At 65.3% G+C, this 57671-nt stretch carries 54 protein-coding genes and 1 tRNA gene (2 of these 55 only partly in view); 14 read left to right on the forward strand and 41 right to left on the reverse strand.

Annotated features, from left to right (window positions below; genetic code table 11):
- Nucleotides 1–53, forward strand: a tRNA-Asn gene (locus F466_RS0108825) (it extends 23 nt beyond the left edge of the window).
- A 64-nt stretch (nt 54–117) separates the two neighbouring features.
- Here F466_RS0108825 and F466_RS0108830 read toward each other — a convergent pair.
- Complete coding sequence (locus F466_RS0108830; protein WP_026296439.1) at nt 118–1044, reverse strand: cytochrome c; 927 nt, start codon at nt 1042–1044, stop codon at nt 118–120.
- Between the two features lie 3 nt (nt 1045–1047).
- Complete coding sequence (locus F466_RS0108835) at nt 1048–1515, reverse strand: cytochrome c (RefSeq protein ID WP_012982624.1); 468 nt, start codon at nt 1513–1515, stop codon at nt 1048–1050.
- A 229-nt stretch (nt 1516–1744) separates the two neighbouring features.
- On the opposite strand from F466_RS0108835, the gene F466_RS0108840 reads away from it, so the two are divergent.
- Nucleotides 1745–2407, forward strand: coding sequence for an L-fuculose-phosphate aldolase (locus tag F466_RS0108840; RefSeq protein ID WP_018993916.1), 663 nt, complete (start codon nt 1745–1747; stop codon nt 2405–2407).
- 1 nt (nt 2408) lies between these two features.
- Here the strand turns inward: F466_RS0108840 and F466_RS0108845 are convergent, their stop codons facing one another.
- Nucleotides 2409–2957 carry an NUDIX domain-containing protein gene (locus F466_RS0108845; RefSeq protein ID WP_018993917.1) on the reverse strand — a complete coding sequence of 183 codons (549 nt, stop codon included), beginning with the start codon at nt 2955–2957 and terminating at the stop codon, nt 2409–2411.
- Between the two features lie 124 nt (nt 2958–3081).
- On the opposite strand from F466_RS0108845, the gene hspQ reads away from it, so the two are divergent.
- From hspQ to F466_RS0108860, 3 genes are read left to right on the forward strand one after another with little or no spacing between them, the layout of a single operon-like run.
- On the forward strand, nt 3082–3402 hold the full coding sequence (gene hspQ, locus F466_RS0108850) for a heat shock protein HspQ (RefSeq protein WP_012982621.1): 321 nt from the start codon (nt 3082–3084) through the stop codon (nt 3400–3402).
- A gap of 40 nt (nt 3403–3442) precedes the next feature.
- The gene (gene ilvD / locus F466_RS0108855) at nt 3443–5128 is read left to right on the forward strand and encodes a dihydroxy-acid dehydratase (protein WP_018993918.1); all 1686 of its coding nucleotides are present in this window, start codon (nt 3443–3445) and stop codon (nt 5126–5128) included.
- A gap of 11 nt (nt 5129–5139) precedes the next feature.
- A complete protein-coding gene (locus F466_RS0108860; protein WP_012982619.1) occupies nt 5140–5826 on the forward strand; it encodes a rhomboid family intramembrane serine protease in 687 nt (228 codons plus the stop codon).
- A 4-nt stretch (nt 5827–5830) separates the two neighbouring features.
- Here the strand turns inward: F466_RS0108860 and galU are convergent, their stop codons facing one another.
- The 17 genes from galU to F466_RS0108950 all read right to left on the reverse strand — a co-directional run bounded on the left by galU (nt 5831) and on the right by F466_RS0108950 (nt 25841).
- A complete protein-coding gene (galU, locus tag F466_RS0108865) occupies nt 5831–6721 on the reverse strand; it encodes a UTP--glucose-1-phosphate uridylyltransferase GalU (protein ID WP_018993919.1) in 891 nt (296 codons plus the stop codon).
- A gap of 55 nt (nt 6722–6776) precedes the next feature.
- Entirely contained in the window at nt 6777–7061 is a 285-nt protein-coding gene (locus tag F466_RS0108870; RefSeq protein WP_012982617.1) for a ComEA family DNA-binding protein, read from the reverse strand.
- A gap of 63 nt (nt 7062–7124) precedes the next feature.
- Nucleotides 7125–7856, reverse strand: coding sequence for an orotidine-5'-phosphate decarboxylase (pyrF, locus tag F466_RS0108875; protein ID WP_018993920.1), 732 nt, complete (start codon nt 7854–7856; stop codon nt 7125–7127).
- A 23-nt stretch (nt 7857–7879) separates the two neighbouring features.
- Nucleotides 7880–9106 (reverse strand): tetratricopeptide repeat protein, encoded by a 1227-nt coding sequence (locus F466_RS0108880; RefSeq protein ID WP_012982615.1) that lies wholly within the window; start codon nt 9104–9106, stop codon nt 7880–7882.
- A 326-nt stretch (nt 9107–9432) separates the two neighbouring features.
- Nucleotides 9433–9750 carry a lipopolysaccharide assembly protein LapA domain-containing protein gene (locus tag F466_RS0108890; protein ID WP_018139267.1) on the reverse strand — a complete coding sequence of 106 codons (318 nt, stop codon included), beginning with the start codon at nt 9748–9750 and terminating at the stop codon, nt 9433–9435.
- Between the two features lie 5 nt (nt 9751–9755).
- Entirely contained in the window at nt 9756–10112 is a 357-nt protein-coding gene (locus tag F466_RS0108895; RefSeq protein WP_255349327.1) for an integration host factor subunit beta, read from the reverse strand.
- Between the two features lie 39 nt (nt 10113–10151).
- The gene (gene rpsA / locus F466_RS0108900) at nt 10152–11822 is read right to left on the reverse strand and encodes a 30S ribosomal protein S1 (protein ID WP_012982611.1); all 1671 of its coding nucleotides are present in this window, start codon (nt 11820–11822) and stop codon (nt 10152–10154) included.
- A gap of 82 nt (nt 11823–11904) precedes the next feature.
- Entirely contained in the window at nt 11905–12612 is a 708-nt protein-coding gene (cmk, locus tag F466_RS0108905; protein WP_012982610.1) for a (d)CMP kinase, read from the reverse strand.
- Entirely contained in the window at nt 12609–13913 is a 1305-nt protein-coding gene (gene aroA / locus F466_RS0108910; protein ID WP_012982609.1) for a 3-phosphoshikimate 1-carboxyvinyltransferase, read from the reverse strand. Before aroA ends, cmk begins: the two co-directional genes overlap by 4 nt.
- Nucleotides 13914–13916: 3 nt before the next feature.
- A complete protein-coding gene (locus F466_RS0108915; RefSeq protein ID WP_012982608.1) occupies nt 13917–14798 on the reverse strand; it encodes a prephenate dehydrogenase/arogenate dehydrogenase family protein in 882 nt (293 codons plus the stop codon).
- Nucleotides 14795–15952, reverse strand: coding sequence for a histidinol-phosphate transaminase (gene hisC / locus F466_RS0108920; RefSeq protein WP_018993923.1), 1158 nt, complete (start codon nt 15950–15952; stop codon nt 14795–14797). The genes F466_RS0108915 and hisC overlap by 4 nt, the downstream gene beginning before the upstream one ends.
- Before the next feature lie 312 nt (nt 15953–16264).
- Nucleotides 16265–17323 (reverse strand): prephenate dehydratase, encoded by a 1059-nt coding sequence (pheA, locus tag F466_RS0108925; protein ID WP_018993924.1) that lies wholly within the window; start codon nt 17321–17323, stop codon nt 16265–16267.
- A 60-nt stretch (nt 17324–17383) separates the two neighbouring features.
- The gene (locus F466_RS0108930; protein ID WP_012982605.1) at nt 17384–18547 is read right to left on the reverse strand and encodes a 3-phosphoglycerate dehydrogenase family protein; all 1164 of its coding nucleotides are present in this window, start codon (nt 18545–18547) and stop codon (nt 17384–17386) included.
- 38 nt (nt 18548–18585) lie between these two features.
- Nucleotides 18586–19671, reverse strand: a complete 1086-nt coding sequence (gene serC / locus F466_RS0108935; protein WP_018139263.1) for a 3-phosphoserine/phosphohydroxythreonine transaminase — start codon at nt 19669–19671, stop codon at nt 18586–18588.
- Nucleotides 19668–22280: a DNA gyrase subunit A gene (gene gyrA / locus F466_RS0108940; RefSeq protein WP_018993925.1), complete on the reverse strand. Its 2613-nt coding sequence runs from the start codon at nt 22278–22280 to the stop codon at nt 19668–19670. Before gyrA ends, serC begins: the two co-directional genes overlap by 4 nt.
- Before the next feature lie 141 nt (nt 22281–22421).
- Complete coding sequence (gene mtnA, locus F466_RS0108945; RefSeq protein WP_018993926.1) at nt 22422–23498, reverse strand: S-methyl-5-thioribose-1-phosphate isomerase; 1077 nt, start codon at nt 23496–23498, stop codon at nt 22422–22424.
- Between the two features lie 12 nt (nt 23499–23510).
- The gene (locus F466_RS0108950) at nt 23511–25841 is read right to left on the reverse strand and encodes a DNA internalization-related competence protein ComEC/Rec2 (protein WP_018993927.1); all 2331 of its coding nucleotides are present in this window, start codon (nt 25839–25841) and stop codon (nt 23511–23513) included.
- 113 nt (nt 25842–25954) lie between these two features.
- Here F466_RS0108950 and F466_RS0108955 point away from each other — a divergent pair, with 113 nt between their 5' ends.
- A complete protein-coding gene (locus tag F466_RS0108955) occupies nt 25955–26521 on the forward strand; it encodes a DUF2062 domain-containing protein (protein ID WP_012982600.1) in 567 nt (188 codons plus the stop codon).
- A 65-nt stretch (nt 26522–26586) separates the two neighbouring features.
- Here F466_RS0108955 and F466_RS0108960 read toward each other — a convergent pair whose 3' ends face one another.
- The gene (locus F466_RS0108960; protein ID WP_012982599.1) at nt 26587–27300 is read right to left on the reverse strand and encodes an ABC transporter ATP-binding protein; all 714 of its coding nucleotides are present in this window, start codon (nt 27298–27300) and stop codon (nt 26587–26589) included.
- Complete coding sequence (locus tag F466_RS0108965; RefSeq protein WP_018993928.1) at nt 27293–28543, reverse strand: lipoprotein-releasing ABC transporter permease subunit; 1251 nt, start codon at nt 28541–28543, stop codon at nt 27293–27295. The genes F466_RS0108960 and F466_RS0108965 overlap by 8 nt, the downstream gene beginning before the upstream one ends.
- Before the next feature lie 91 nt (nt 28544–28634).
- On the opposite strand from F466_RS0108965, the gene F466_RS0108970 reads away from it, so the two are divergent.
- The 5 genes from F466_RS0108970 to F466_RS0108990 all read left to right on the forward strand — a co-directional run bounded on the left by F466_RS0108970 (nt 28635) and on the right by F466_RS0108990 (nt 35242).
- Nucleotides 28635–29033 (forward strand): hypothetical protein, encoded by a 399-nt coding sequence (locus F466_RS0108970; protein WP_026296440.1) that lies wholly within the window; start codon nt 28635–28637, stop codon nt 29031–29033.
- A complete protein-coding gene (locus F466_RS0108975; protein WP_038082674.1) occupies nt 29030–30100 on the forward strand; it encodes an agmatine/peptidylarginine deiminase in 1071 nt (356 codons plus the stop codon). Before F466_RS0108970 ends, F466_RS0108975 begins: the two co-directional genes overlap by 4 nt.
- A gap of 6 nt (nt 30101–30106) precedes the next feature.
- Complete coding sequence (locus F466_RS0108980; protein ID WP_018993931.1) at nt 30107–31006, forward strand: carbon-nitrogen hydrolase; 900 nt, start codon at nt 30107–30109, stop codon at nt 31004–31006.
- A gap of 99 nt (nt 31007–31105) precedes the next feature.
- Nucleotides 31106–34579, forward strand: coding sequence for a transcription-repair coupling factor (gene mfd, locus F466_RS0108985; RefSeq protein WP_018993932.1), 3474 nt, complete (start codon nt 31106–31108; stop codon nt 34577–34579).
- A complete protein-coding gene (locus tag F466_RS0108990) occupies nt 34580–35242 on the forward strand; it encodes a CsiV family protein (protein WP_018139252.1) in 663 nt (220 codons plus the stop codon). It abuts the gene before it with no gap.
- Between the two features lie 40 nt (nt 35243–35282).
- Here F466_RS0108990 and F466_RS0108995 read toward each other — a convergent pair whose 3' ends face one another.
- From F466_RS0108995 to F466_RS0109005, 3 genes are read right to left on the reverse strand one after another with little or no spacing between them, the layout of a single operon-like run.
- A complete protein-coding gene (locus F466_RS0108995) occupies nt 35283–36248 on the reverse strand; it encodes a S49 family peptidase (RefSeq protein WP_012982592.1) in 966 nt (321 codons plus the stop codon).
- Between the two features lie 9 nt (nt 36249–36257).
- Nucleotides 36258–36956, reverse strand: coding sequence for an HAD family hydrolase (locus F466_RS0109000; protein WP_018993933.1), 699 nt, complete (start codon nt 36954–36956; stop codon nt 36258–36260).
- On the reverse strand, nt 36953–37945 hold the full coding sequence (locus F466_RS0109005) for an RluA family pseudouridine synthase (protein WP_018993934.1): 993 nt from the start codon (nt 37943–37945) through the stop codon (nt 36953–36955). Before F466_RS0109005 ends, F466_RS0109000 begins: the two co-directional genes overlap by 4 nt.
- Before the next feature lie 432 nt (nt 37946–38377).
- Here F466_RS0109005 and F466_RS0109010 point away from each other — a divergent pair, with 432 nt between their 5' ends.
- Complete coding sequence (locus F466_RS0109010; protein ID WP_018993935.1) at nt 38378–41212, forward strand: Rne/Rng family ribonuclease; 2835 nt, start codon at nt 38378–38380, stop codon at nt 41210–41212.
- A 74-nt stretch (nt 41213–41286) separates the two neighbouring features.
- On the opposite strand, the gene F466_RS0109015 is transcribed toward F466_RS0109010, so the two are convergent.
- Complete coding sequence (locus F466_RS0109015) at nt 41287–41781, reverse strand: low molecular weight protein-tyrosine-phosphatase (protein ID WP_018993936.1); 495 nt, start codon at nt 41779–41781, stop codon at nt 41287–41289.
- Nucleotides 41782–42004: 223 nt separating this feature from the next.
- Between F466_RS0109015 and F466_RS0109020 the strand changes: the two genes are divergently transcribed.
- Together F466_RS0109020 and F466_RS0109025 are read left to right on the forward strand one after the other, a co-directional pair.
- The gene (locus F466_RS0109020; RefSeq protein ID WP_018993937.1) at nt 42005–43240 is read left to right on the forward strand and encodes a flagellar hook-length control protein FliK; all 1236 of its coding nucleotides are present in this window, start codon (nt 42005–42007) and stop codon (nt 43238–43240) included.
- A 9-nt stretch (nt 43241–43249) separates the two neighbouring features.
- On the forward strand, nt 43250–43609 hold the full coding sequence (locus tag F466_RS0109025) for an EscU/YscU/HrcU family type III secretion system export apparatus switch protein (RefSeq protein ID WP_018993938.1): 360 nt from the start codon (nt 43250–43252) through the stop codon (nt 43607–43609).
- 21 nt (nt 43610–43630) lie between these two features.
- Here F466_RS0109025 and F466_RS0109030 read toward each other — a convergent pair whose 3' ends face one another.
- The 15 genes from F466_RS0109030 to flhA form a co-directional block, all read right to left on the reverse strand.
- Nucleotides 43631–44050, reverse strand: coding sequence for a DUF2802 domain-containing protein (locus tag F466_RS0109030; protein WP_018993939.1), 420 nt, complete (start codon nt 44048–44050; stop codon nt 43631–43633).
- A gap of 83 nt (nt 44051–44133) precedes the next feature.
- Nucleotides 44134–44355 (reverse strand): hypothetical protein, encoded by a 222-nt coding sequence (locus F466_RS0109035; RefSeq protein ID WP_018174320.1) that lies wholly within the window; start codon nt 44353–44355, stop codon nt 44134–44136.
- Between the two features lie 99 nt (nt 44356–44454).
- Entirely contained in the window at nt 44455–44913 is a 459-nt protein-coding gene (locus tag F466_RS0109040) for a chemotaxis protein CheW (protein WP_018139245.1), read from the reverse strand.
- An 84-nt stretch (nt 44914–44997) separates the two neighbouring features.
- Complete coding sequence (locus F466_RS0109045) at nt 44998–45729, reverse strand: chemotaxis protein CheW (protein WP_018174319.1); 732 nt, start codon at nt 45727–45729, stop codon at nt 44998–45000.
- Nucleotides 45726–46532: a ParA family protein gene (locus tag F466_RS0109050; RefSeq protein ID WP_018993940.1), complete on the reverse strand. Its 807-nt coding sequence runs from the start codon at nt 46530–46532 to the stop codon at nt 45726–45728. The genes F466_RS0109045 and F466_RS0109050 overlap by 4 nt, the downstream gene beginning before the upstream one ends.
- Nucleotides 46529–47446, reverse strand: a complete 918-nt coding sequence (motD, locus tag F466_RS0109055) for a flagellar motor protein MotD (RefSeq protein WP_018174317.1) — start codon at nt 47444–47446, stop codon at nt 46529–46531. Before motD ends, F466_RS0109050 begins: the two co-directional genes overlap by 4 nt.
- Nucleotides 47447–47453: 7 nt before the next feature.
- Nucleotides 47454–48197 (reverse strand): flagellar motor protein, encoded by a 744-nt coding sequence (locus tag F466_RS0109060; RefSeq protein ID WP_018139241.1) that lies wholly within the window; start codon nt 48195–48197, stop codon nt 47454–47456.
- The gene (locus F466_RS0109065; RefSeq protein ID WP_018139240.1) at nt 48198–49304 is read right to left on the reverse strand and encodes a chemotaxis response regulator protein-glutamate methylesterase; all 1107 of its coding nucleotides are present in this window, start codon (nt 49302–49304) and stop codon (nt 48198–48200) included.
- A gap of 2 nt (nt 49305–49306) precedes the next feature.
- The gene (locus F466_RS0109070) at nt 49307–51439 is read right to left on the reverse strand and encodes a chemotaxis protein CheA (RefSeq protein WP_018993941.1); all 2133 of its coding nucleotides are present in this window, start codon (nt 51437–51439) and stop codon (nt 49307–49309) included.
- 79 nt (nt 51440–51518) lie between these two features.
- The gene (locus F466_RS0109075; RefSeq protein WP_018139238.1) at nt 51519–52295 is read right to left on the reverse strand and encodes a protein phosphatase CheZ; all 777 of its coding nucleotides are present in this window, start codon (nt 52293–52295) and stop codon (nt 51519–51521) included.
- 102 nt (nt 52296–52397) lie between these two features.
- Complete coding sequence (cheY, locus tag F466_RS0109080) at nt 52398–52778, reverse strand: chemotaxis response regulator CheY (RefSeq protein ID WP_018139237.1); 381 nt, start codon at nt 52776–52778, stop codon at nt 52398–52400.
- A 59-nt stretch (nt 52779–52837) separates the two neighbouring features.
- Nucleotides 52838–53599, reverse strand: coding sequence for an RNA polymerase sigma factor FliA (locus F466_RS0109085; protein ID WP_018139236.1), 762 nt, complete (start codon nt 53597–53599; stop codon nt 52838–52840).
- On the reverse strand, nt 53596–54420 hold the full coding sequence (locus F466_RS0109090) for a MinD/ParA family protein (protein ID WP_018862904.1): 825 nt from the start codon (nt 54418–54420) through the stop codon (nt 53596–53598). The genes F466_RS0109085 and F466_RS0109090 overlap by 4 nt, the downstream gene beginning before the upstream one ends.
- Nucleotides 54407–55651 (reverse strand): flagellar biosynthesis protein FlhF, encoded by a 1245-nt coding sequence (gene flhF, locus F466_RS0109095; protein WP_026296441.1) that lies wholly within the window; start codon nt 55649–55651, stop codon nt 54407–54409. The genes F466_RS0109090 and flhF overlap by 14 nt, the downstream gene beginning before the upstream one ends.
- 104 nt (nt 55652–55755) lie before the next feature.
- Nucleotides 55756–57671, reverse strand: partial view of a flagellar biosynthesis protein FlhA gene (gene flhA, locus F466_RS0109100; RefSeq protein WP_018139233.1) — the 3' portion only. It continues 196 nt past the right edge of the window; only the last 1916 of its 2112 coding nucleotides appear in the window; its start codon lies beyond the right edge, outside the window; its stop codon occupies nt 55756–55758.

Genomic DNA, 57671 nt, shown 5'->3' on the forward strand with positions numbered 1-57671 from the left:
GCGGGTGACTGTTAATCACTAGGTCGGCGGTTCGAGCCCGTCCCGGGGAGCCAGATAAAGAGAAAGGGCCAGGTCTGCGCTGCAGCCTGGCCCTTTTTTATGCAGCCTTCGTCCGGTTCAGTCCGGCTCGTGTTCGATGGGGTCCAGCGACTGCAGATAGGCCGCGATTGCCCGGCGGTCGTCACTGGTCAGGTAGGACGTTCCGTGCTCGATCACGTCGGCCATGCTGCTCCCGGCAAAATCGCCGTCACGGGTGATACCCATCTCCAGGTAGCGGGCGATATGACGCGCGCCCCATCGGCCGATGCCGGTTTCCCGGTCCGGCGTGATATTCGGTGCGACGTCGCCATCCGGCATGCGCGCCCCTGCCCCCAGACGCTCGAGATCCAGCCCGCCCGTCCGGGTGCGCGGGGTATGGCATTCCATGCAGTGCCCCAGGGCCTGAGTCAGATAGGCGCCACGGTTCCACTCCTCGGACTCGTCAGGATTTGCCTCGAACTCGCCGGGCTCGAAGTGCAACCACTTCCATACACTGAGTGATGGCCGAAAGCGCACGAACCAGTCCAGATCGTGCGGGGTATTCTCGCGGGCGACGGACTCGACCTCGGACTGCAGATAGGCCCATAACGCCTCCACGTCCTCGTCCGTCATCTTCGTATATGCGGTGTACGGAAATGCCGGGTAGTAATGGGTCCCGTTCGGGCTGCGCCCTTCCCTCAGGGCCTTCTTGAAGTCGCCCTCCGACCAGCCGCCGATGCCGTGCTCTTCGTCCGGGGTGATGTTCGGGCCGTAGAACACGCCGAACGGGCTTTCGATCGGCCGACCACCGGCCAGGAAGTCACCCTCCTCCGCGGTGTGACAGGTCACACACCCGCCGGCGCGCAAGACGTATTCACCGTAGGCAATACGTTCGTCCTCTCCGGCCTGGGGGTCCTCTTCACCGATCTCCACCTCCGCCTGTGCGACGGAACTCCATGCAAAGGCCGCAATGGCCAGGGCCGGCAGCCAGGCGGCCGGCCCTGTGCGCCTTGTTGTCACCGCCACCGATCAGTCGCGGCGGAAGTCGTCGTGGCAAGCCTGGCAGGACTGCCCCAGGTTACGGAAGCGAATCGGGAGTTCGTCGTCGTCACCGGCTTCAACCGCGGCATGCAATGCCTCGGCCGCATCCTTGGTGTCCTGAGAGAGCTCCTTGAACCGGTCCCAGTCGTCCCAGATCTCCTCTTTGGCATCGGTATCGGGGAAGTCACTGCCTTCAGGGAACAGTGCCGGGATGTCCGCGGTTAGATCCACCAGATGTCTGGTGTGCATCTCGAGGTTGTCGCCGAATTCGGCGCCGTCGACAACGACTGCGGCGATAGACCCGACGTTGCCGCCGATGGACCGCATCACGCCCTGACGGTAATCAATGGTTGCCTCGTGCTCGTCAAAGGCATGCACGGAATGCACAGCGCCCAGGCCCAGCGCGAGGGTTCCGGCAACGGAAGCCGCAGTCAGAAAACGAAGGGGTTTTTTCATGGGTTGTCCTCCCTGTTCAAGGAACATCGAAAGTGCCGCGCGACCGCTGCGGCCTGCCAAGTACAGCCTTCAATATAGATGTCCAGGTGGCGTGCGCGCCATCCGCGTCTTCACGTCCCGCTCACGCCGGCCTCTCGACATTGACCCCATAAACTAACGGGTGTTCCCCGAGACATCCTTCGCGCCTGTCGCGATACAATCCGGCTTCCATCTATCCCCCTGGATTCCGATGCCTGCCACCGATGAACTGGCCCTGCGCCAAGCGATTATCGACACCGCGCTCGAGACCAATCGCCGTGGCCTGAACCAGGGCACCTCGGGCAACGTCAGCGCGCGTCTGGGCGACGGCATGCTGATTACCCCGTCCGGCGTGCCCTATGAAGCCCTGCGTCCGGAGGACCTGGTCTCCGTCGATGCACAGGGACGCTGGCCGGATCACCAGAAGCCTTCCAGCGAGTGGCATTTTCATCGGGCGATCCTCCAGGCGCGCCCGGAGTTGAACGCCGTGGTGCATGTCCACTCGATCTATGCCAGCGTGGTCGCGATTCAGGGTCGTGATATCCCCGCCCTGCACTATATGGTGGCGGCGGCCGGGGGCAATTCGATCCGTTGTGCCCCCTATGCCACGTTCGGCACGGAGCAGCTGTCAGGCAACGCGGTGGAGGCCCTGCAGGATCGACTCGCGTGCCTGCTGGCCAACCACGGCATGATTGCGACGGGGCCGGATCTCGCGCGGGCCTTGTGGCTGACCCAAGAGGTCGAACTGCTCGCGCAGCAGTATGTGCTGAGCCTGCAAATTGGCGGCCCGCAGCTGCTCGGCGATGATGAAATGGCGCGCGTGCTGGAAAAATTCCGAGACTACGGGCCGTCCCGGCGCGCGCAGGACAGCTGAACTACAACCCGCCCAGCGGGCTCGCGGACTCCGGGGCGCCCATCGGCGCAAATTCGTTCAGGTGGCGCGTCTGCTGATAGTGCGCCAGGGCCCAGGCGACCGACGGAAATGCGAGCTCCCCGGGCAGATCATTGAAGTCGAACAGCGCGACCTCTTCCGATTCCGGTCCGGGAGCGACATCGTCGCCCAGCAGCTCGGCACGGTAGATCATCTGCACCTGACCGATATGCGGCAGACTGTAGACCGCGAGCAGGCGATCGATACGCAGCCGGGCGCGCGCCTCCTCCCAGGCCTCTCGCTCGGCGCCCTGCTCGGTCGACTCGCCGAGCTCCATGTATCCTGCGGGCAGCGTCCAGTGACCCTTGCGCGGCTCGATCGCCCGGCGGCACAACAGGACCCGCCCTTCCCATGTGGCGACGACGCCCACCACAATCCGCGGGTTCTCGTAGTCCACGAAGCCACAGTGACTGCAGATCTTGCGTTCGCGGTCATCATTTTCGGGCACGGCCCGGTGAAATTCGGGGCGGGGGATGCTGACGTCACGGGACATGGTATACGTTCGCTTTGCGGGTTCAGGACCACGCGCCGGAACGCGAGACCCGGGCGATGGTCTTTTCTGAGAGACACTGTCAATGCAGCACAATTAATGCACCAAACGCCGCCAGGGGGCAGCGATGACACAGGGAACACGCTTCACCGTGGGTGAACTGGTCCACCATACCAAGTTCGGCTACCGCGGTGTGATCGTCGAGGTCGACCCGGTCTACTCCGGCTCGGACGAATGGTACGAAACCGTGGCCAGGAGCCGTCCCCCCAAGGACCGGCCGTGGTACCACGTGCTGGTGGACGGGTACTCGCACAGCACGTATGTGGCCGAACGCCACCTGGAACCCGACACCTCCGGCCAGCAGATCGACCATCCGGCACTGGGCCAGTTCTTCGATCACTTCCTCAATGGGCGCTACTGCCGGGGAAGCAATTCTCGCACCCACTAGTCCGCCCTCTCCCGGGCCGGACAACGGACAGGACGACTCGATGACCCAGGACAATCGACGCAGCCGCGTCGTCACCGAAGGGCCACGCCGCACCCCCAACCGCGCCATGCTCAGGGCCGTGGGCTTCGGTGACGACGACTTCCAGCGCCCCATCGTTGGCATTGCCAACGCCCACAGCACCATCACTCCCTGCAACATGGGGATCGGGGCACTGGCCAAACGTGCGGAATCGGCCGTACGAGCCTCGGGCGGCATGCCGCAGACCTTCGGCACCATCACCATCTCTGACGGCATTTCGATGGGCACCCCGGGCATGAAGTACTCCCTGGTGTCGCGCGAGGTGATCGCCGATGCGATCGAGACGGTCGTCAACGGCCAGAGTCTGGACGGGCTGCTGGCCACCGGCGGCTGCGACAAGAACATGCCCGGCGCCATGATGGCGATCGCCCGGCTTAACGTGCCCGCGATCTTCGTCTACGGAGGCACGATCAAGCCGGGACGCTACAAGGACCAGGACCTGACGATCGTCAGTGCGTTCGAGGCCGTCGGACAGCATGGGGCGGGAAAGCTGTCGGATGAAGACCTGGCCGGCGTGGAGCGCAATGCCTGCCCGGGAGCCGGCTCCTGTGGCGGCATGTTCACAGCCAATACCATGTCCAGCGCCTTCGAGGCGATGGGCATGAGTCTGCCGGGCTCGTCGACCCAGGCGGCCGAGGACCCGGAAAAGGCCGACTCCGCCGCCCGTTCCGCCGAGGTCCTCCTGGAGGCGATCCATGCCGACCGCAAGCCGCGCGACATCCTCACGCGCGAGGCCTTCGAGAACGCCCTGGCCGTGGTTATGGCCGTCGGGGGATCGACCAATGCCGTGCTCCACCTGCTCGCCATTGCCCACTGTGCCAACGTGCCGTTAGCTCTGGATGACGTAGAACGGATCCGCCGGAAAACCCCGGTACTGTGCGATCTGAAGCCCTCCGGTCGACACGTGACCACGGAATTCCATGCGGTGGGGGGCACACCGCAGGTCATGAAGATCCTGCTGAACGCCGGTCTTCTGCACAGGCACTGCCTGACCATTACCGGCCAGACCCTAAGCGAGGTCCTCGCAGACATCCCTGATGCACCACCATCGAACCAGACCATCATCCGCCCGCTGGATGCCCCCCTGTACCCGCAGGGGCACCTGGCGATCCTTAAGGGCAATCTGGCGCCGGAAGGCAGCGTGGCCAAGATCACCGGGCTCAAGTCCACTTCGATTCGCGGGCCCGCGCGCGTATTCGAATCCGAGGAGGAATGCCTGGACGCCATCCTGGCGGGTGGTATTCAGGCTGGAGACGTCATCGTGGTCCGTCACGAGGGTCCTCGTGGGGGGCCCGGTATGCGCGAGATGCTCGCCCCCACGGCAGCGATCATCGGCGCGGGTCTCGGCGACTCCGTTGCGTTGATTACCGACGGACGCTTCTCCGGAGGCACCTACGGTCTCGTCGTCGGACATGTCGCGCCCGAGGCGGCGCAAGGTGGGCCCATTGCCCTGGTGCGCGAGGGCGACATCATCGAGGTCGATGCCGACCGTAATCGTCTCGCGCTCGAGGTACCAGAGGACGAACTGGCGCGTCGCCGCAGTGCCTGGCAGGCACCCCCGCCGCGCTTTGATCGAGGTGTGCTCGGGAAGTACAGCCGTCAGGTCGGATCCGCCAGTCGCGGCGCGGTCACCGACGACTTTCGCTGATCCCGGCCCCGATGACGCACCCGGACCCGCGCCACCCCGATTTCAGCATGATGCCACCGGTGATCGGCTTTTTGCTGATCACCAACGTGGCGCTCTTTCTTGCCCTGCCCTGGCTGGGCGACTGGCTGATGACCCATTTCGCTCTGTGGCCCATCGGAACGCCTTCGATGATCCTCCAGGACGGGCAATGGCTACGTGTGCCGGACTTCCAGCTCTGGCAGCTGTTGACCTACGGGTTCCTGCACGGAGGCCTCGTTCACCTCTCGGTGAACATGTTTGCCGTCTGGATGCTGGGAGTGCAGATCGAGAACGCCTGGGGTTCCAGGACCTTCGCCCTGTACTTCCTCATCTGCGTGATCGGCGCAGGGCTGGTACAGCTTATGGTCACCGCCTATGGCGACAATGGGATGGTCTATCCCACTGTTGGGGCATCCGGCGGCGTGTTCGGGGTCTTGCTGGCGTTCGGGATGATGTTCCCCAACCAGCGGCTTTATCTGTTCTTCCTGCCGATCCCCATCAAGGCAAAGTACTTCGTCATCGCCTACGGCGCCCTGGAACTCTACCTGGGGATCTCGGGCACCCTCGCCGGTATTGCGCATTTCGCGCATCTGGGCGGGATGGCGTTCGGCTTCCTCGCCATCCAGTACTGGCGCGGAAGGCTTCCGATACGTCCGCGTCAGCGGAGGTTCTGGTGGTGAGGCTTCAGGAGGTGCTGGCGCGGGATTTCAGATAGGCGCCAAAGTCGTCCTTCAGCTCCGGGTGCATCAACGCGAACTCCACGGTCGCCTCCAGATAGCCCAGCTTGCTTCCACAGTCGAAGCGGCGACCTTCGAAATTAAGGGCAGTTACACGCTCTTCCTGAAGTAACTTGGCAATTGCGTCGGTCAGCTGGATTTCGCCCCCAGCACCGGGCTCCTGCTCCGCCAGCAGCTCGAAGATGCGCGGGGTCAGGACATAGCGGCCCACGACCGCCACATTGGAGGGTGCGTCCGCCGGCTGCGGCTTCTCCACAATCCCGCGTACGTCCCAGGTGCGCGGGCCCGTTTGCACCGGATCAATGATGCCGTACTGATGGGTGCGGTCCGCCGGCACCTCTTCCACGCCCAGCACGCTGCATCCATGCTGGTTAAAGGCCTCAACCATCTGCTTCGTGGCACCGCCCTGCTCTTCTTCGATCAGGTCATCGGCCAGGATCACCGCAAAGGGCTCGTTGCGTACCACCGGCCGCGCGCAGGCTACCGCATGTCCCAGACCCAGTGCCTCGGCCTGACGCACGTACACACAGGTCACGTTGGACGGCACGATATTGCGCACCTTCTCCAGCATCTCCGTCTTGCCGCGTTCTTCCAGCTCCGTTTCAAGCTCGTAGGCCTTGTCGAAGTGATCGGGGATGGAACGCTTGTTGCGACCGGTCACGAACACCAGGGTCTCGATACCCGCACGCACGGCCTCCTCGGCCGCGTACTGAATAAGCGGCTTGTCGACAATGGGGAGCATCTCTTTGGGGTTGGCCTTGGTGGCCGGAAGAAAGCGGGTGCCCATGCCCGCGACAGGAAAAACAGCGGTACGGATCGGTGGCGTATTCGGGTTCATCCTGACTCCAGGTGGGAAAAGACGACGGGGATCGGCCCCGTCGTCCTCGATCGGGCTACTCGACCTCGATACGGTCGAGATTCATCTCCACCGTGCGCTCGCCGACGCCGGATACGTCCGTCAGCGCCTGCACCGAGGCAAACGGACCGTGGGCTTCGCGATGCTCGACGATCGCCTCGGCCTTGACCTGGCCGATGTTGTCCAGCGTCGCGAGTTCATCCGCCGATGCCGAGTTCACATTCACCGGCGTCTGCCCGCCTGATGCCGTAACCAGCGCCAGCGGCAGCACGCACAAGGCGGCGAAGAACCAGCATTTCACACAGTAGATGGCATTTTTCATGTTAACTGCTCCATGTTGAGTGATAACCGGCGCAACCCTTGCGCCAAGGTCATCCTAACGGGATCAGTGGCTCTGGAAAACCCTCTCCAGGCGATGTGCGAAATCGGTCGCAGCTGCCGCCGGATCGGCCGCCCGGGTAATGGGTCGCCCCACCACAATGGCGCTGGCACCGGCCTTGATCGCGTTCTCCGGTGTCATCACCCTGCGCTGATCGTCTCCTTCGGCCTCCGGAAGCCGGATTCCGGGGGTCACCAGCATCGGGCCAGAGCCCAGCTCCTCACGCAGCAGGCTTGCCTCCTGCGCAGAACACACCAGCCCCTCCAGCCCAGCCCGTGCGATGGCCAGATTGCCCAGCAGGCGCACCTGGGCCTCCGGGCTGCGCTGAACGCCAATCTCGCGCAGCGTGTGTGCGTCGCTGGAGGTCAGAACCGTAACCGCCAGAACGGCGGTGTGATCATTGACCTCGCGGACCGCCTCGTGCGCCGCCTGCATCATCTGCAAGCCACCACTGGCGTGCACATTTACCAGCCATACGCCGGTTCGCGCCGCTGCCCTGCAGGCGGCGGCCACTGTATTGGGGATATCGTGAAACTTGAGATCGAGGAATACCCGAAAGCCGAGATCGTGCAGTCTGCCCAATAAATCGGGCCCGGCCACGACAAACAACTCGAACCCGACCTTCAGGGCGCACAATGACGGATCGAGACGCTGCGCCAGCTGGATGGCACTGTCGGCATCGGCAAAGTCGAGTGCCACGATCAGACGCGGGGCTGGGGACTGAACGACTGCTCGCATGGCTCTTCCTGATTAAATGGGTTTCAGCGCGTCCCTTCGCGGACCAGCGCATCTTCAGCCTCCTCGGTAGAGGCATCGAGTTCAAAATCCAGCCCCCGCAGGGTATCCCATCGGCGACAGCTCGGACATTGCCAGACGTGCGCTCGACCCTGGTAGCCACAGTTCATGCACTGGTACAGATGCTGGCTTCCGAGCTGATCCGAAAGCGCTTTCTCGAACGCGGCGAACTCCACACTGTATTCCTGCACCGCGGGGAGAATCTTCATCCAGCGCACGGCCTCGAGCAAGCCCGATGTCGGCACCGGGCGTTGCGAAAGGATCATCCCGAGTTCGGAGAGTGCGGCATCCAGCCGCCCGGTGCGACGGTACAACCGCATCAGTGCGATCCGCGCCACGGTGATACCGCGGCTGTTCGCCAGATCTTCCAGGGTTTGCTCCAGCTGCCCCAGGCGGTTCTCACCTGGCAGTGCCTGGTGCAGCCGCTCGAGGCGCGGCACGACCAGGGGTGCCAGCGGTGGCGTACGGGCCACGGCCTCACGGCCGCATGCAATCGCATCGGCGATGCGGTCTTCGCGTTCCGCGATCTCGGACTTGATCAGCAGCGCGCGCGACAGCCCAGGGACCAGCCCCTCTGCTTGTGCCGCTCGCTCGGCGGAGGTTGAGCGGTCACCTTGCTCCAGCGCAATAGTCGCCAACTCACAGTGATAATGCGCGATTCGAAGATGTTCATTCGGCACGTTATGCGCTTTCAGTCGTGTGCCGACCTCGATCGCGCGCTCCCATTCACGCTGGGTTTCATAGACATGCTGCAGGCCCTTCAGCGCCTGCACCGCCTGATGCGGCGAGTCCGCAAGCTCGCGGAAGACCGCCTCGGCCCGATCGAGAACGCCGGCTAGCAGAAAGTCCTGCCCGAGCTCGTTCAGCGCCTGGGCCCGCTGCTCGTCCTTCAGAGAAGGACGCGCCACCAGGTTCTGATGGATCCGGATCGCCCGATCGACCTCGCCTCGACGCCGGAACAGGCGTCCAAGAATCACATGGGTCTCAAAGGTTTCGTGGTCGACCTCCACCATCTCGATGAAGGCCTGCAAGGCATCATCGGTACGGTCGTCCAGCAGATATCGGACGCCCTCAAGGTAACGGTGAAGGGAAGGTTCCTGGTCCCCCGGGTCTTCCGGGTGGACGCGACGGGCTACCCACCAGCCGCTTGCCGCCGCCACGGGCAGCAAGAGCCAGAACCAGTCGTTGATCACGTGACGCTCCCGGACTCGGACAGCGACCCCAGCTTTCGCGCCGGGCCACAGGGCCGAGCGAACGCTGCGAGGCATACCCGTTTCCACACCCTGCAACATGACCCACGAGAAGGGCCTGGCCAACCAATCTTGTTACATCGGGTGATCAATAAACGAGCGTTCACGGGAGAGGAAACGAGCCATCCCAACCATATGGTCGATCGATTCTCGGACGTAGCGGAAGACATGGCGCGTCGTTTGTGCCTCAAGGCTGGCCTTCACCGGCTGCACTGTGCACGTGGGCGAAATGGACTCCAGCGCGGGCATGCACAGTGATCCGCATTGCACTAATAAAAATCCCGCATCGGGGCCGTTCGCATCTGCTCGACCTCGGTCTTCAATGCGCGATTCTCCGCGCGCAGGTCCGCCACCTTCTGGTTCAGTCGGCGGATACGGAGAAGCAGAATGGCGGCCGTGACGACCACACCCACGAGCGCGGAAATGCCCAGCAGGACTACCAGGGGCGCTTGCACGTCTACCCATGGCAGGCTCAGGGTGACCTGGCCCTCGTTGAACACCACAAGAATACCGATCGCCGAAGAGATCAGGATCAGCAAGGCAAACGCGACTACGTTGCGGACCTGCTGGCGCCGTCGATCGGACATGCCGATTACTCGTCGACAACCGCGGGGCTATTGACCCGCTCGCGCAGTTCCTTGCCGGGTTTGAAATGCGGGACATGCTTGCCCGGCAGTGCCACCCCTTCCCCGGTCTTGGGATTGCGTCCAAGACGCGGCGGGCGGAAATGCAGGGAGAAGCTGCCGAAGCCACGAATCTCGACTCGCTGACCATGCGCCAGGGCCTGACTCATCCGTTCCAGCAACGCCTTCACGCACATCTCGACATCCCGTGCGGGCAGGTGAGGCGATTTCTGGGCGAGGCTTTCGATCAATTCCGATTTGGTCATCTGACGCTCGTCACAGACAGAAGAAAGAGATCCGCAGTGTGCGGATAAAAAACAGTCCACGGCATCCGTACGGACACCGTGGACTTTATTGTGACGGACTTAGTCGTTCTTGCCCATCTGTTCCTTCAGCAGATCGCCAAGGGAGGTCGTCGCACTACCGCTCGCGGAGTAGTCGGAGACCATCTCGGCCTCTTCGGCGCGGTCCTTGGCCTTGATCGACAGGCTGATCGCACGGGTCTTCTTGTCCACACCCATGAACTTGGCCTCGACCTCTTCGCCAACGTTCAGCACGGTCCGCGCATCTTCCACACGGTCCTGGGAGATATCGGCCGCACGCAGGATGCCGTCGATACCGTCAGCCAGCTCGATCACGGCCGCCTTGGCGTCCACTTCCTTGACCGTACCCTTCACGATGCTGCCCTTGGTGTGCTCGGCCACGAAGTTGGAGAACGGATCGCGGTCCAGCTGCTTCAGACCCAGGGAGATACGCTCGCGCTCCGGATCCACCGACAGCACCACGGCCTCGACCTCGTCGCCCTTCTTGAAGTTGCGGATCGCCTCTTCACCGGCCTCGTGCCAGGACAGGTCGGACAGGTGGATCAGGCCATCGATGCCGCCATCCAGACCGACGAACACGCCGAAGTCGGTGATCGACTTGATCTGGCCACGGACCTTCTCGCCACGGTTGTGGTTAGCGGCGAAGTCGTCCCACGGGTTGGACTGGCACTGCTTCATACCCAGCGAGATGCGGCGGCGCTCTTCGTCCAGGTCCAGGATCATCACCTCGACCTCGTCGCCGATGGCCACGACCTTGCCCGGATTAACGTTCTTGTTGGTCCAGTCCATCTCGGACACGTGCACCAGGCCTTCCACGCCGTCTTCGATTTCCACGAAGCAGCCGTAGTCGGTAATGTTGGTGACCTTGCCGAAGATGCGGGTGCCGGTCGGGTAACGGCGGGTGATGTTCTCCCACGGATCCTCGCCCAGCTGCTTCAGGCCCAGCGAGACGCGCATGCGTTCGCGGTCGAACTTCAGCACCTTGACTTCGACTTCCTGGCCGATCTCGACCACGTCGGAGGGGTGCTTCACGCGCTTCCAGGCCATGTCAGTGATATGCAGCAGGCCGTCGATGCCACCCAGATCCAGGAACGCACCGTAGTCGGTCAGGTTCTTCACGATGCCCTTCACGACCGCGCCTTCCTGCAGGTTCTTCAGCAGTTCTTCGCGCTCGGCGCTGTATTCCTGCTCGACCACGGCGCGGCGCGATACGACCACGTTATTGCGGCGGCGATCCAGCTTGATGAGCTTGAATTCCAGTTCCTTGCCTTCCAGGTACGCGGTATCGCGCACCGGACGTACATCCACGAGTGAACCGGGCAGGAACGCACGGATGTCTCCCAGCTCGACGGTGTACCCGCCCTTGACCTTGCCGGAGATCTTGCCGGTGACGTACTGCTCTTCTTCCATCGCACCTTCAAGACGATCCCAGGCCTTGGCCCGCTTGGCCTTCTCGCGCGACATGCGCGTCTCGCCGAAACCGTCTTCGGGGGTTTCGAGGGCCACTTCGACGACATCGCCGACCTTGACCTCGAGCTCGCCCTCGTCGTTCATGAACTGCTCGGTGGGGATGACCCCCTCGGACTTCAGGCCGGCATTGACCACGACCACATCCGGGGTGACCTCAATGACGGTGGCACTGAGGATGGCACCCGGCTGCATCTGGGTGTAGGCCATGCTCTCTTCGAGCAGTTGCGCGAAACTTTCACTCATGGATTTAAAAACCTGTGATTAAACAAACTCTTGAAGAAACTTCCTACAAGAGGGTTTGAACGTTAATGTACCCGCTTCGAGGCTATCCCTCGATTCGGGGGCTTTGTTCCGGGAGTACGTCCCGGAGGCGCTCCAGGATCATGTCCACCACGCTGACGATGTCGAGTTCCGTGGTATCCAGCACCCAGGCATCTTCGGCGGGCTTGAGGGGAGCCACGCTACGCTCGCGGTCACGGCGGTCGCGCGCCTCCATCTCATCCTGAAGGGCGGAAAGATTAGCACTAAGTCCTTGTTCCTTCAACTGCATGTAACGCCTGCGCGCCCGCTCCTCCGCCGAGGCCGTCAGGAAGATCTTGAGGTCCGCATCCGGGAACACCACGGTGCCCATGTCGCGCCCGTCCGCGACCAGCCCCGGGGCCTGAGCAAACCATCGCTGGCGATCGAGCAATGCCTCGCGTACAGCGGGCAGCGCGGCGACCTGCGAGGCATCGGAACCCGCCTGTTCGGTGCGCAGGAGCACGTCCACCGGCTGGCCCTCAAGCAGGGTCGTTACCCTTGCCGCATCGCCGTCGATCTCGAAGCTGACGTCCAGTGCGCCGGCCAGGCGTTCGAGTCCTTCGATATCGGTCAGCTCCACCCCATGCTGGCGCGCGGCAAGGCCCAGCAGTCGGTACAGGGCCCCACTGTCGAGCAGGTGCCAGCCCATCGCCGCGGCGACGCGCATGCACACCGTCCCCTTTCCGGCACCACCCGGGCCGTCAATGGCGAGCACCGGGATCGCCGCCGTCATGCCGCCTCCAGCGACAGACCGGCATTACGGGCAAGGTCCACGAAACCCGGGAACGATGTCGCCACATTGGCGCAGTCACGAATGCGAATCGGGCCACTGGCCCGCAGCCCGGCCATCGCGAACGACATCGCGATACGGTGGTCGCCATGGCTGTCGATCTCTCCGCCGGCGAAACCCTCGCCGCCCAGAATGCGAATACCATCGCGCTGCACCGAGCACTGCACACCCAGCGCCTGAAGCCCATCGGCCATCACCTGAATGCGATCGCTCTCCTTGACCCGCAGTTCTTCCGCGCCCGTCAGGACCGTCTCGCCCTCGGCGCAGGCCGCGGCGACAAAGATGGCCGGGAATTCGTCGATCGCCAGCGGCACCAGCTCGGTCGGGATTTCGATCCCCTTCAGGCGCGTGGCATGTACCTCGATGTCGGCCACCGGCTCGCCGCCGGCTTCGCGTTCGTTCTCCACGCGGATATCCGCGCCCATCAGGCGCAGGATGTCGATCACACCGGTCCGGGTCGGATTGATGCCGACGTGTTCCAGGCGCATCTGCGAGCCCGTCGCGATGCTGGCGCCCACCAGGAAGAACGCGGCCGAGGAAATGTCCGCCGGGACATCCACCGAACTGGCCTGCAGGCGCCCGCCACCGGTCACGCAGGCCTTGGGACCATCCCGGGTAACGACACAGCCGAAGCCATTCAGCATCCGCTCGGTGTGGTCCCGGGTGGGCGCGGGCTCGGTCACACAGGTTTTCCCGTCTGCCCACAATCCCGCGAGCAGGATCGCGGACTTGACCTGTGCGCTGGCCACCTGCAGCACATGATCGGTGCCCCGCAGGGGTGCGCCGCCACGGATGCGCAAAGGCGGCGTACCGGCCTCACTGGTCTCGATCTGTGCACCCATGAGCGCCAGGGGCTCGGTGACCCGGCGCATGGGGCGACGCGTCAGGGATTCATCGCCGATGAGCTCGCTATCGAACGACTGCCCGGCGAGCACCCCGCAGAGCAGCCGCATGGCGGTCCCCGAGTTACCCATGTCCAGCGGGCGATCCGGGGCCTGCAGGCCCTGCAGGCCCCGGCCCTGGATCACGACCTCGCCTGGCCCTTTGCGCTCGATCGGCACACCCATCGCGCGAAAGGCCTCCAGCGTCGCCAGGCAATCGGCCCCTTCGAGAAAGCCGGTGACACGCGTCTCGCCCTCGGCCAGCGCACCCAGCATGATCGAGCGATGGGAAATGGATTTGTCGCCCGGCACACGGGCGACACCGGAGAGCGTGCCCCCCGGCTGTACGGTAAAGGTGTTCATCTGTCAGGTATCCAGTTGTGCATCCGCCGGGTCACAAAAACGATCCCGGGTTTCCTTTGCGTGCCGAAAGCGCGTCTCGATCGCGGGCCCGTCCGCCGATTCGATCATCCCGCGTAACTGCTCCAGGTCACCCTGGTAGCGTTCGATCACCTCGAGGATGGCCGTGCGGTTGGCCAGGCAGATATCGCGCCAGACCACCGGGTCCGACGAGGCAATGCGGGTGAAATCGCGAAAGCCGCCCGCCGCATAATGAAAGATCTCGTCGCGCTCGCTCATGTCCGACAGTGACGCCACCAGCGTGTAGGCCAGCACGTGAGGCAGATGGCTCGTCGCCGCGAGCACCCGGTCGTGGTGGGCGGGTGTCATGAATTCCACCCGCGCACCAGTCGCCTGCCACATCTGTGCAATGCGATCGCTGGCCATCGGGTTGGTCGCATCCGCCGGGGTCAGGATCACCAGCCGATCCCGAAATAGGCTGGGGAATGCCGCCGCCACCCCGCTCTTCTCGGTCCCGGCAATGGGGTGACCGGGCACAAACTGGCGCGGCGTGGTGCCAAAGCCCTCGGTCACCGCGTCGATCACGGCCTGCTTGCTCGAGCCGACGTCCGTCAACGGGCTGTCGTCCGGCCAGCAGCCGGCCAGGTCGCGTGCCAGCGGGCCCATTGCCCCCAGCGGCACTGCCAGTACGCCGATATCCGCCCCTTCCGCGGCCTCCGCCACCGAGGTCGTCCAGCGGTCGATCACGCCCAGACGCTCGGCCTCGCGCAGGTTGTCCGCATTGCGCGAACAGCCCACGATCTCGCGTACCGCTCCCGCCTCGCGCAAGGCGAGCGCGAGCGAGCCACCAATCAGGCCAACCCCAAAGATGACCAGCCGCTCGATCATGCCAGGGCCCGAGCCAGCGCCTGCAGGAAGCGTTCGTTGTCCTCGGCCGTGGAGACCGTTACCCGCAGATGCCCGGGCAGCCCGTAGTTCTCCACTGGACGGGTGATCACGCCTTCGCGTTGCAACGCCTCGTACACCGGCCCCGCATCACGCCCGGTGTCAAAGGTAATGAAGTTGCCCACCGACGGGATCACGCGCAGTCCCCGCTCGCGGAGACCTTCGTCAAGCTGCGCCAGCCCCTCGCGGTTGACGCGCACCGAACGCTCGATATGCGCGGAGTCCCCCAGTGCGGCAAGACCTGCGGCCTGTGCAACCGCATTCACATTGAACGGCTGGCGCACGCGATTAAGCAGTTCCGCGACCGCGGGCGAACTGACGGAATACCCCAGGCGCAGACCGGCAAGGCCCTGAATCTTTGAAAACGTGCGGGTCACGATGAGATTCGGATAGCGCGCGACCCACTGGGTGGTATCGGGATAGTCTTCCTGCTCGACGTACTCCGCATACGCCTCGTCGATCACGACCAGCGTAGTGGCCGGCATCGCTGCCACGAAAGCCTCGAGTGCTGCGCGCCCGACCCAGGTCCCGGTCGGGTTGTTCGGATTGGCCACGAACACCACCCGCACGGTGTCATCCACTGCTTTCTGCATCGCAGCCAGATCATGCCCGTATGGCTGTTTCAGGTCGGCCGCAGGCAGCGCTTCGACCACCCGGGCCTCGGCCCCCACCGCCTGGGTAACCAGCGGGTACACGGCAAAGGCATGAGCCGAAAAGACCGCGGCCCGACCGGGCGCCAGCCACGCCCGCGCAATCAGCTCCAGGATCTCGTTGGACCCATTGCCGAGGGAAATGGCATCCGGTTCGACAGCATGCCGGGTGGCCAGCGCGGCCTTCAGTTCGAAGCCTGCCCCATCGGGATAGATGTGGGCCCCGCTCATCGCCGCGCGTGCGGCCTCCACCGCCTGGGGCGAGGGCCCCAATGGATTCTCGTTGGAGGCCATCTTGATCGCCTGCTGAATGCCCAGCTCCCGCTCGAGCGCCGCGATCGGCTTGCCGGGCTGATAGGGCGTCAGGCCCCGAACGCCATCCACGGCAAGCGCGGCGGCATCAAAACCACCCGGGTTCTGGTCGGACACGGGGTTGCGTGAAGCCATGGGATACCTCGGTTAGGGGAACACTGATTCATGCACGCGCTCGCGCTCGAGTCGCTTTTGCGTGCGAACAAGGCGCGGTGACTGCCGTGCAGTCATTCTGCACAAGGGAGCCGCAACGCCGTTCCCGCGCCCGTTTTTGATAACAACGGGCGGCCGAGCCCCTTGGGGTTGGTACCCCAGGTTCCCCGATCCTGCGTTGCGCCCCGAATCAATCAACAACGGGCGGGTAGAACCACTACCCGCTGCACGGCGCGCCTTGTCTCGGGAAACCTGGGGTATCAACGCGAGCGTGTGCATGAGTCAGTGTTCCCCTCAGGTAGCGGCCTGAGGATAGCTCCCCAGCACCTTGACGGTATCGGCGGTCTGGCGCAGCTGTTCCAGACAATCCTGGATTGCCGGATCCTTCTGGTGGCCCACCAGATCCAGGAAAAACACATAGGTCCACTGGGTGCAGCGCGAGGGCCGCGACTCGATCCGGGTCAGGCTGATGCCGGCCTCGGCGATCGGTTTGAGCAGTGCATAAAGCGACCCTGGCCGGTTCGCGGTACTGAGCATGATCGAGGTCCGGTCCGCGCCACTCGGCTCGGTGGACGCGGTGCCGATAATCAGGAAGCGCGTGGTGTTGTCGGCGCGATCCTCGACATGCTGCACCCGCAGTGGAACGCCATAGTGCTCAGCGGCCACGCGGCTGGCGATCGCCGCGCTTTCCGGGTCTTTGGCCGCAACCTCGGCGGCTCGGGCGTTGGAGGACACCGCCTCGCGCTCCGCGTGTGGCAGGTGGGTATCCAGCCACTGCCGGCACTGGGCCAGTGCCTGAGCGTGCGCTCGGACGCGGCGAATCTCGCCCAGGTCTTCGGCCTGCGCCAGAAGATGATGATGGATTGGCGTCACGACCTCGCCGCAGATCTGCAGGGACGAATCGAGGAAACAGTCCACGGTATGCGTGACCACGCCCTCGGAGCTGTTCTCGATCGGCACAACACCGAACTGCGCCCGTCCCGCTTCCACCGCGCCAAACACCTGATCGATCGAGGTAAGCGGGGTGGTCTCCACCGCATGCCCAAAGTGCTTGCGTGCCGCCAGGTGGGTAAAGGTCCCTTCGGGGCCCAGATAGGCGACCGTCAGCGGATGTTCCAGCGCCAGACACTCGGACATGATCTCCCGGAACAGCCGGACCACGGCCTCGCCGGACAAGGGTCCGGGGTTTTCCTCGCGCACGCGCCGCAGGATCTCGGCCTCGCGCTCCGGCCGGTAGAAGACCGGATTCGGCTCGAAGTCGCGCTTGACCCGCGCGACCGCCTCGGCGCAGCGTGCACGCTCGCTGAGAAGCTCCAGCAACTGCCCGTCCAGCGCGTCGATGCGGTTACGCAAGGACCCGAGGTCTTCCGGCCCCGTAGCGGCTTTCGGCGATGGCCCCTTCTTCGTCACGATCTACAGCACCCGTGCGCGCAGCACGCCATCAATCTGCAGCAACGCATCCAGCGTGGACGGGTCGGGCTTGCCGTCCACGTCCAGAAGCGTATACGCGAGATCCCCACGGGAATCGTTCATCAGGTGCAGGATGTTCAGGTTGGATTCGCCCAGGACATGCGAGATGCGCGCCACGCGATCCGGGAGATTGCGGTTGACCACCGCGATGCGGGTGTCGCCCTTGCGGTCCAGCACCAGGGTCGGCAGGTTCACCGAATTGACCACATTGCCGTTCTCGAGATAGTCGCGCAGCTCGTCGGCGATCATCACCGCGCAGTTCTCTTCCGACTCGGTCGTCGAAGCCCCCAGGTGCGGCAGCGTGATGACCCGCGGGTGGCCCAGCATGTTGGGCACCGGGAAGTCGGTAATGTAGGCGTGCAGCCGCTCGGCATCGAGCCCTTCGCGCACGGCCTCGTCATCGACGATGCCCTCGCGCGCCAGGTTCAGCACCATCGCGCCTGGATTCATACCAGCCAGCCCCTTGGCATTGACGATATGGCGAGTGTTCTCGGTCAGCGGTACATGTACCGTCACCGCGTCGGCACCCTCCAGGGCAGCTTCCACGGAGCGCGCCCGCTCGATGTCCGAATCGAGGCGCCAGGCATTCTCGACCGTGACCTTGGGGTCGAAACCCACGACTTCCATGCCGAGGGCCTTGGCCGCATTGGCCACGCCGACACCGATGGCGCCCAGTCCCAGCACGGCGAGCTTGCGCCCGGGCAGTTCGAAGCCCGTGAACCGCTTCTTGCCGTGTTCGACCGCGGCCATGAAGTCGTCCTTGCTCGGGTCCAGCTCCTGCACATAGCCGGCCGCCGGGAGCAGATTGCGCGCGCCCAGCAGCAGGCCGGCGATCACCAGCTCCTTGACGGCATTGGCATTGGCCCCGGGCGCGTTGAATACCGCGACCCCACGGTCCGACAGCGCCGTGACCGGGATATTGTTCACCCCGCTGCCAGCCCGCCCGACGGCCAGCACGGACTCCGGGATATCGACATCGTGCAGATTAAACGAGCGCAGCATCAGCGCGTCGGGCTGATTGATGTCCGAGGCGACCTCGTAACGGTCCCGCGGGAAGCGATCCAGCCCGCGTATGGCGATATTGTTGTAGGTCTGTATGCGGTACATCCGGGTCCTCCGTGATCGGTTACCCCAGGGGGACACGCTCAGGCGTGGCGGTTCTCGAAGTCCGCCATGAACTCGATCAGCGCGTCCACAGCACTCTCCGGCACGGCGTTGTAGATGCTAGCGCGCATACCGCCCACCGAACGATGCCCTTTCAGCGACGACAGCCCGGCGGCATCGGCCTCGTTCAGGAACGTACCATCCAGCGAGTCGTCCGCGAGGATAAACGGCACGTTCATCCACGAACGCGCATCCGGCTCGACCGGGTTGCGATAAAACGCCGAGTTATCCACGAAATGATAGAGCTTCTCGGCCTTGCGCTGGTTGATCTCGGCCATCTTGTCCAGCCCGCCCTGCTCCAGAAGCCACTCGAAGACCAGTCCCGCCAAGTACCAGCCGAAGGTCGGCGGCGTGTTGTACATGGAGTCGTTTTTCGCCTGCAGCGTCCAGTCGACCACCGCCGGCAGATTCGGATTCGACTCTTTGTCCAGCAGGTCATTGCGAACAATCACCACGGTCAGCCCGGCGGGCCCGATGTTCTTCTGCGCGCCCGCGTAAATCACGCCAAATTTCGACACGTCGATCGGGCGCGAGAGGATGGTGGAGGACATGTCCGCCACCAGCGGCTTGCCCCCGACATCCGGGACCTCGTGAAACTCCACGCCACCGATCGTTTCGTTCGGGGTGTAGTGCACGTAGGCGGCATTCGGGTCCAGATTCCAGCTGTCGCGCGCCGGGATCGAGGCGTAGCCACTGGCCTGCGAGCTGGCGACGATATTCACCGGCCCGAACTTCTGGGCTTCCTTGATCGCCTTGCCCGACCAGGCCCCGGTGTCGATGTAGTCCATCGGTTTTCCGCCCGAGTGCAGGTTCATCGGGATCGCCGCAAACTGGCCGGTCGCCCCACCCTGCAGGAACAGCACACTGTAGTCGTCCGGAATGTTCATCAGCTTGCGCAGGTCTTGCTCCGCCTTCTCGGCGACCTGCATGAACGGCTTGCCGCGATGGCTCATCTCCATAACCGACATGCCGGCGCCATGGAAATCGATCAGTTCTTCGCGTGCCCGTTCCAGGACCGCCTGCGGCAGCGCAGCCGGCCCCGCACTGAAGTTATGCACTCGGCTCATTCCGGATCTCCGTTGTCGATGGTGTTCTGCGTGGATTCGTCGTCCTCGCTCTCGCTGTCGTCGTCCAGGTCTTCATCCTCGCCCTGCAGCTTTTCGACCCGGGCCAGTTCCACCAGGCGCTCGCCCTCGTCCAGGCGGATCAGCCGCACACCCTGCGTATTGCGCCCGATCAGCGGGATCTGGTCCACCGGTGTACGCACCAGCGTACCGCCCGTGGTGATCAGCATCGCCTCGTCGTCTTCCAGCACGCGCGCGGCCCCGACCAGTGGCCCGTTGCGCCCCTCGGTCTGGATCCCGATCACGCCCTGGCCGCCACGACGGTGGACCGGGAATTCGTCGAAGCGAGTCCGCTTGCCGTAGCCGTTCTCGGTGGCCAGCAAGGCGGCACCCTCGGCGACATTGAGCAGCGCAATCACGCGATGATCCGATTCCATGCGCACGCCGCGCACACCGCAGGCGGTACGGCCCATCGGCCGCACGTCGTTCTCGGAGAAGCGCACTGCCTTGCCGGCCGTGGTAACGAGCATTACGTCCATCTGGCCATCGGTAAGCGAAACGTCCACCAGGTAATCGTCGTCGCGCAGATCCACCGCGATGATCCCGGTCGAGCGGCGGCGCGAGAAGTCGGTCAGCGGGGTCTTCTTGACCGTTCCGCGCGCGGTCACCATGAACACATAGTGGTCCGGGTCGTACTCGCGCACCGGCAGGATGGCGTTGATTCGCTCGTCCGCTTCCAGCGGCAGCAGATTCACGATCGGCTTGCCACGCGAGGCGCGCGAACCCTGTGGCAGTTCATAGACTTTCAGCCAGTAGACCCGCCCGCGGCTGGAGAAACACAGCACCGTGTCGTGCGTGTTCGCGACCAGCAACCGGTCGACAAAGTCCTCTTCCTTGAAGCTCGCGGCCGCCTTGCCGCGACCGCCTCGGCGTTGCGCGCGGTAGTCGGCCACCGGCTGGTACTTCACATAGCCGGCGTGGGAGAGCGTCACCACGACGTCTTCCTCGCCGATCAGGTCTTCCAGGGTGAGGTTCGCCTGGCGCTCGCGGATCTCGCTACGGCGTTCGTCGCCGAACTGCTCGGCCACGGCCAGCAGTTCGTTGCGGATCTCCTGCTGCAGGCGCTCCCCCGAACCGAGAATGTCGAGCAGGTCCTCGATCAAGTCGAGCAGCTCCCGGTATTCGTCGAGGATCTTGTCCTGTTCCAGCCCGGTCAGACGGTGCAGGCGCAGATCCAGAATCGCCTGCGCCTGGGCCTCGGACAGGCGATAGCCGTCGTCGCCCACGCCGTAGTCCGCTGCCAGATCCTCCGGACGCGAGGCGCTGGCCCCGGCCCGGTCGAGCATGTCGCTGACCACGCCCAGCGGCCAGCTGCGCGCCAGCAGGCCGGCCTTGGCCTCGGCCGGGTTGGGGGCGGCACGGATCAGTTCGATCACCGGATCGATGTTGGCCAGCGCGATCGCCAGGCCTTCCAGGATATGGGCGCGCTCGCGCGCCTTGCGCAGGTCGAAGATCGTGCGGCGGGTAACCACCTCGCGGCGATGCCGCAGAAAGGACTCCAGCACCTGACGCAGATCCAGCACCTTCGGCTGGCCGTCAACCAGGGCGACGATGTTGATGCCGAAGACGTTCTGCATCTGCGTGTGCATGTACAGGTGGTTCAGGACCACCTCGGCCATCTCGCCGCGCTTGAGCTCGATGACCAGTCGCATGCCGTCCTTGTCCGACTCGTCGCGCAGCTCCGAGATGCCGTCGATGCGCTTTTCCTTGACCAGCTCGGCGATCTTCTCGGTCAGGCGGGCCTTGTTCACCTGGTACGGGAGTTCGGTGACGACGATCGCCTCGCGCTGTCCGCCCTCCAGCGGCTCGACATGCGAGCGCGCCCGGATCAGCACCCGGCCACGACCAGTGCGATAGGCCTCGCGCACGCCTTCCACGCCGTTGATGATCCCGGCCGTCGGGAAATCGGGGCCCGGCACGTGCTCCATCAGACCTTCGATGGATATCTCCGGGTCATCAATCAGCGCCACACAGGCGTTGATCACCTCGCGCAGGTTGTGCGGCGGGATGTTGGTCGCCATCCCCACCGCGATCCCGGCGGAGCCGTTGACCAGCAGGTTGGGAAACTTGCTCGGCAGTACCGCCGGCTCCGTCTCGGAGCCGTCGTAGTTGTCGATGAAGTCGACGGTTTCCTTGTCGATATCGGCCAGCAGCTCGGCCGCGATGCGCGCCATGCGCACCTCGGTATAACGCATGGCCGCCGGGGAATCACCGTCAATGGAGCCGAAGTTGCCCTGCCCGTCGGCCAGCATGTAGCGCATCGAGAACGGCTGCGCCATACGCACGATGGCGTCGTAGACGGCGGAGTCACCATGCGGGTGGTATTTACCGATCACGTCACCGACCACGCGCGCCGACTTCTTGTACGGCTTGTTGTAGTCGTTGCCCAGCTCGCGCATCGCGTAGAGCACGCGGCGATGGACCGGCTTGAGGCCGTCACGGACATCGGGGAGGGCCCGGCCCACGATTACGCTCATCGCGTAATCGAGGTAGGACTGCTGCATCTCGTCTTCGAGATTGACCGGGAAGATTTCCTTGGCAAATTCAGCCATCGAGGGTTACGCCGTCCGTCTGAACAAGCTCGCGATCATACCACAGGGGTAACCACTGGGACCTAGCAAATGGGCCTGAAATCGCCCCTCCGTAGCTCTCAGCGGGGGTGCACTACTGTGAAACACCGTGATCCGGCGCTGTCAGCCCTCCACAACAGGCTCTCCAGCGACGGCTTTCCGCCGCAGGGCGGCCAGTTTGTCCCGATCCGGCGCCTCGACCACACCGTGCTCGGTCACGATCGCGTCGACCAGGTGCGCCGGCGTAACGTCGAACGCCGGGTTGTAGGCCCGGGCGCCGTCCGCGGCCACGCGCTTCCCGGCGAGCGCCAAAACCTCGTCTTCGGCGCGCTGCTCGATCGGGATACCCTCCCCGTCCGGCATGTCGAAGTCGATGGTCGACAACGGGGCCGCGACCATAAAGCGCACGCCGTGGGCACGGGCCAGGAGGGCCAGCCCATAGGTGCCGATCTTGTTCGCCACATCGCCGTTCGCCGCAATGCGGTCGGAACCCACGATCACCCAGCCGACGCGTCCGGAACGCAGCAGACTGGCGGCCGCCCCTTCGCACAGCAGCTGTACCGGGATACCGTCATGCACGAGTTCCCAGGCGGTCAGCCGGCTCCCCTGGAGCCACGGGCGGGTCTCGTCGGCAAAGACCTCGGTCACCCGACCCTCGTCCCAGGCCGCCCGAATCACCCCCAGGGCCGTGCCATAGCCCCCGGTGGCCAGCGAACCCGTATTGCAGTGGGTGAGCACCGCATGCCCCGGCTCAATCAAGGAAGCCCCGTGCCGCCCCATGCGACGGTTGCCCGCGATGTCGTCGTCCAGCATCTGCCGGGCCGCGGTCGTGGTCGCCTCAATGGCGGCCTCCGGATCCGGGGCGCCATCGACCTCCCGGGCCATGCGGTCCAGCGCCCAGAACAGATTCACCGCCGTGGGCCGCGAGGCCCGCAGGCGATCCATGTCCGCGGCCACGCGTTCGCGCCAGTCGTCCCGACCCCGGGCCTTCTGGCAGGCCAGCACGACCCCGAACGCGGCCGTGATCCCGATGGCGGGCGCACCGCGCACGACCATGTCGCGTATCGCGGTCGCCACCTCGCCGGCATCGGTGTAGCACTGGCGCACGGCCTCGCCCGGCAACAGGCGCTGGTCGAGCAGATAGAGGTTGCCGTCTTCAAAGCGAATCGGGCGGATCGTGTCGGAGCGGTGTTCGGTCATGGCGTTATTCTATCAGGGCTCATTTCGGTCAGGGCTTCTTGGATGCCAGAATCGCAGCCGCGGACGGCCTGTCGCCGGAGCGCTGTCGAGTTGGGTACTGCTCGTGACCAGCGCCCCGCTGCGCCCAGTCTCGTACAGGGGAATACCGCTTAGCTCCAGCCGTTTCCGTGCCTCGTCGGGCAAACCGGCACCCTCGGCAGTCGTCGCAGCCCAAACCTGACCGGGCGGGAATTGCGCCAGCCAGTCGTCCTGCAGGGCGCGCGGGTTGGAAGTCCTCGGCGCTACCAGCAAGTCAACCGCAAATCCTGCGGTGCCCCGACGCATCACGGCCTCGCCGAGACCATCCAGCCCGCCCATGACCAGCAGGGTCGCGTCCGCCCCCTCCACCTTCAGCACACAGGACGCGGACGAGTCGTCATTCCAGCCCGGCGGCGGATGGAGTATCTCGAAGCGCACACCGTCCCAGTTCCACTGATCCCCCTTTTCGCAACGTTCGTCAGTGCCATGGCTCACCGGGGTGCGCCGCAGCGTGCGCCTCACCGAGATCTGTTCCCGGACTGCCGCCACGCCGCCGGCGTGCCCGGCATGCTCGTGCGTCACCATCAGCGTGTCCAGGGAGCGGATGCCGCCCGCCCGCAAGGCCGGCACCACAATCCGGTCACCCGCGCTGAAGCCGCCCTCCCGGCCCGGACCCGCATCAATTAACAGCGCGTGTCGTCGGGTCTCGACGATGGTGGCCTGCCCGGCGCCAACGTCCAGGACCTGAACGCGCCACTGCCCGGCCGCAAAGTCCGGGCGCAACGGCGCGACCAGGGCGATCGCAGTCACTGCAATCCAGGGCGCCAATCGCCGGGCGAGCGGCTGCAAGGCCAGGAAAACAGCCACCCCGCCCAGCAGGGACGCGGCCACCGGCACATGGCGCTGGTCCACCAGGACAGGGATCCCTGCCAGTGCCTCGAGCGTCATCACCAGCAGTGCCAACAGGCCATCCGCAATGCCTAACAACAAGCCACCTGCGGCCGGCCACCCCCACGCGAGCAAGGCACCGGCCAGCAACAACGGCAAGATCAGTAGCGTCACCATCGGCACCGCGACCAGGTTGGCCACGGGTGCGACCCAGGACCCCAGCTGGAACCAGGCCAGACTGAGCGGCAGCATCGCAATCGCCAGCACGACCTGGATGCGCAGGCCTTCGCGCCAGCCGGTCGTCCCGACCCGACCCTGCAACAGCAGCAGGATCACGGCCACTGCGCCGAACGAGAACCAGAACCCCGGGGCCAGCACGCTCGGTGGGTGCACAATCAGCACCATGGCCGCGGCAAGGGCCAGGGCGCGCCAGGCAACACCCTCGCGACGCGACAGCACCGCAAGCGTGAGCGCAATCAGCATCAGCAAAGCCCTTTGGGTCGGGATGCTGAAACCGGCGAGTACCGCATAGCCCGTGGCGGCCACCAGCCCGACCACACCCATGAACAGCCAGCGCCGCAGCCGTCTTATAACGGCCACCCCGGACCACAACCATCCGGCAATGCCGCCGGCAAACCCCGCCACCAGGGCCACATGCAACCCGGAAATCGCCATCAGGTGATTCGTCCCGGTGTGTAGAAAGGCCTGCCATTCACTCTCGGTCATGGCCTGACGATTGCCGATGACCAGCGCCTGCACCAGGCCCGGGTGACGCAAATCCGGTGCCGCGCGCTCCAGACGTGCCTGCATTGCGGCCCGAAGGCGGTGCATGATCACGCGGCCCCTGGCCCCCTCGTGCACGCCTGCCAGTGGGGTAACGGAACGCGCAACGGCGCTGCCGTGCATCCCCTCGCGGTAGAACCAGCCTGCGGCATCGAATCCCCCGGGGTTGCGGGGGCCGTCGACACCACGCAATCGCAAGTCCAGCCGCAACGAATCACCCACCTGTATCGCCGGCCGCGCGGGGAAGGTGCTCACCCACAACTCGCGGCCTGCAAGCTCCAGCCCCGGGCTGCCCTGCTCGATCTCCGACACCCCAACCCGGAACCGGCTGCGCCGCTCCCCGTGCTCCGGCAAACTGACCACCTGTGCCCGCACCGAGACCTCGACTCCCGACCACTCGGGACCCACGACCTTGCCCGACCAGTCCGTCGCATGCGGGAGTGCCAGCCACACGCCCGCGAGCAACCCCAGCGAGGCTGCTGGCAACCACGTGAAAGGAGAACCTCGCCGAGCCGCCTGGACCCAGCCAAGTGCGACCAGCGCGCCAGCGACAGGCAGGAACACTCTCAATGGACCTTCGAGCAAGACAGGCAGGACGGGGAGCTGGTGCAACCCCCACACACCGGCGATCAGACCCAGCACCGCGACCATCATGGCGCACGGTCCCGTCCAGGAAGAGTTGGAATCCTCTCCCCAGGGCCCAGTCCTAGCAGGTAGGATGCACGCCCAGGATTGGGCCTGCGAGAGTCCGACAGATACCCACAGACATGGCGAAGCACATCATCAGAAGGCTGTTCCCCGGCATGGAGGGCGTGCGCGGCCATCGCGCACTCTCCCCACTGGGGCCGCGCCTGCGGTCTCCGGATCTGTGGCATCTGAACCGCCGCTCCGTGGCTGGTGCGTTTGCCGTTGGGCTGTTCGTGACCTTCCTGCCTATCCCTATGCAGATGCTGGTCGCCGCGATTGTCGCGCTGATTGTGCGCGTCAACCTGCCCATCTCGGTGATCCTGGTCTGGATCTCCAACCCGATCACCATGCCCCCCATGTTGTATATGGCCTATACCGTCGGCCGCAAGCTGCTGGGTGAGCCGCCCCGCGATGTCCATCTCGACTGGAGTTGGGAATGGTTCAGTACCGAGCTGCTGACCATCTGGCAGCCGCTACTGCTCGGCAGCCTGCTCTTCGCGACGCTGGCCAGCCTCTCCGGATATCTGCTGGTGCGTGTGCTGTGGCGCGTGAATGTCGTACAGCGCCTGCGGACCCGTCGCGCGTTGCGGCGGTTGCGTCAGGAGCGGGAAAGGGAAAAAGCGGAAAAAGACGATTCGGGCCGGTAGCCGACGCACGCCAAGGGCTGACCGCAACTTCGCAAGGCTTTACCCAGCGCTCCCGAGCGGACGGATCAGTCGTCGGCCAGCTGGCCGTGGAAGTGCTCGCGCTCCAGGTGCCCCTTGACCAGCTGTACCGACCGATCCAGCTCGCGCGCGAGGGTGATGTCATGCGTCACCAGTGCCAGCGCGGTGCCGGTCGAACGGTTCATCTCGCGCAGCAGCGCGAACACATGCTGGGCGCGCTCCTGATCCAGATTCCCGGTGGGCTCGTCGGCCAGAATCGCGGACGGCCGCGTCACCAGCGCCCGCGCGATCGCCACGCGCTGGCGCTCGCCCCCCGACAGTTCGGCCGGCTTGTGCGCACCACGGTGCCCGAGGTCGACCTGCCCGAGCCAGTGCTCTGCCTCCTGGCGCGACCGACGGCTGGAGGTCCCCCGGATCAGCAGAGGCAGCGCGACATTCTCGACCGCCGTCAGCTCCGGCAACAGGTGGTGGAACTGATAGACGAAACCGAGGTGCTGGTTGCGCATGCGCCCCCGGCGCGCCTCGCCCATACGCGACCACTCCTGCCCCAGCAGCCGGACCTCGCCCGCCGTGGGCCGATCCAGCCCCCCGAGCAGATGCAGCAGCGTACTCTTGCCGGAGCCGGAGGCGCCGATGATCGCCGTCTGATCGCCCCGCTCCAGGCGAAAATCGACCCCCTGCAGCACGGCCACGTCCAGCTTGCCATCGCGGAAGCGCCGCTCGACCCCCACGGCCTCCAGTACAGGCACAGTCTCAGTCATGGCGCAGGGCCTCCGCCGGCTGTGTACGGGCCGCCCGCCAGGCCGGGAACAGCGTCGCCACGACGGTCAGCAAGAACGCAATCCCGCCCACCCGAAAGACATCGGATGCCTTCAGTTCCGACGGCAAGTCACTGATGTAGTAGACATCGGCCGCGAGAAACTCGATGCCCATCGCGCGTTCGATAAAGGGCACCACGACATCGATATTGAGTGCCAGCGCGACACCGGCGACCGAGCCGAGCAGGATGCCGATCGCGCCGATCACCACCCCCTGGACCACGAACACCAGCATGACCCCCGACGGGGACAGCCCAAGGGTTCGCAGTATCGCGATATCCCCCTGCTTGTCGGTCACCAGCATGATCAGCGTGGAAACGATATTGAAGGCCGCTACCGCGACGATCAGGGACAGGATGATGAACATCACCATCTTCTCGATCTGGATCGCGCGAAACAGGTTCGCGTGCTGGCGCGTCCAGTCGGACACCCGGAACAGCCCGTCAAGCTGACTGGCCACCTCGCGCGAGACCACACCCGCCCGCATCATGTCCGTCAGGCGCAGGCGCAGGCCGGTGACGCTCTCGCCGGTCTGGAAGACCGCCTGGGCGTCCTGCAGATGAATAAACGCAGTCCCGCGGTCGTACTCGTACATCCCGACCTCGAAGATCCCCGCCACCTCAAATCGTCGCATGCGCGGCATTACACCCGCTGGCGACACCGAGGCCTGTGGCGCCATCAGGATCAGAGAATCGCCTACCCTCACGCGCAGTTCCGCTGCCAGCTCGCGCCCCAGCACAATGCGGTAGGCACCGGGTTCGAGCTGCCCGAGCCGGCCCTGAGTCATGTGCTCGCCGATCCGCGCCACGCGCTCCTCGGCCTCCGGGTCCACCCCGCGGATCAGAGCGCCCGAGATGTTCCCGCTTGCACTGAGCATCGCCTCGCCCTGGACATACGGAGCGACCGCCAGTACTCGCTCGTCGATCGTCTCGACCTGCTCCTTCAGCGACTCCCAGTTGCGCAAGCCACCATTCACGTCCTGGATGGTCGCATGCGACGCCATGCCCAGGATGCGATCGCGCAGCTCGCGTTCGAAGCCGTTCATGACCGAGAGCACGGTAATCAGCGCCATCACACCCAGCACCAGGCCGAGGATCGAGACGACCGAGATAAAGGAGATGAAGTGGTTACGCCGTTTGGCGCGCGTATAGCGCAGACCAATGGCGAGCGGGAGCGGGCGGAACATCGAGAAATCATGCCAGAGTTACACGGGCGCGCCTATCCCCGATGGCACAGACTTTCACGATGGGAGGCACAGCCAACAGGATGACGCTACCATGTGGTTTATCGTCCGCGAGCCATCGGAGATTTGTCTCATGCAAGGGAATCATGCAAAGCCAACGCTTACCCGTCCGCGCGGCCCGCTCGCCGTCGCTGCCGCGGCGGTCCTGGTCATGACCACGGCACTGACCCCATTGACCGTCAACGAGGCGCAGGCCGAGATCCTGCGGGGCACAAGCGGAGACTTCGAAGTACAAACCCGTGAGGGGCTGCCAGCCCGTGGCCAGAGCCAGTCCGGGGTGCGCAGTCGTCATGGCGAGCCCAGCCAGCGCCATCCCACGGTCGGTGATCCGCCGATCACCCGCTGGGACTACAGCGATTTCTCTGTCGTGTTCGAGGGCGAATACGTGCTGCACAGCATCGTGCACGGCGAACAGACCCCGCGTCGGCCGTGACGGGCGGCGCATCTTCCCCCCATACCCGGCGTCTACCAGCAGAGTGGGAACCGCAGGCCGGTGTTCAGCTCACCTGGCCGCATAGCGGTACCGACTGGGCCGGAGAACTCGACCGGGTCCACCCTGTCTTTGCCACCCTCGCGGCTGCGATCAGCCGTTTCGAGCCGGTGGTGATCGTCGCCCGCGACCCGGAACACATCGAAGAGATCTCCGGATTTCTGGTCGAGGCCGCCATCCGCAACGACCGTCTGTGGTTCGCGCTGGCCGACTCCGACGACACCTGGGCTCGCGACCATGGCCCGATTACCGTACTGGAAGGGCCGCAGCCCCGCCTGCTCGACTTCACCTTCAACGGCTGGGGCGGCAAATTCCCTGCAGAGCATGACAACGCGATCACCACTGCCCTGGCCCAGCAGGGCGTCTTCGGCCCGAACGTGCCGGAGCCCATCGCAATGGTGCTGGAGGGTGGCAGCATCGAGTCCGACGGCGACGGCACCCTCCTGACGACTGCCCAATGCCTGCTGCAGCCAACACGCAACCCGGATCTGGACAAGGCGGCGATCGAGCGCTGCCTGCACGAGCATCTGGGCACACAACGGGTCCTGTGGCTGGAACATGGCCACCTCGAAGGGGACGACACCGACAGCCACATCGACACCCTCGCCCGCTTCTGCAGCCCGGATACGATCGCCTATGTCCAGTGCGACGACCCCGATGATCCGCACCACGGCGAACTGGCGGCCATGGAGGAGGAGCTGCGCTCGCTGCGCCAGGCCTCCGGCGCGCCCTACCGGCTGATTCCCCTGCCCTGGCCTCGCCCGCAGCGCGGCCCCGATGGCCAGCGCCTGCCGGCGACCTACGCAAACTTCCTGATCCTCAACGATGCCGTCCTGATGCCGGCCTACGACGACCCCGCCGATGCCATCGCGCTCGATCGCCTGACCGAGGCCTTTCCGGGGCGCGAAATCGTGGAAATCGACTGCCGGGCCATCATCCGTCAGGGTGGCAGCCTGCACTGCCTGACCATGCAATACCCCAAGGGCGCCCTTGGCATCCCGGAAGACTGATCTGTGATGACGACCGATACCCTTCCCGTGGCCCTGATCCAGCACCGCGATGCCGGGAGCGTCGAGGCCAACCTGGACGCGACCGCCCAGGCCGTAGCCGATGCCGCGGCGGGCGGGGCTCGCCTGGTCGTGCTGGCCGAGCTGCACACCGGCCCCTACTTCTGCCAGACCGAAGACCCGGGGGTCTTCGACCGCGCCGAGCCCATCCCCGGCCCGTCCACCAGGCGCCTGGGACAGATCGCCCGCGACAACGCCGTGGTGCTCGTGACCTCGCTGTTCGAGCGGCGCGCAGCCGGCGTTTACCACAACACCGCGATCGTCTTCGAGGCCGATGGCCGCCCGGCCGGCCTTTACCGCAAAATGCACATCCCGGACGACCCCGGGTATTACGAAAAGTACTACTTCACCCCGGGTGATACCGGCTTCGTCCCGATCGACACCTCGGTCGGGCGCCTGGGCGTGCTGGTCTGCTGGGACCAGTGGTATCCAGAGGCCGCGCGCATCATGGCCCTGTCCGGGGCGCAGTGCCTGATCTACCCGACCGCCATTGGCTGGGACCCGCGCGACGAGGCGGACGAGCAGACCCTCCAGCGCGAGGCCTGGATCACCGTCCAGCGCGGCCACGCGGTCGCGAACAACCTGCCGGTCCTCGCCTGCAATCGCACCGGACACGAAATGGACCCGTCAGAGACCAGTCCCGGGGCCCGGTTCTGGGGCACCAGCTTCGTTGCGGGCCCGCAGGGGGAGTTCCTGGCGCAGGCGGGCGAGGATCAGCCCGAGACCCTCCGCGCCACCCTGGACCTGGGCCGCACCGAGGCGGTCCGCCGGATGTGGCCCTTCCTGCGCGACCGTCGCATCGACGCCTACAGCCCGATCCTCAAGCGCTACATCGACCGCACGGACTGACCGCTACCTGCTAATTCAGCGCCTTCCCGACGGGGTTCCGCCGCAAACAGGATCGAATCCGTATAATGCCGGCCCGTTTTCCCGGATTCTCGACACTGCATGTCCGAACAGCCGCGCAACCCGCTAAAACCCGGTCGCTTTCCCGGCGACGGATTCGAGATCTGGTCGGGGCTCAATACCTCGGCCGCGCCCCTGGCACTCGCACGCGCCGCCGCATCGGCCGAATGGCCGCTGCTGGTCGTCGTCGAGTCGAATGAGGCCGCGGACCGCTGGCAGGAAGAGTGGGACTTTTTCGGTGCCGGGCTCGACCTGCCAGTGATGCGTCTCCCCGACTGGGAGACCCTGCCGTTCGATGTCTTTTCCCCACACGAGGACATCATCTCCGAGCGGCTGCGCACGCTGTATCACCTCCCGTCGCTGGAGCGCGGGATCATCCTGATCCCGGTCTCCACGCTGATGCAGCGCCTGCCCCCGCGCGACTGGCTGACCACCCAGGGTCTCTCCCTGCGCAGTGCCCAGCGCCTGGACCGCATGCAGCTGCGGGAACGGCTGACCGAGGCGGGCTACAGCGCAGTCAACCAGGTGATCAGCCACGGCGAATTTGCCGCACGCGGGGAGATCCTCGATCTGTTCCCGATGGGCGCCGAGCAGCCGGTGCGCATCGAGTTTCTCGACGACGAGATCGATTCCCTGCGCCATTTCGACCCGGAGACCCAGCGCTCCACGGAAAAGGTCGAGCGCGTCGAGATCCTGCCCAGCCACGAGTTTCCGCTGAACGAGGATTCCATCCGCGCGTTCCGCACCCGCTACCGCGAGCAGTTCAGTGGCGATCCCAGTCGCCACCCGATCTACCGGGACATCAGCGAAGGCCTGGTTCCCCCGGGCATCGAAGCCTACCTGCCCCTGTTCTTCGAGGGCATGGACAGCGTATTCGACTACGCCCCTCAGGCTCGCGTCGTGCAGGCCGGCAATATCGCCGACGCCGCGCAGGAGTATGCCCGCGAGATCGCCGACCGCTTCGAGCAACTGAGCCACCAGGTGGAACGCCCCCTGCTGCCACCGGAGCGCCTCTATCTCGACGAGTCGGCCCTGAACGAGGCGCTGCGCGCCCGCGCCGGTATTGCCCTGGGCGGCGAGCCGCCGCAGCCGCTACCGGCAGACCGAGGCAGGACCGTGCCCTTCACCTGCGACCCCCTCCCCGAACTGGGAATGGAACACGGCAAGGATGCCCCCGCCGAACGCCTGAAGCGCTTTGTCGGGGAACAGGAGCGGGTCCTGCTCACCGCCGAGTCCGCCGGCCGGCGCGAGGCCCTGCTCACACTGCTGCGCGAACAGGATGTGCCGCACCACGCCGTCGATGACTGGGAGGCCTTCCTGGGGGGCGAGCCCGGCCTCAGCGTGACAGTCGGTGCGCTGAGCGAAGGTTTCCGGCTGCCGGACGGGATCGTGCTCGTGCCGGAGTCCGCGATCCTCGGCGAACGCGCGCGGCAATCCCGCCGACGCAACCGTCCCACCCGCGATGCGGACGCCGTCATCCAGAACCTCAGCGACCTGACGATCGGGGCCCCGGTCGTCCACGAGGAGCAGGGCGTGGGCCGATACCTCGGCCTGCAGACACTGGATTTCAGCGGCCAGCCGTCGGAGTTCCTGACTCTGGAATACGCCGATGGCGCCAAGCTCTATGTCCCGGTCTCCTCGCTGCACCTGATCAGCCGCTATACCGGTGCCGATGCGGAACACGCCCCGCTTCACCGCCTGGGCAGCGAACAGTGGAACCGCGCCCGCCGCAAGGCCGCCGAAAAGGCGCGCGATGTCGCCGCCGAGCTGCTGGAGGTCCACGCGCGGCGCGCCGCCAAGCAGGGCACGGCGTTCGCGACCGAGACTCCCGAGTATCACGCCTTTGCGGCCGCCTTCCCGTTCGAGGAAACCGCCGATCAGCTCCAGGCGATCGACGCGGTACTGACCGACATGGCTGACACCCGGCCGATGGACCGCGTGATCTGCGGCGATGTCGGCTTCGGCAAGACCGAGGTCGCCATGCGCGCCGCATTCGTCGCCGTGCAGAACAATCGCCAGGTGGCCGTGCTGGTCCCGACCACCCTGCTCGCCCAGCAGCACCACCAGAACTTCAGCGACCGCTTCGCCGACTGGCCCGTCCGCATCGAGTCCCTGTCGCGCTTTCGCAGTGCCAAGCAGCAGGCCGCCGTGCTGGAAGGGCTGAAGGAAGGCAAGGTCGATATCGTAATCGGCACGCACAAGCTGCTGCAGTCGAACCTGGACTTCTCCAACCTCGGGCTCGTGATCGTGGACGAGGAACAACGCTTTGGCGTGCGCCACAAGGAGGCGCTGAAGAGACTGCGCGCCGAGGTCGACATGCTGACCATGACCGCGACCCCGATCCCGCGCACGCTGAACATGGCCCTGTCCGGGCTGCGCGACCTCTCGGTGATCACCACCCCGCCGCGCGAACGCCTGGCAATCAAGACCTTCGTCAACGAGTGGAACGACGCGATCATCCAGGAGGCCTGCCTGCGCGAGATTCGCCGCGGTGGCCAGGTGTACTTCGTGCACAACGAGGTCAACACCATCGAACGCATGGCGGAGCAGATTCGTGCGCTGCTGCCGGGTGCGCGCATCGGCATCGCCCACGGCCAGATGCGCGAGCGCGAACTCGAGCAGGTGATGCTCGACTTCTACCACCGGCGCTACAACATCCTGGTCTGCTCCACCATCATCGAGACCGGCATCGACGTACCCACCGCGAATACCATCGTGATGAATCGCGCCGACAAGCTGGGCCTCGCCCAGATGCACCAGCTGCGCGGCCGCGTCGGGCGCTCCCACCACCGGGCCTATGCCTACCTGGTCACGCCGCCGGAGAAGGCCATGTCAGCCGACGCGCGCAAACGCCTGGAGGCGATTGCCTCGCTGGAGGATCTGGGCGTTGGCTTTACACTCGCCAGTCACGACCTCGAGATCCGGGGCGCCGGCGAGCTGCTGGGCGACGAGCAAAGCGGCCAGATCCAGGAAGTCGGCTTCTCGATGTACAACGACCTGCTCAACCGTGCGGTCAACGCCCTGCGCTCCGGCAAGATGCCTGAACTGGAGACTCCGGAGACGCCCGGCACCGAGGTTGAGCTGGGGCTGCCCGCCCTGCTCCCGGATGCTTTCGTACCCGATGTGCACACACGCCTGATCCTCTACAAGCGCGTCAGCAGCGCCGAGAACAGCGATGCACTGCGCGAGCTGGAAGTCGAACTGGTAGATCGTTTCGGGTTGCTGCCGGACCCGGCCAAGGCCCTGTTCGAGGCCGCCCGCCTGCGGCTCAAGCTGACGCCCCTGGGGATCCGCAAGCTGGAACTGGGGCCGGCCGGGGGACGCTTCGTTTTTGGACCCAATCCCGAAATCGATATCGCCGCCCTGATCGAACTGGTGCAATCCGACCCGAATGCCTACAAACTGGATGGCCAGAAGGCTTTCCGCTTTTATGCCGAAATGGAGACTCTGGAGGCTCGCTCTCAGGCCGTCCAGCGTCTGATCCATACCATCAGCCCGAAACAACAGGCCGCCTGAATGCCCGCCAACACCAATCGCCCCGACCCGAACCGCCGCAGGCTCGTCAGCAGCCTCGCCCTCCTGCCACTACTCGGGCTTGGGACAACGGCCACCGCCCAGGTCGGCCGCCGCTACCGCATCGAGCTGGTCATCTTCGAGCACACGACCGCGGAGAGCCGGCGCCTGCAGGAGGAGATCGCCTCCGTGCGCGAACCCAACCTGGCAGGATCCGAACTGGGTGGGCGCATCTATCAGGATTCTCGGCGCGGCTTCGAGTTGCAGCGGGCGGCCAGTCGGGTCGAAGACTCCGGCACCGGGCGTGTGATCGCGCGTCTGGCCTGGGATCAGCTGGGCCGCGATCATAGCGCCACCCCCTGGCTCAAGGTGCAGCAGGGCCGCCGTCTTGGGGCGCGTCAGGCTGTGTTTGGCGATTCCACCACCGCAGCGCAGCCGATCGTAGTGGACGAAGACCGCTACGAACTGGAGGGCCGGCTACGGGTATGGGTCGGGCGTTTCCTCCACCTGGAGACCGACCTCGTCTATCACATCGACCGTGACGGGGCCGAACCGCTCGGGGTGGCCGTGCGCGGCCACCAGCGCATGAACTCCGGCAGCCAGCTCTTCTACCTGGACCACCCGGTCGTCGGGATCATCGCCCGCGTGACGCGGCTGGACAGCTAGTCCGGACTGAAACAGGCGTCACCCCGCCTGTTTTGCCGGCTCAGCGCCAGTTGGGCTTGGTCTCCATCGCCAGCCAGCTCTGCAGCGCCGACATGCCCAGGTCCTCGAACAGAAGCTGAAGGGCGCTGCGGCGCGGCTTGAAGGTCACCATTTTCTCAACACCAATCACGTCGCGTGCGACCGACTGATCCGTCCCCAGACCATCGATAAGGCCCAGATCCACCGCGCGTTGACCGGTCCAGATCAGGCCGTCGAACAGCTCCTCGTTTTCGGCCAGACGATCTCCCCGCCCCTGGCGGACCACATCGACGAACTGCTGGTGCAGCCCGTCCATCAGGTCATGGATATGGCTCACGTGACCCTCGTCGAGCGGCAGAAACGGATCCAGCAGGGCCTTGTTCTCCCCGGAGGTGAACAGCCGCCGTTCGACACCAATGTTCTCCAGCAGATCCACCACGCCAAAGCTGTCCAGGCGCACCCCGATCGAACCGACCATGCTGGCCTGGCTGGCGTAAATCTCGTCGGCCGCCACGGCGATGTAGTAGGCGGCCGAGGCCCCGATATCGGTGACGACCGCATAGACCGGGATGTCCTCGTGCTCGTCCTTCAGCCGCAGGATCTCGTCATGGATCGCGGCGGCCTGCACCGGACTCCCGCCCCCACTGTTGATGCGCAGCATCACGGCGCGAGTGCCATCCGCCTCGAACGCCCGTTTCAGGGTCTTGTTGAGCTCTTCCGCGTTGGCCCGAGCACTCGACGCGATCAGTCCGTCGACCTCGACAACGGCCACGTGCTCTTCGGGCTCGCGGTCGTCCTCGAACCAGGCGGTCAAGCCCATATCGCCGCCCCGCACCAGAACCAGCAGGGCGAACAGATAGATGAACAGCAGCAGCTTGAAGAAGATTCCCCAGCGCCGGGCACGCCGCTGTTCCACCACCTGGGCCTGGACCAGACGCTCCAGCGTCTCGCGCTCCCAGCCCGGCTTGTTCTCGTTCGACCAACCCATCGTTTGTCCTCAGTCCTCGGGAAGCGGCTCCGACTGCCGCAGGAGATCCAGCAGTTCCTTCAGGTCGCGGGCCACGGCCAGCGGGCGCTCGTCGCTCAGCCGGCGGTGATCGTGGACCCCATGTGTCACGGCCAGCGACGGGACGCCGGCGGCGCGAGCCATCTGCAGATCATAAACGCTATCACCGACCATCCGTGCCCGGGAACGTTCCACCCCGCAGCGCGCCATCACATGTTCCAGCATCACCGGACTGGGTTTCGACGGATGCTCGTCCCCGCAGGCCGTCGCGACAAAACGTCCCATGAGGCCGGCGGCTTCCAGGGCCTGGTCCAGCCCCGCCCGCGACTTGCCGGTCGCAACGCCCAGCAGCACGCCGCGTTCGTCAAGCCAGTCGAGCAAGGGCTCGACATGCGCGAACAGGGGCGTCTCTGGCGCATCGGTGGCGCCCAGATAGCACTGGCGATAGGTGGTGGCGAACGCCCCCACGAACGCAGAGTCGGCGCCCGGGAACAGTCTCTCTACCGCGGCCTCCACGCCCAGGCCAATAATATCGCGCAGCTCGCTTTCCGCGGGCGTCTCGCGCCCCAGGGCCGCACAGGCCCGCTGCAGGCAGTGAACAATCCGGCGTGGCGAATCCATCAGCGTCCCGTCCCAGTCGAATACGACCAGGCGCAAGGCATCCCCCTCCGGTGGCAGCAGTGTGCTCATCCGGACGCTTCGGGGCTTGCGAGCGCATCGAGGATCGACTGCAGCTCGTCCGGCAGCGGCGCGGAGTACACATGCGACTCGCCGGCCGAATCCTCGTACTGCAGGGCCTGGGCGTGCAGAAACAGGCGTTTCAGGCCTGCCCCGCGCAGTACCCGGTTTGCATCGGGCAATCCGTAGTCGTGATCGCCGCCAACGGGATGGCCAATCGCCTGGCCATGTACGCGGATTTGGTGGGTCCGTCCGGTACCGATCCGTACCTCGGCCAACTGAAAAGATCCAAAACGTTCCAGCGGCACGAACTGGCTGATCGCCGAGCGGGCACTCTCGGGGTCGGCATCCTCCCCCGCACGCATGCGGCGTTTCCCGTCCTGACCCCGACTGGAGGCAATCGGTTCGTCGCACACAATGGGCTGATCGTTGGGGAACGCCCCCACCAGCAGCGCCAGATAGCGCTTCTCCACACGCCCCTCGCGCAGCGCCGCGTGGAAGTCCTGCAATCCCGCGCGAGTCTTGGCCAGCAGCAGGCAGCCGCTGGTCTCGCGATCCAGCCGATGCCCCAGCTCCAGCTCCAGCTCGCAACCGGGACGCAGCTGGCGCATCGCCTCGATGATCCCGAAGGCCAGGCCGCTGCCGCCATGCACCGCAAGGCCCGAGGGCTTGTCGAGGACCAGGACCTGGTCGTCTTCATGCAAGATGGAGCGGCGCAGTCGGTCCAGGACCCCCGGGGGGATGTCCCGCTCGACGGCCTCGGGCCGGTCCAGGTCCGGCACGCGCACCTCCGAGCCGACACTCAGCCGCTGGGTCACCTTGGCACGGCGCCCATCGACCCGGATCGCCCCCTTGCGCACCAGGCGGTAGATCAGACTTTTGGGAACTCCCTTGAGCTCGCGCAGGAGGAAGTTATCCAGGCGCTGGCCATCCCCGCGCTCGGTGACCGAGAGCGTACGAGGCCCAGAGGGAGATTGCGGCTGACGGGGACGTGCTTTCATCGGGCGCGATCCTACCTCAGGCGCGCCATCCTAACCATGTACCCTGGCATTTCCGCGACGAAAAAACTTGCCCAATCGGGGGGTTATGCCCTACATTGGCGCACGGTACCTGCTGGCGGATATTGCGCCCGGGCGCCTCGAATTACCCGCCGATCTGGTCCTGCACAGTGCGACTACATGCGACCAGACGGCCATCGCCCAAAAGCGAACCTGTGACACTATTTCTTCTAACCCAGTCCTGTCTCCCCGGCCCCGCATCCCGCGGACGGCTGGTCCCGTGGCTATTGGTGAACACCTGGCTGGCGCGTTGGATTCCTCTTCGCGCCGCCATGGCGGGCATGCGTCTCGAAACGTCGACGTGCCGCCTTCGTTCCGCACCACGTGGCCTCGGGCTTGTGACCGACGTACAGGACGATCGACCGAGTCCATTGCATGAAACGCATCCTGATCAATGCCACGCAGCCCGAAGAGCTGCGCGTGGCCATGGTCGACGGCCAGCGGCTGTACGACCTCGACATCGAACTGCCTTCGCGCGAGCGCAAGAAGGCCAACATCTACAAGGCCAAGATCACCCGCGTCGAGCCAAGCCTCGAAGCCGCGTTTGTTAATTTCGGCGCCGAGCGCCACGGCTTTCTCCCGTTCAAGGAGATCGCCCCCTCCGCGGTTGGCGCGCCGGCCGACAGCGACAAGCCCATCCGCGAGCTGCTAAAGGAAGGGACCCAGCTTCTCGTCCAGGTGGAGAAGGAAGAACGAGGCAACAAGGGTGCCGCGCTGACCACCTATATCAGCCTGGCCGGGCGCTACCTGGTCCTGATGCCGAACAATCCCAAGGCCGGTGGCGTATCGCGGCGCATCGAAGGCGAAGACCGCGCGGAACTGCGCGAGGCACTGTCCGGCCTGACCATGCCCGATGGCATGGGCGTGATCGCCCGCACCGCCGGCGTAGGCCGCAGCACCGAAGAACTGCAATGGGACCTCGACTACATGACGGCCCTTTGGTCGGCCGTGACCGAGGCGGCGGAAAAGGCCAACGCCCCGGCGCTGATCCACCAGGAAAGCAACGTGATCATCCGCGCCCTGCGCGATCACATGCGCAATGACGTCGGCGAGGTGATCATCGACGACGAAGCCGTCTATCAGCAGGCGGAGGACTTCGTCCGACTGGTGATGCCGAACAGCCAGCGCAAGCTGAAGAAGTACGACGACCCCGTCCCGCTGTTCAACCGCTATCAGATCGAAAGTCAGATCGAGAGCGCCTTCGATCGCGACGTGCAGCTCCCCTCCGGCGGCGCCCTGGTCATCGACCATACCGAGGCCCTGATCTCCATCGACGTGAACTCCGCCCGCTCCACCAAGGGTGGCGATATCGAGGAGACCGCCTTCCACACCAATCTGGAAGCCGCTGAAGAGGTGGCGCGCCAGCTGCGCGTGCGAGATCTGGGCGGCCTGATCGTGATCGATTTCATCGACATGAGCGCCAACAAGCATCAGCGAGAAGTGGAAAACCGTCTCCGCGAAGCGCTCGAGCTCGATCGCGCGCGGGTCCAGGTGGGCCGCATCAGTCGCTTTGGGCTGCTGGAGATGTCGCGCCAGCGCCTGCGTTCGTCGCTCGGCGAGTCCAGCCAGATCACCTGCCCCCGCTGCCAGGGGCATGGCCAGGTGCGCAGCGTCGAGTCGCTAGCCCTGTCGATCCTGCGCCTGATCGAAGAAGAGGCGATGAAAGACCGCACCGGCCTCGTCCTGGCGCAGGTCCCGGTCGATGTCGGCACCTTCCTGCTGAACGAAAAACGTTCATCGATCAACGAGATCGAGGCACGCCATCGGGTCGATATCAGTATCGTCCCGAACCCGCAGTACCTGACACCGAAGTTCGAGGTCCAGCGCGTGCGCGGCGACGAACGCGAAGAGGTCGTCAGTGGCCGCGGATCGCACGAACTCGTGGAGTCCGTCGAAGAGGATGTCGACCCGCACGGCGAACGCCGCGGCAAAGTGGAGAAGCCCCTGGTCCAGGGTGTGAAGGTCAAGGCCCCGGCCCCGATGGCCGAGTCGCCCGCCCCTCAAACGCCCAGCGAGCCGGTGCAGCAACCCGGGTTCTTTACCCGCATCTGGTCCTCCCTGTTCCCCAATGCGGCCCGGACCCCGGAGCCTGAAGCAGAAGAGCAAGAGAAAGACGAGGGGCGCAAGCGCGGCAAAGGCGGGCAGCAGCGAGCCAGCCGCGGTAATGGAAGCAACCGTGGGGGCGGCTCCAACCGGCGCCGTGGCGCACGAGACGACGGCGGTGACAAGCGTGATGCAGCGAAGCCGTCAGGTAACGGCAAAGGCGAGCCCCGTCAGGACGCCAGCAGCGCCGGTAGTGAAGACGGCGGCAAAGGCGGCCGATCGCGACGGCGTGGTAGCGCCAGTGGTGGCGCCGGCACCAAGGCTCGCGAAACCGAACCCAAGGCCGCCAAACCGAAGGCGGAAGGGGGCGAGGCAGCCGCAACATCCGAGGAACCGGCATCGCCTTCCGGGAACGGCCCGTCCACTTCCGACGACGATAGCGGCAAGGGCCGTGCCCGTTCGCGCCGCTCGCGCCGGGGCGGGCGCCGTCGTGGCGGCCGCGGCCGCTCCGGAAGCGGTGACGACAGCTCGGGTAATGAAAACGCCGAGAACCAGGATGCCGGTACTTCGAAGGAAGGTGACAAGTCCGCCTCCTCGCCCCAGGACAGCGAGACCACCAAGAAGCCAGCCGTGCAGGACTCGGGCAAGGGCGACAGCCAGCCACCCAGCGGCGAGTCCAAACCGGCCGCTAGGGAAAAATCAGCCGAGAAGGACTCCGGCCAGGAAACCGGTGGCAAAAGCGAAAAGGCGCCTGAAGACAAAGGTGCGGTAAGCGACAAGCCTCAGGCCCAGGAGAAGCCAACCCGCGAGCCTGGCAAGGCGGAAAAAGGGTCGGAAGAGGCGCCCAAGGCTGCCTCCGGCACACGTCGGGCAAAGGGAAGCGCTCAATCGTCCAAAACGGATGACGCGAAGGACAAGGGTGATTCTGGATCGCACACCGAGAATCGCCCTTCCGAAGCCGCCAAAACGGATGACAGCTCCGCATCGAAGCCGTCTCGTGGCAAGAAAAGCGATGCCAAGCCCGCGCCCGAGAAGGCCGCACCCGCCGAGGCCAGCGGTTCTGCCCGGTCGGAGCCGGCCTCGGCACCCCCGACCGACAAGCCGGCCAGCAAGCCGGAACCGGCGGCTGAGTCTTCGAGCAGCCCGGACGACAAGCCGCGCGATTGAGCTGGAAACCGGCCGATAACGTTTATCGCGTTATCGGCCGGTGGGAGAACGCCCCGGCCGCCTGACCGGGGTCTTCAGGAGACGCGCTCCAGCGCGTGTTCCCGGCAGATGTGGTCCAGCAGGCCGTCGCTGGCGGCCTCGACGAGATCCATCACATGAACGAAGCCATCCGGCCCGCCATAGTACGGGTCCGGTACTTCGCGCTCGGGATGGTCCTGGGCGAACTCCAGGAAACGGTGCAACCGCGCGCGGGCGCCATTCGGCTGGATCTGCTGGGCATTGCGATAGTTCGCCTCGTCCATCGTCAGGATGTAGTCGAACGTCTCGAAGTCGTCCGCCTCCAGCTGCCGCGCCCGCAACTGCTCGAGATCGTAGCCCCGGCGGCTCGCCTCCTCGCGGGCGCGCGGGTCCGGCCGTGCCCCAACGTGATAACCCGCCGTACCCGCCGAATCCACCTCGATGGCGGACTCCAGACCATGGGCGCGCACGCGTGCCTGGAAGACACCGTGAGCCATGGGCGAGCGGCAGATATTGCCCAGACAAACCATCAGCACTCGAATCTTTTGCATGCCTTCTTTTGTGTTCGCGAAATGAACACACAGCATAGCAAAGCCCCGCTCCGATGCCCGCCCGTAGGCGCGGCGGACACGGTGTGCGATGCTGTTGGCATGCCTGCTGTGCGGGCAGCCGCTTCCCAAGCGACTCGGAGCACCGATGCCCGACTTTACCGGCCCTCGCCCAACCGGATTGCCCGCAGGCGGCCTTGATCGGGTAGCCCCGCGAGCGAGCGCGATGCCGACGCTTGAGACCGGCACCCGGCTACAGGTCCAGATCGTCGGGCAACTGGCCGAACGGGGAGTTCAACTGCGCCCGCTGACGTCGTCCGGCGCGCAAAGCGTGGACACCCGCGCGCCCATCTTCAATGCCCAGCTGGCGACTCCACTACCCAACGCCCTGCTACGCGGCAACCAGTCCGGTCCACGCATCGCCCTCGCCGAGGTGACCCGCACAGAGCCGCGCCTGGAGGTGAGGCTGCTACCCCTGCCCTCTGGCACCACCCTGGCGACCGGTTCGCCCTCGCCCCCGGCGCCGACTTCACCATCGAATCCGTCGGTCGGCCAGCACGACGCCACGCAGTGGCTGTTGCGCGAGTTGCGCCACCAGATACCGGGGGCGCGAGGCCTGGCCGGTGGCATGCAAACGATTCAGAACACGCTGGCCACGGCCATAGCAGCCGGCGCGCCACCCACAGCGAGCGAAGCCCGACTGCTGCCGGCGATGAACCGCCTGATCGAACTGACACCTCCTGCCGTTCGCCTGACCAGCCCCGATAGCCTGAATCGCCATATCCAGCAGTCCGGCCTGTGGCTGGAGGCCATGCTCGCTCAGGGGGGTCGAACCAATACCTCTGCCACGGCCGCTCAGGATCTCAAGGCCCAGCTGCTGCGCGTCGCCGAACACCTGCGCCAATCGGCCGAGACCCGTTCCCCTCTGCCAACCCCCGCGGCTGCGACGCCGGCCCCACCCGCGCCCACCACGGCGGGCCTGCCTCCCACGGGGGCGCTGGCCGGGCTCATCGAAGGGATGCTGAAGCGCATTACCACGCTGCAACTGCATTCACTGCAGCCCAGCACGCAGGGAGACGACGAGTCGCACCCCCGCTGGTTCTTCGAGCTACCCTTTCGCAGCCCGCAAGGGCTTCACTCGCTGGCCGGCCAGTTACAGCACGAGGCTGGCCGCCCCCCCGAACGCGCCGAGGGATGGACTCTTGTGCTGGATCTCGATTTGCAGGCCCTCGGCCCTACCCGTGTCGCCCTTGCGCTGCGCGATGACCGGGTATCCGTTCATTTCACCGCAGAACGCCCGGAAACCGCCCAACGCCTGCGCGCCGGCACGCCGGAACTCCATCAGCGCCTGGCCGGGCGGGACTTGACCGTCGGATCGCTCTCGGTGCGAGAAGGTCAGGTGGAGCCACAGGATCCGGCGAGCCTTACCTTGCGTGACGGGCTGCTGGACGAGCGCGCCTGAAGGCTTGAGATGAGCAAGCGACGCCCCCCTCACGATCACGACGAGCCGTACGTCGCCCCCCGCGGCCCCCGCCGGCAGCAAGCGGTGGCACTGGAATGGGATCGGCAACGAGCGCCGCGGATCACCGCGAGCGGCAGTGGTGTCACCGCCGAGCAGATCCTGCGAATCGCCGAGGAACACGGGATTCCCCTGCACCAGGACCCGGGCCTGACCGAGGCGCTCGCACAGGTACCGCTGGGCGAAGAGGTCCCGGAGAGTCTTTATGTCGCGGTGGCCGAGGTCCTTGCGTATGTATTTGTGCTTGCGGGCATCACACCCGAGGACCGCGAACAGGGATACCGCCGCGACGATTCAACATCGGGCGAGTGAAGACACAAGCAGTAGCAGGGACTAACGACGACCCGCAGAGCCGGGGGCGTGCAGACTGTACAGGAGGTCCAGCTCGGTGGTGGTCAGGCCGCACATCCGGCGGACTTCTTCGCGCTCACGGCCCTGCCGAATAAGCTCGATCGCCTGCTGATAGGCGCCATCATCGGCGTCACGGGCCCGCAGCTCGCTTTGCTGGTCGTTGAGGCGCTCCAGTGCGCGCTGCACCGCGGATTGCGCCTGGCTGTGGTTGACCACCCCCTGGGAGATGACCTTCATCGCACCCTGCAGCGCCATCACCGAGGTCGCCTGACGCTGGTAGTCCTGGCGCAACGTCGCGAGCTGGCGCCGCAGGGTTAACACAAGCGAGACGGACAGCACTGCAACGACGGTCGCCACCAGGGCGATTGCCGCGACAATCCAAACCAGAATGGCTTCCCCCATCGACCCAATACTCCCAGCGACTCAGACTCGATTGTCGCGTGAAATGCACTGATACACCACCCGGGGCCGACTGGAGGGGTCCGTCAGGCGTAATCGTCGATCAAGCCCTTACGGGGGCGCTGGCGTCGGTCGCGCGGGGAACGCTGTTGCGCAGGCTTTACGGCCGGACGCAGCACGGGGTCCCGGTCGTGGTCATCACTGAGCGTCCGCCCGGGCACGGTCGTATGGACCGGGCGAACCGTGGAGTTCGTGGTCGGCGGCTGCACGGGGCGAACCGTACGATCCGGCTGCAGTTCATCCACCATCGCCCCACCTCCCCTCCGCATGCCGCGTTTCGGAGCCACTCTCAGGTTTGATCCTCTCCAATACGCGGCGGTTCCAGTTCGCCGAATGCCCCGCGGTTTCTACAGCTCCCGCAACTGGGCCCATTCCTCGTCAGACAGGAGCTTGTTCAGGTCGACCAGGATCGTGAGCCCCTGCTCCGTGCTCGTCACCCCCTGGATGAACCGCGAACTGTCGTCATTTCCGACTTCCGGCGCGGGCTCGACCGAATCCAGCGAGATCCGCACGACCTCCGAGACCGAGTCCACCAGGATGCCGACATTCTGGTTGTCGACATCGATGATCACGATGCGCGAGGCCTCGTCCGGCTCGCGGTCCTCCAGGCCCATACGGCGGCGCGCGTCGATCACGGTCACGACGTTGCCCCGCAGGTTGATAATGCCAAGGATATAGTCCGGCACACCGGGAACAGGCGCGATCTCGGTGACCTTCAGCACCTCCTGCACCTGCAGGACGTCAATCGCGTAGGTCTCCTCCGCGAGACTGAACGTCACATACGGGGCCGTATCGGCCTTGGCCATCGCTTCTACGTCTTGTGCGCTGCTCATGTCGTCCTCGTCGCTCGCGGACCCTGTTGCGGGCCCGGTGTTCGGTTCCTGAATACGTTATCGGCCGCGCTCGTCCCGGCTTGAGTCCGGAGTACCGCCCATTTCCCAGCTGCCCTGGTCCAGGGTCCGGTCGAGGGCCTCCAGGTCCAGCAGGGTGGCCATCTGTTCCCGCTCCACCCCGGCCAGCCAGGGCAGGCGCTTGCGGTGACTGCGCCAGCGCAGATTCTGAGGGTCGATCACGCGGGTCCCCTGAATCGAGCGGCAGGCCAACGCGAAGCGCGAACCGGCCAGGAACACGACATGGCGGGCTGTCTCCGGCTCATATTCCCGATCCTCGGGGGTCACCACGGCCGCGAGATCAATCAACTGCACTCGCCCCTGTTTGGTATCCGCCAGACCCAGATACCAGACGGAGTGGTTGGGCGTGGGGCGCACATCCAGATCCCCAAGCGGCGCAACGCCGCCGAGCGAGGCCAGCGGCGCCAGCAGGGTCAGATTCCCGGCCTCCAGCACCAGGGCGGAGAATCGCTCGGACGGACGCGGATACTCGTCACTCTCGACAATCGTGCGCGGAGGCACGGGGGGCGCGACCGCTTCGGCCACCACGGGGACCTCTGGTTCGTCTAACGGCTCCGGTTCAGCGGGCGCCGGTCTCGGTTCGAGGATATCCGGGCGCAGCAGGTGCGCCGGGGCGATCGGCGCCGGTTCGTCCAGCAGGCTGCCAAAATAGTCATGCAGGGCTTCAGGTTCGGCCTTGAGTGCCAGGTTGTCATCACGCGAACGGTTCATCCCTTCTGCCTCCGGGTCCGGGCATGAGGCTGCGAAAGCTGCCCGCCAATCGCCTCCAGCAAGTCCGAGTACGCCAGTACGCCCCGGGCGTCCGGAATCATGAAGCACAGCGGCTGGCCTGCGCTCGACGCATCGCGAAACTTCGTATCGACCGGGATCACGCCGGGCCAGACCTCATCGCCATAAAGGCGGCGCAGCTCGGCCAACGCCTCGTGCGCGGCACGCGTGCGTCGATCGAACAGGGTGGGAATGATCCGGTACTGCAACTCGGCCTTGCGCGACTTCTGGACCATTTTCAGGGTATTGATCATGCGTTCCAGGCCCTTGAGGGCAAGGAACTCGGTCTGCACCGGGACCAGCAGCTCGTCACAGGCCGCCAGGGCATTGACCATCAACACGCCCAGCATGGGCGGGCAGTCCATCAGCACGTAGTCGTACTGGTCGGCGACCTGCTCCAGCGCCTGGCGCAGCACCAGGCCCATCCCGCTGCGCGTACCAAGCTGACGGTCGAGTGTGGCCAGTGCCGTACTGGCCGTCAGCAGGTCCAGCCCCGGGAACCGGGTCTCGCGGATCAACCCCCGCGGATCAGGACGCTTCCCCTCTGCGCACTGGCTGAACAGCTCGTACACACCGCGGGTGGCGGTCTCCGGGTCGTGGCCGAAATAGGCCGTCAGCGAGCCATGGGGGTCGACGTCGACCATCAGGACGCGCTGTTCCGGACCCGACAACAGGCCACTCAGGGTGACTGTGGTCGTGGTCTTGCCCACCCCGCCCTTCTGGTTGGCCACCGCCCAGATCTTCACTCGGTATCCCCCTCGTCCCCATCCATCGTTGGTGCACCCGGCGCGAGCGGAAGGTCTTCGCGCAATTGCTCGGGTTCCTGCGCCCCGTCTTCGCGCGGGCGCGCGCCGGGCAGGACCACGATGGCCACCCGCCGGTTTTCCGCCCGTCCTTGCTCGGTATCATTGCTCGCGACCGGACGATGCTCACCATATCCCAGGGCCACCAGATTCTTCGGCTCGATGCCCGCGTCTTCAAACACGCTCACCACGGCCGCGGCACGCCCCGAAGAAAGCTCCCAGTTGGAAGGATAGACCGCCGTCTGGATCGGGACATTGTCCGTATGGCCCTCCACGTGCACCCGCGACACCCGCGGCGCGAGGATCGCCCCGACCTCGTCCAGCAGGGCCCGGGCCTCGGGATTCAACGTAGCCGAACCGCTCCCGAACAACAGCCGACTGGTGATCTCGATTTCCAGCCAGTACGCCTCGCGGCTTACCCGGAGATCACCCTCCTCGATCAAGGGGGCCATCGCCATTTCCAGCTCGTCGGCGACCTCGGCCAGTGCCTCCAGGAACTCCTGCAGCTCGTCATCCGTACCCGCATCGTCCAGTAGCCCGGATAAGGCCATGTCGATGGGTGCTACACCGTCGTCAACGATGCCGGGCTGCACATCAATCGGAACCAGCGCGCGCATCTCGTCCAGGGACTGCTCACGCGACACCGTCGGTTCTCCCACCTGGATCGGATCGGTCTGCGCCGGTGCCCGGAAGGCGTCCACCAGCGACTCCGACAGCACACGATACTTGCCGTCATCCACCGAGGAGATCGCGTACATCACCACGAAAAACGCCAGCAGCAGCGTGACCAGGTCGCCATAGGGGATGGCCCAGGCCTCGTGATTCTCCGCTTCTTCTGGGCGTTTGCGCCGGGCCATCGCGACCTCACTCGTGGATGAAGCCGCTAAGCTTGCTTTCAATGTTGCGGGGGTTTTCGCCCTCGGCGATGGAGATCAGCCCCTCCATCAGCATCAACTGGTGCTGCGAGCGTTTCTGGATGATTGATTTCAGCTTGTTCGCCACCGGCAGGAACAACAGATTCGCCGACGCAATCCCGTAGATCGTGGCGACAAAGGCCGCGGCAATCCCCGCTCCCAGCTTGCTGGGGTCAGCCAGGTTCTGCATGACCGCCATCAGACCCATCACCGCGCCGACAATGCCAAGCGTCGGGGCGTACACCCCCATGCTCTCGAATACCTTGGCCCCCTGGGTATCAAAATGCTCGCGGTTGTCCAGATCCGCCTCGAGGATCTGGCGGATGGTCTGCGGCTCGGAGCCATCCACCAGCAACTGCAGCCCCTTGCGCGCGAATTCGTCGGTCTCCTCGTCGGCCAGCGTCTCCAGACCCAGCAGCCCTTCCTTGCGTGCCACGTTGGACCACTCCACGATGCGAGCCAGCATCGCCTCGTTGTCGATCCGCGGCGGCTTGAATGCCCAGGGCAGAATGCGCATCCCGTGAAGAAACACCGCCATGCGCGCCTGCACGAGGGTTGCCCCCAGCGTCCCCAGGACCACGATCACAAACGCGGCCGCGTTCCAGAGTGCGCCCAGACCACTCCCCTTCGCGATACTCCCCCCGAGCACCGCGACGAGCCCCAGGGTGATCCCGATGAGGCTCAGGATATCCATCTAGCAGAACCCCTTGACCAGTGCCGGACCCACATCCGGCAACGGATACACCTGATCCACGAGCCCGGCCTCTGCGACTGCAGCCGGCATCCCATACACCACCGAGGTGGCCGCGTCCTGTGCCCAGACCTGCGCCCCGGCGGTCTTCAAAGCCCGCGCACCTTCGCGGCCATCTGCGCCCATCCCGGTTAGCACCACGGCGAGCACCTGCCCGCGCAAGGCCTCGACCGCCGAGCTGAACGCGGCATCCACGCTGGGCTTGTAGATCGTGCCCAACGGGCTCTCGGTCACGCGCACCGTTGTCTGGCTGCCGCGCTCCAGCGTGGTTTGCAGACCGCCGGGGGCCAACAGGGCCACCCCAGGGCGCATGACATCGCCATCCTGTGCCTGCTTGACCCGAATTTGGCACATGGCGTCCAGGCGCTCCGCGAAGGCCGGCGTAAAGCTCGCAGGCATGTGCTGAATCAGCAAGATCGGCTGTGGGAAGTTCGCCGGCAGGGCCTTGAGCACTTCCTGCAAGGCCACCGGCCCCCCGGTGGACGTCCCGATCAGCACCGCGCGGACCTGCCGCAGCGGCACGGCGGGCCGACTGACCGGCGGGGCCTGTCGCTGTACCTCGGCCGCCTTGCGGTCGGACTCTTCACGACGCGCAGAAGGGCGGGCCTCGACCGCTGGTCGCACGCTCCCTGGCTGGCTGACCGAACGGGCCCGGCTGCGCGAAAGGCTGCGCACCCGCCGGCGCAGCAGCATGCGCGCGCTGTCCTCATCGGACGCGATGTCGCTGAAGCGCTTCGGCAGAAAGTCCACCGCCCCTGCCTCAAGCGCATCCAGGGTCGCCTGGGCCCCCTCGGTGGTCAGACTCGAGAACATCAGTACCGGCCGGGGGTTCTCGGCCATGATCCGGCGCACCGCGGTGATGCCGTCCATCACGGGCATCTCGATATCCATGGTCACGACATCCGGGTCCAGTTCCTTGACCTTGCGAATCGCCTCCTCGCCGTTCTCCGCGCTGCCGACGACCTCGATCCCCGCGTCGGCGTCCAGAATTTCACTAATGCGGCGGCGGAAAAACCCGGAGTCATCCACCACCAGTACCTTAACCGGCATCCTTAGCCCTCGATTGTTTGCGCAGGCCGCCGGGTGCGGCCCGCCGACGGGATCTTGTGCGTCAACAAACCCACGAGATCGGCGACATCCAGGATCAGCGCAATCCCTCCATCACCCGTGATGGTCGCGCCTGCCAGGCCCTTCACGCCCTGCAGGTTCTGCCCCAGTGGCTTGATGACCACCTCTTCCTGCCCCACCAGATCATCGACGACCAGCCCTACCTTGCGATCCGCGGTATGCACCACGACCACATGCGATTCCGGTTTGGCTTCGGGGATGAACCCCGGCTTCAACCACCGCTTGAGATAGTGAACCGGAAGCGCCTGATTTCTTACGACAATGACCTCCTGATCATCCACGTAATGGGTCTTGGTCAGATCCAGGTCCAGGATCTCCGAGACAGACGCCAGCGGGATCGCGAATCGCCGCCCGTCGAGGATGACCATCAATGCAGGGAGGATCGCCAGGGTCAGCGGCAGCTTCACCCGCAGCGTGGTCCCGACACCGATCTCGGAATCGATCTCGATGGTGCCGTTGAGCTGCGAGATCTTCGTCTTGACGACGTCCATCCCCACCCCGCGACCGGACACATCCGAGATCTCGGTCTTGGTGGAGAACCCGGCCATGAAGATGACGTTGAAGGCCTCGCGATCGGTCATCCGCTCGGCCATCGCGGGTTCCATCAGACCCTTCTCGACGACCTTGCGCCGCAGGGCCTGCGGATCCATGCCACCCCCATCGTCCTTGATCAGCAAGGCGATGTGATCGCCTTCCTGCGCCGCGCCGAGCACCACCGTACCCTTGCGCGGTTTGCCGGCCTTCTCGCGCACCTCCGGAGTCTCGATCCCATGATCCACGGCGTTGCGCACCAGATGCACCAGCGGATCGGACAGGGCCTCGACCAGGTTCTTGTCGAGGTCGGTGTCCTCGCCGAAGATCTCCAGCTCGATCTCCTTGCCCAGGCTGCGCGACAGATCGCGGATCACGCGCGGGAAGCGATTGAAGACCTTGTTCACCGGTTGCATGCGGGTCTTCATCACCGACGTCTGAAGATCCGACGTGACCAGCGCCAGCGAACTAATGGCCTTGCCCAGCTCGTCATCCACGTGCTGGGTTCGCAACATGCTCAGGCGGTTGCGCACGAGCACCAGCTCCCCGACCAGATTCATAATCTCGTCGAGACGTTCGGTGTTCACACGGACCGAGGCCTCGCCCTGAGGGGCCTGCCGGGCGCCGGCCGCCCCGGCCGCAGGCGAAGACGCCTGTGGCTTGGCTTCGGGAGCCGGCGGTTCCTGTGTCGCGCCAGCGGCTTCGGGCTCCACGCTCGGCTCTTCATGCGGGGACGACTCAGTCACAGCGGGTGCCGGCGCTGCAGTGGCAGGAGGCCCATGACCTCGTGCCTGCAACTCGTCCAGCAGGTTCTCGAACTCATCGTCGGAAATCAGGTCCTCGCCGTCGTCCCCTGGCCCGGCTGCATCCGAATCGGTGTCGGGCAACCCGGCGTCCTCAGTCGACGGCGTAGCGGAGTCCTGGGCCGCCTGCGGCGAACCATCGCCGTGCAGCGAATCCAGCAGGGCCTCGAACTCGTCATCGGTAATCTCGTCATCGGCACCGACCAGCCCCGACTCATCCCCTCCAGCCTTCGCAGTGGCTTCCACCTCGGCGGGGGGTGCCGGTTCCGGCTCCGGTTCGGGGGGCACGTCTGGCGTCGCGATTGCGGCGGGTTCGGAATTGCCGGCCACGTCTTCATTCTTGGCCATCCGCCGCAGGTCTTCGACGAGATCGGCCTCCGCGGGCGTCGGATCGACCCCGGAGCGGAGGTCGCCAAACATCACGTTCAACGTATCGAGGACCCGCAGCATGGTATCCATCAGGTGACCGTCGACCTGACGTTCCCCATTGCGCAGGAGATTAAACACATCCTCTGCGTGATGGCAGACGGTCACCAGCGGATCCAGGCTCAGAAAGCCCGCGCCACCCTTGATCGTGTGAAAGCTGCGGAATACCGCGTTCAACAGATCCCGGTCATCGGGATGCTGTTCCAGGTCGATCAGCTGCTCGTTGAGTCCTTCGAGCAGTTCCCCGGCCTCGATCAGGAAGTCCTGAAGGATTTCGTCGTTGGGGTCGATGGCCATTCGGTCTCTCCGTTCCGGTGAGGCTTGCCGTTGAGGGGTGGGCGCCGGGAAGCCGCCGATTCAGGGATCAGCGGGCTACCTAGAAGCCCAGGCTGGACAACAGATCGTCCACCTCGTCCTGTCCTTGAACGACATCCTGGCCGGAATCTTGAGTCTTCGGCACTGCTGGCCCGTGTCCACGCCGATCGCCCTCACGCCGCTCGGCATCGTCATCCAGCGTCTTCTCCGCAGCCTCGACCGTCTCCATACGCCCGCTGGACAGCCGAATCAGCGTGACCAGGTTCTCCTCCAGGTCGGTCACGAGCTGAATCACGCGCCGGATCACCTGCCCGGTAATATCCTGGTAGCTCTGCGCCATCAGAACCTCCGACAGCAGGCGGCGCAGCTCTTCGGTATCGTCGTTGGCCTGAGCAAAAAACTCGTCCAGCTCACGAGCGAATTCCCGGAACTCGTCGACCGAGAGTTGCCGATTGCGAAAACGGGTCCACTTCGCCGTCAGTTGGCCGGCCTGCTGGCTGAACGATTCGGCAATGGGGAGACTCGTCTCGATCGCGGTCAGGGTCTCGTGCGCGGCCTTCTCGGTCATCGTGACCACATAATTGAGACGCTCGCGGGCATCCGGGATCTCGGCCTGGGTCAACTCGACCAGCCGCGAATCCCCCCGGAAGCTTTGCAAGGCCTCGTGCAGGTCGCGCGTAAGCTTTCCGAGCTCGTCGAAGAGTTCCCGGTCGTAGGGGCGCGCCAGATCCTGGATCAACGCGCGCGCGGCCACCTCATCCCCTGCCTCCAGAACCTGCACGAGCTCCCGCGCGCGAGCGATTTGCTGCTCACTGATCGATTGTTCTTGGTCTGTCATCCAAAGCCCCTTGCTCGCTCCCCATCCCGAACGTGATGACCGGGATCGATCCCCCGGCCATCCATTTGTCTGGACCAGGAGACTTCGACACCGAATCCCAAACTAGCCTTGGGATTCAATGCGTTCGAATATTTTGTCGATCTTTTCCTTGAGGGTTTCCGCAGTAAAGGGCTTCACCACGTAGCCGTTCACGCCCGCCTCGGCCGCCTCGACGATCTGATCCCGCTTGGCCTCCGCCGTCACCATCAGCACCGGCATCGTCTTCAGCTTCTCGTCGGCACGAACCGCCCGCAGCAGGTCGATGCCCGGCATATTGGGCATGTTCCAGTCGGTAATCAGAAAATCGAAGTCGCCGTTCTGGAGCATCGGCAATGCCGTGCTGCCGTCATCGGCCTCTTGGGTGTTGTTGAAGCCAAGATCACGCAACAGGTTCTTGATGATCCGTCGCATCGTGGAGAAGTCGTCCACGATGAGAATTTTCATTCCCTTGTCCACAGGTCACTCCGGGATAAATGATTCATATGAGTACTAGAGCTTGGCCTTCAGAATAACTGCAAAGCCTCGCCGTCTTCGAGCCAGGAGCCCAGGCGCGCGCGCAGTCGGATAACGGCCTGACTGCGGATCTGGCTGACGCGCGACTCGGTCACCCCGAGTACCGCGCCAATCTCGCGCAGGTTGAGCTCCTCGATGTAATAAAGCGACAACACCAGACGTTCGCGTTCGGGCAAATCGCCCAGCGCGGCGGCCAGCTCCTCGCGAAACTCCCCGGCCTCGATCGTGCGCGAGGGCGAGGCCTCCTGCCCCTCGATCACCCGGTCCGCATCACCATCGGTGCCGCCCAGATCATCCAGCGCGAACAGATGGGCGCCGGCATGGTCCTGCAGCATCGAGTAGTACTCGTCGATCGGGACCTCGAGTTCCTCGGCCACCTCGACCCCGCGCGCCGCACGCCCCTCCCTGGCCTCGACCGTCTGGATCGCCTCGGCGATCTTGCGGCTGTTGCGGTGCACCGATCTCGGGGTCCAGTCACTGCGGCGTAACTCGTCGATCATCGCGCCACGGATGCGAATCCCGGCGTAGGTCGCAAACGTCGCGCCCTGCCCGCCCTCGAATTGCCGCGCGGCCTCCAGCAGGCCAATCATGCCGGCCTGGATCAGGTCATCGACCTGGACCGAGGAAGGGAGGCGAGCCATCAGATGGTGCGCGATGCGGTGCACCAGCTCGATATGTTCCGCGACGCGCTGCTCGTGGCCGGCTGCGGCCACGTTCTCGTATCCGTGGAGGCGATTACGCGTCGCCATCATGCGCTCTGCAGCATCCGTTCGACGAAAAACCCGACACCACCATCGGCACCACGGGCCACCGGCCAGCGGTCGACCGCACGGGCGAGTTCGGTAAAGGCCTTGGCCGCCGGGCTGCCCGGATATTGCTGCACGACCGGTGCCCGTTTCTGTACGGCCTTGCGCAGATGCTCGTCCATCGGGATGTAACCGGCGAGATCCAGGATGACTTCCGGCAGGTAGTTGTCGCAAACCGTGGTGAGTTTCTGCAACAAGCGCTCGGCGCCCGCGCGGTCCTGGACCATATTCGTGACCAGCCGGAAACGCCGCATGCCATGATCGCGATGCAGCACCTTGATCAAGGCATAGGCATCGGTGATGGACGCCGGCTCGTCGCAGACGACAACCAGGGTCTCCTGGACCGCCCGGCAGAAGGTCGTGACGGATTCCTGCAGGCCCGCTGCCGTATCCACCACCAGCACATCCAGCGGCTTGGAATAGGCGCTGAATGCCTGGATCAAACCGTTGTGCTCGAGCTGCGTGAGATTCGCCATCGCCGCGATCCCCGAGGCCGACGGGATGACCTTGATCCCCTCCGGGCCCTCGATCAGCACATCCTGGAGGTCGTCCACCTGTCCGGTCACCAGGTCATGCAGGGTGCGCTCGGGTCGCAGTCCGAGCAGCACATCGGCATTGGCCAGCCCCAGGTCGGCATCAAACAGCATGACCTCGCGGCCCAGCCGCGCGAGCGCCACGGACAGGTTGACCGACACATTGGTCTTGCCGACGCCGCCCTTGCCGGAGGCAACCGCAATGACCTTCAACGGCTGATTAGTGCGTGGCATAGCGTCCTTTCCCCACCGGATGGATCATCTCCAGAACGCCCGCATCCTGAGTACGGCGCGGCGACGGCGCATTGCGGCCGGCATTCGAGAACTCCGCCAGGCTTGCATCGGTCCATCGTTCATCGCGGGAGGATCGACGCGCGGGGCCGCGCTCTTCGCCGAGCGCCCGCCGGGTCAGATCGCCCGTCTCGACCCGGTGGAAGTCTTCGGCAATCCGCTGTCCATCGCTGACAAACGTGAGCCCAAGGTGTTGATCGAGCAATACCGACAACGTCTCCCCCAACTGTTCGGCTTCGTCGAGTTTGGTCAGCACCAGCGCCGATGGCTCCGTCTTCCGGAACGCATCCAGCACCCTTCGCAGCGCCGCCGCCTGAGTGGTCGCGGAGACGACCAGCCAGCTCTCGCGCCGGACATGGTCCGGCCAGCCGGCAAACAGCGACTCGTCGCCCACCGCGGAAGGTGCCTGCCCGGCGGTGTCGACCAGAATCAGATGCCCATCCTCTGCTCGCGCGGTCATGTCGCGCAACTCGCGCGGGCTCTGCAGCACCCGCAATGACACGCCCGCCATCTGCGCGAACGCCTGCAGCTGGCGCGTGGCCCCAATGCGCTGGGTGTCCAGTGTGACCAGCGTAACCGAATCCGCACCCATACGACGGATTTGACGCAAGGCAATGCGTGCGAGTGTAGTGGTCTTGCCCACCCCCGTAGGCCCCACCAGGGCCAGCACGCCACCTTCATCCAGGATGTCCGGATGGCGGGTCGCGATCGCCCCGGAAAGGCGTGCGCGCAGCCTCTCCCAGGCCTGCTCCACCGTGCTGTCGTCGAGAATACTCCCGGCGAGACTGCGCGCCAGTGACTCGCTGAACCCACGGTCCATCAGACGCGCCTTGCACTCCGCCGCCAGCGGATGCCGCGCCGCCCACTGTGCGGCCTCGTTGTCGCTGTGCTGGCGAGTGAGCAGGCTGCGCAGATCCCGCAGCTCCTGGCGCATCGCGGCGAGCTCGGGGTCCGCGGGCCAGGCCGAGCCCGGGCTCGGACGCGAGGCGGATGCCGGCGCCTCACGCGGGGCATGGACCGCGTTCACCGCAGCCTGCTGCTCGCGCTCCGAGACCCCCGCGTCGCCATCTTCCAGCGCCGCGACAACCTCCAGCCAACCATCGACACGGCGGCTCGACAGGATCACGGCATCCTCGCCCTGCTGTTCACGCACTTGCCGCATCGCATCGCGCATGTCGCGTGCCCGGTACCGTCTCACATTCATCTCTGTTCTCCCGCTCCGCTCAAGGAAAACACTGATCAGTGTTTCCCTCTCGTATCCGATCGCTACTGTTCGTCTCAGGCACCTGTGGGCGTTGCCTGCCGGGCCGAGTCTTCCTGGCCCACCGTGGCCACCACGCGGATCCGCCGGTTATCGGGGATCTCGGTAAAGGCCAGCACCGCCAGGCTGCGCACGGCTCCGCGGAGCCACCCGGCAATCCAGGAGCGGATCTCCGGGGCCACCACCAGGATGGCCGGCTGCCCGCTGGCTTCCTGGCGCTGGGCCGCCTCGGACACCGACCGCTGCAGGCGTTCCGCCAGGCCCGGTTCCAGCCCCACGGTCTCGCCATTACTGCCCTGAAGAGACTTATGCAAGAGCTGTTCCAACGACGGGTCGAGCGCGATCAACGGCAGCTCATCGTCCGGTCCCACAAGGTCCTGCACGATCGAGCGCGACAGCGAGACACGCACGGCCGCAGTCAAAACGCCGGGATCCTGACTCTTCACGCCCTCCTCTGCCAGGGTTTCGGCGATCGTGCGCAGGTCGCGGATCGAGACCTGCTCGGCCAGCAGGTTCTGCAGCACCTTCAGGATTACCGACAGCGAGAGTGTCTTCGGCACCAGATTCTCGACCAGCTTCGGCGAATGCCGTGCCAGCTGGTCCAGCAGATGCTGGGCCTCTTCGTGACCAATCAGGCGATGGGCGTTCTCGCGGAAGACCTGCGACAGATGCGTGGCGATCACGGTGGAACAGTCGACCACGGTGTAGCCGGCGCCCTGCGCCTGATCGCGATCCGCCGGATCGATCCACAAGGCGTCCAGATTGAAGGTCGGATCCTTGGTCGGCGTGCCCGGAACGGTGCCGAACACCTCGCCCGGATTGATCGCCAGCTCGCGATCGGGGAAGACCTCGGCCTCCGCCACCGTGACACCCAGCAGGGAGATGCGATAGGCATTCGGACTCAGTTCCAGGTTGTCGCGGATATGGACCGGTTGCAGCAGGAACCCCAGCTCCTGGGAGAGCTTGCGGCGCACACCCTTGATCCGCCCCATCAGCTGACCGTCCTGGGTGCGATCCACCAGCGGGATCAGACGATAGCCGACTTCCAGGGAGACGAGGTCGATCGGCGGCACGTCGTCCCAGGTGAGATCGCGATTTTCCGGACTGGTGTCCGCCGCTTCGTCAGGCACGCGCTCCACCTCCACGGCCTGCTCGCGCTCGCGCCGCTGCATCAGGTAGGCCGATCCGATGGCCAGCGAGGCGAGACCCAGGAATACGGCATTGGGCATACCCGGCACCAGCCCCAGCGCGGCGATCACGCCACCCGCCACGTACAGCACGCGCGGGTTGGAGAACATCTGCCCGAACACCTGCTGGCCCATGTCCTGGGTGCTGGAGACACGGGTCACGATGATCGCGGTGGCCGAGGACAGCACCAGCGACGGGATCTGCGCGACCAGACCATCACCAATGGTCAGCAGCACGTAGTTCGTCGCGGCGTCGCCCATCGACATGCCGTGCTGCAGCGTGCCGATAGTCAGGCCGCCAATGATGTTCACGAACAGGATGAGAATCCCGGCGATTGCGTCCCCGCGCACGAACTTCGAGGCACCGTCCATCGAGCCGTAGAAGTCCGCCTCGCTAGCGATCTCCTCGCGGCGCTTGCGCGCCTCTTCCTGGGTCAGAATTCCGGCATTCAGGTCGGCGTCGATCGCCATCTGCTTGCCCGGCATGGAATCCAGGGTGAATCGAGCACTCACTTCGGAGACACGCCCGGCGCCCTTGGTCACCACCACAAAGTTGATGATGATCAGGATGGCGAACACCACCAGACCGACGGTGTAGTTGCCGCCCACGACGAAATCGCCAAAGGCCTGGATGACCTGGCCCGCGGCGTCAGTGCCGGTATGCCCCTCCAGCAGGATCACGCGCGTGGAGGCCACGTTCAGCGCCAGGCGCAGCAAGGTGGCGACCAGCAGCACGGTCGGGAAGA

It is taken from the genome of Thioalkalivibrio sp. ALgr1 (assembly GCF_000378285.1).
GTDB lineage: Bacteria > Pseudomonadota > Gammaproteobacteria > Ectothiorhodospirales > Ectothiorhodospiraceae > Thioalkalivibrio.

Coding starts and splice junctions, on each gene's coding strand:
- F466_RS0108835 (WP_012982624.1), bottom strand. CDS start 1,515: ATGAAAAAACCCCTTCGTTTTCTGACTGCGGCTTCCGTTGCCGGAACC.
- F466_RS0108840 (WP_018993916.1), top strand. CDS start 1,745: ATGCCTGCCACCGATGAACTGGCCCTGCGCCAAGCGATTATCGACACC.
- F466_RS0108845 (WP_018993917.1), bottom strand. CDS start 2,957: ATGTCCCGTGACGTCAGCATCCCCCGCCCCGAATTTCACCGGGCCGTG.
- hspQ (WP_012982621.1), top strand. CDS start 3,082: ATGACACAGGGAACACGCTTCACCGTGGGTGAACTGGTCCACCATACC.
- ilvD (WP_018993918.1), top strand. CDS start 3,443: ATGACCCAGGACAATCGACGCAGCCGCGTCGTCACCGAAGGGCCACGC.
- F466_RS0108860 (WP_012982619.1), top strand. CDS start 5,140: ATGACGCACCCGGACCCGCGCCACCCCGATTTCAGCATGATGCCACCG.
- galU (WP_018993919.1), bottom strand. CDS start 6,721: ATGAACCCGAATACGCCACCGATCCGTACCGCTGTTTTTCCTGTCGCG.
- F466_RS0108870 (WP_012982617.1), bottom strand. CDS start 7,061: ATGAAAAATGCCATCTACTGTGTGAAATGCTGGTTCTTCGCCGCCTTG.
- pyrF (WP_018993920.1), bottom strand. CDS start 7,856: ATGCGAGCAGTCGTTCAGTCCCCAGCCCCGCGTCTGATCGTGGCACTC.
- F466_RS0108890 (WP_018139267.1), bottom strand. CDS start 9,750: ATGTCCGATCGACGGCGCCAGCAGGTCCGCAACGTAGTCGCGTTTGCC.
- rpsA (WP_012982611.1), bottom strand. CDS start 11,822: ATGAGTGAAAGTTTCGCGCAACTGCTCGAAGAGAGCATGGCCTACACC.
- cmk (WP_012982610.1), bottom strand. CDS start 12,612: ATGACGGCGGCGATCCCGGTGCTCGCCATTGACGGCCCGGGTGGTGCC.
- aroA (WP_012982609.1), bottom strand. CDS start 13,913: ATGAACACCTTTACCGTACAGCCGGGGGGCACGCTCTCCGGTGTCGCC.
- F466_RS0108915 (WP_012982608.1), bottom strand. CDS start 14,798: ATGATCGAGCGGCTGGTCATCTTTGGGGTTGGCCTGATTGGTGGCTCG.
- hisC (WP_018993923.1), bottom strand. CDS start 15,952: ATGGCTTCACGCAACCCCGTGTCCGACCAGAACCCGGGTGGTTTTGAT.
- F466_RS0108930 (WP_012982605.1), bottom strand. CDS start 18,547: ATGTACCGCATACAGACCTACAACAATATCGCCATACGCGGGCTGGAT.
- serC (WP_018139263.1), bottom strand. CDS start 19,671: ATGAGCCGAGTGCATAACTTCAGTGCGGGGCCGGCTGCGCTGCCGCAG.
- gyrA (WP_018993925.1), bottom strand. CDS start 22,280: ATGGCTGAATTTGCCAAGGAAATCTTCCCGGTCAATCTCGAAGACGAG.
- mtnA (WP_018993926.1), bottom strand. CDS start 23,498: ATGACCGAACACCGCTCCGACACGATCCGCCCGATTCGCTTTGAAGAC.
- F466_RS0108950 (WP_018993927.1), bottom strand. CDS start 25,841: ATGATGGTCGCGGTGCTGGGTCTGATCGCCGGTGTGTGGGGGTTGCAC.
- F466_RS0108955 (WP_012982600.1), top strand. CDS start 25,955: ATGGCGAAGCACATCATCAGAAGGCTGTTCCCCGGCATGGAGGGCGTG.
- F466_RS0108960 (WP_012982599.1), bottom strand. CDS start 27,300: ATGACTGAGACTGTGCCTGTACTGGAGGCCGTGGGGGTCGAGCGGCGC.
- F466_RS0108965 (WP_018993928.1), bottom strand. CDS start 28,543: ATGTTCCGCCCGCTCCCGCTCGCCATTGGTCTGCGCTATACGCGCGCC.
- F466_RS0108970 (WP_026296440.1), top strand. CDS start 28,635: ATGTGGTTTATCGTCCGCGAGCCATCGGAGATTTGTCTCATGCAAGGG.
- F466_RS0108980 (WP_018993931.1), top strand. CDS start 30,107: ATGACGACCGATACCCTTCCCGTGGCCCTGATCCAGCACCGCGATGCC.
- mfd (WP_018993932.1), top strand. CDS start 31,106: ATGTCCGAACAGCCGCGCAACCCGCTAAAACCCGGTCGCTTTCCCGGC.
- F466_RS0108990 (WP_018139252.1), top strand. CDS start 34,580: ATGCCCGCCAACACCAATCGCCCCGACCCGAACCGCCGCAGGCTCGTC.
- F466_RS0108995 (WP_012982592.1), bottom strand. CDS start 36,248: ATGGGTTGGTCGAACGAGAACAAGCCGGGCTGGGAGCGCGAGACGCTG.
- F466_RS0109000 (WP_018993933.1), bottom strand. CDS start 36,956: ATGAGCACACTGCTGCCACCGGAGGGGGATGCCTTGCGCCTGGTCGTA.
- F466_RS0109005 (WP_018993934.1), bottom strand. CDS start 37,945: ATGAAAGCACGTCCCCGTCAGCCGCAATCTCCCTCTGGGCCTCGTACG.
- F466_RS0109010 (WP_018993935.1), top strand. CDS start 38,378: ATGAAACGCATCCTGATCAATGCCACGCAGCCCGAAGAGCTGCGCGTG.
- F466_RS0109015 (WP_018993936.1), bottom strand. CDS start 41,781: ATGCAAAAGATTCGAGTGCTGATGGTTTGTCTGGGCAATATCTGCCGC.
- F466_RS0109020 (WP_018993937.1), top strand. CDS start 42,005: ATGCCGACGCTTGAGACCGGCACCCGGCTACAGGTCCAGATCGTCGGG.
- F466_RS0109025 (WP_018993938.1), top strand. CDS start 43,250: ATGAGCAAGCGACGCCCCCCTCACGATCACGACGAGCCGTACGTCGCC.
- F466_RS0109030 (WP_018993939.1), bottom strand. CDS start 44,050: ATGGGGGAAGCCATTCTGGTTTGGATTGTCGCGGCAATCGCCCTGGTG.
- F466_RS0109035 (WP_018174320.1), bottom strand. CDS start 44,355: ATGGTGGATGAACTGCAGCCGGATCGTACGGTTCGCCCCGTGCAGCCG.
- F466_RS0109040 (WP_018139245.1), bottom strand. CDS start 44,913: ATGGCCAAGGCCGATACGGCCCCGTATGTGACGTTCAGTCTCGCGGAG.
- F466_RS0109045 (WP_018174319.1), bottom strand. CDS start 45,729: ATGAACCGTTCGCGTGATGACAACCTGGCACTCAAGGCCGAACCTGAA.
- motD (WP_018174317.1), bottom strand. CDS start 47,446: ATGGCCCGGCGCAAACGCCCAGAAGAAGCGGAGAATCACGAGGCCTGG.
- F466_RS0109060 (WP_018139241.1), bottom strand. CDS start 48,197: ATGGATATCCTGAGCCTCATCGGGATCACCCTGGGGCTCGTCGCGGTG.
- F466_RS0109065 (WP_018139240.1), bottom strand. CDS start 49,304: ATGCCGGTTAAGGTACTGGTGGTGGATGACTCCGGGTTTTTCCGCCGC.
- F466_RS0109070 (WP_018993941.1), bottom strand. CDS start 51,439: ATGGCCATCGACCCCAACGACGAAATCCTTCAGGACTTCCTGATCGAG.
- F466_RS0109075 (WP_018139238.1), bottom strand. CDS start 52,295: ATGACAGACCAAGAACAATCGATCAGTGAGCAGCAAATCGCTCGCGCG.
- cheY (WP_018139237.1), bottom strand. CDS start 52,778: ATGAAAATTCTCATCGTGGACGACTTCTCCACGATGCGACGGATCATC.
- F466_RS0109085 (WP_018139236.1), bottom strand. CDS start 53,599: ATGATGGCGACGCGTAATCGCCTCCACGGATACGAGAACGTGGCCGCA.
- F466_RS0109090 (WP_018862904.1), bottom strand. CDS start 54,420: ATGCCACGCACTAATCAGCCGTTGAAGGTCATTGCGGTTGCCTCCGGC.
- flhF (WP_026296441.1), bottom strand. CDS start 55,651: ATGCGCGATGCGATGCGGCAAGTGCGTGAACAGCAGGGCGAGGATGCC.